Source organism: Amycolatopsis sp. NPDC024027, from assembly GCF_040638975.1.
GTDB lineage: Bacteria > Actinomycetota > Actinomycetes > Mycobacteriales > Pseudonocardiaceae > Amycolatopsis.
Genome location: NZ_JBEZYY010000012.1, coordinates 1 through 57,671 on the forward strand (window position 1 = coordinate 1; position 57,671 = coordinate 57,671).

Genomic DNA, 57,671 nt, shown 5'->3' on the forward strand with positions numbered 1-57,671 from the left:
CGGGCCGCGCGCGCCCGGCGGAGGCCGCGAGCCTGCGCGCCGGGCTGGCGGTGCTGGTGCGGCGGGGGCCGCTGCGCCGGGTGACGCTCCTGACGGTGCTGGCGGCGGTCGAACTGGGGGCGCTCCCGGTCGTGGCGGTGCGCTTCGGCGCGGAACTGCGCGGCACGGCCGCGGCGGGGGCGACGCTGACCGTCGTGTACGGCGCGGGCAGTCTCCTGGGCTCGGCCCTGGTGACGGCGTGGCCGTTGCGCGGCGAGCCGGAAGTGCTGACGGCCCGGCTGTTCGCGGCCATGGCGGTGGCCACGGCGATGTCGGCGTTCGCTCCGGCCTACGCGGTGGCGATCGCCGGGTTCGCGGTGCTGGGCCTGCTGAACGCGATGGCGTTCACGGCCACCCTGTCCGCCCGCGGCGCGTACGCCCCGGCGAGCGCGCAGGCCCAGGTGTTCGTGACGAGCGCGGGCTTGAAGGTCACCTCGGCGGCGGCCGGAGCGGCCCTCGCGGGCGCGGCGAGCGGCCTGGGAGGCCAGGCGCTCCTGCTCGCTGCGGCCACGACCACCGGGCTGGCGGTGGTCGCGGCCTGGGTGGACGGAAAGCTCGCGCCCGCGTTCGCTCCAACGCATTGACCCATTCGCCGTCGGCCCCGTTTTCTTTTCGACAGCGGAATCCGGATCCCGCGGGGACGCTATGCTCACCGTCCCGCCACGCAAGGGAGGGCACGTGCCGGATTTCATGAGGAACCCGCCGAGATTGATTCACGATTTCCCGCCCTTGCCCGGAGATCTGCCCACCATCACGCAAGTGAACGAAGTCTTCGGCGTCTCCCGCGACCTGCCGCTGAACTACGTCGAGCGGGACAAGGTCGACAACAAGCTTTTCCTCGCTTTGGCGCAGAACCACCACATCGTGATCCACGGTTCGTCCAAGCAGGGCAAGACCTGCCTGCGGAAGTGGAACATCAAGAACCGCGCCCACGCCGTGGTGGCCTGCATCGAGATCCGCACCGTCGCCGAACTCAACGCGGCGATCCTCAAAGCCGTCGGGTACAAGGTCGAGAAGTCGCAGTCCGTCACGGTGTCGGGCAAGCACCGGGTGACCGCGCGCCTGGACACCAAGATCCCCGTCCTGGGCAAGGAGATCTCCGGCTCCCTCGGCCGAGAGGTGGAGAAAGAGCAGAGCAGGTCGACGGTGACCGGCTCCCTGGACCTGGACCTCGAAGACATCAACGACATGATCACCGCCCTCGACTCGATCAAGACGAGGACGCTGATCGTGCTCGAGGACTTCCACTACCTCCCCAACAAGGTCCAGCACTCGTTCTCCCGATCGCTCAAGGGCTACTTCGACTACTCGGATCACCGGTTCGTCATCATCGGCGTCTGGCTCGACGACAACAAGCTCTTGCGCTACAACGGTGATCTCGGCGGTCGTATCTCCACCGTCAACGCCGACAAGTGGTCCCGGCCGGAACTCGAGAAGGTGATCTCGTCCGGGGAAGAACTGATCGGCATCACCTTCGACCGCGACTTCAAGGAGCACATCCTCGACAGCTGCCTGGACAGCGTGTGGGTCGTGCAGCAGGCCTGCTACCAGGCCTGCATCGAGCAAGGCGTGATCAGCGACGCCAACGAAGGCACGACAGTGGGGTCGCTCGAACACGCGAAAAAACTGATGGACGGGATCGTCCAGGATCAGGCCAGCCGCGCGGAAAGCTTCATCGACAGTTTCTCCGCCGGCCCGACCACCATGCTGACCAGCATCTACCGCTGGACGATCTTCACCGTCCTGGCGTGCGACATCGCCCGCCTCGAAGGCGGCCTCAGCGTGGCGGAGATCGCCGAATTCATCGGGACCTTCGGTGCCCCCGTGGATCCGAACCTCAGGGATCTGATCCGCGAGCTCCCGGAGATCTCCGAATTCCAGATGCACCACCTCGAGATCAGTCCCATCGTCCTGGACTACGACTTCGGAGCTCGGCGGCTCAACGTCGTCGACCGCTCCTTCCTGCTGTGGCTCAGCGGCCAGAACCGGGTGGACATCCTGCGGCAGGCCGGGATGCCCGGCAACTCGCTGCGACGGTGGCAGCGCGACGTCCACGACCTGCCGAACAGCCACCACAAAGGCGCGGCGCACCCGCGGAAACCCGTGCGTGCGCCGCGGCCGGTCAGGCCCGCTCCACGTCCAGCGGCAGATGCCTGACGCTGACGATCACCGACGGGTTCTGGAACACCACCGGCGCGTCCGTCGCGACCGCCAGGTCCCGGTACCGCTCGAACAGCACTTCGAACGCGATCCGGCCCTCCAGCCGGGCCAGCGGCGCGCCGAAGCAGAAGTGGATGCCGTGGCCGAACGTCAGGTGCGGGTTGGGGGTCCGCGCCGGGTCGAACGCGTCCGGCCGGTCGAAGAACGCCGGATCCCGGTTGGCCGCCGCCAGGTCCGCCATCACGATCGAGTTCTCCGGGATGCGGTGGCCGCCCAGCTCGATCTCGCGGGTCGTGCGGCGGCCCAGCTCGGGGAACGGCGGCAGCAGCCGGAGCACTTCCTCCAGCGCCGCCGGCAGGCCGGCCGGCGAGGACCGCAGCGCCGCCGCCGCGGCCGGGTTGCGGTCGAACGTCACGATCGCGTTGCCCAGCAGCGCGGTCGTCGTGATGTGGCCCGCGATCAGCAGCAGCGCGACGAACCCCACGATCTCCTGGTCCTCGAGGCGCTCGCCGTTGAACTCCGCCTCCACCAGCCGGCTCGTCAGGCCCGGGCCGGGGTGGGCGCGGTGGTGCCGGATGTGGTCGAGGATGTAGGCGTTCATCTCGCGGATCGTCGGGGCGATCGCGTCGAGGGCCCGCTGGATGTCCGCCATGTCGGCCGACTCACCCAGCTGGTCGCCGCTGAAGAGGACCTGGGCCCAGCGGGTGAACAGCGGGCGGTCCGCCACCGGGACGCCGAGCAGCTCCGCGATCACGATGATCGGCAGCGGGTACGCGAGCGCGTCGACGACGTCGAAGCGGGACGCCCCGGCGACCTCGTCGAGCAGCTCACCGGCGATGGTCCGGATCCTCGGCTCGAGGCCGGCCACCACCCGCGGGGTGAACGCCTGGCTGACCAGCGTGCGCAGCTTGCGGTGGTCCGGCGGGTCCATCCCGACGAAGTTGCCCTTGCGGAAGGTCTCGAAGTCCTCCTGGACCGGCGTGAGCCCGCTGAAGTCCGACGAGAACGCCGCCGGGTCGGACAGCACCCGGGAGACGCCCGGGTGGTCGAGCACCCGCCACAGCCCCCGCTCTTCGTCGTGGTGCACCGGCCCGCGCTCGCGCAGCTCGGCCGAGCGCGCCAGCAGGTCTTCGAAGGCGAAAGCGAGGTCGGGTTCCTGGGTGGTCATGACGTTTTCTCCTCGGTGGTGGTCGGCTCGGCGGCGGGAACGAGGGTGTCGCTGCGGGGGAACCGGCGCAGGGTCGGGCTGACCGTGACGACCAGGGTGACCAGGGCGATCCCGGCGGCGCACAGCACGACGGCGCCGGTGCCGGGGAACGCCTGCACCACCAGGCCGCCGAAGGCGGGCCCGGTCGCCGCGGACACCCCGCCGATCACGCCCATCACGCTGGTCAGCCGGCCGCGCAGCCGGTCCGGGGTGAGCAGCAGCTGGTAGGTCCCGATCGTCGTGTTGGCGGTCGGCGGGAGCAGGGCCATGGCGACGAACAGCGCGCCCAGCAGGTAGCCGTCGTGGATCACGGCCGCCAGCGGGGTCAGCAGGGTCAGCACCCAGAACACGCTCATGATCGACACGTAGGGGCTGAGCCGCCGCTGCAGGTAGGGCGCGACCAGCGACCCCACGACCCCGCCGACGCCGAGCATCGCGGCCATCACGCCGATCTCGCCCGAGGTGACGCCCCGTTCCTTGGCCAGCACGATGATGACGATGTAGTAGGCGCTGAAGAAGAAGTTCAGGCTCACCGCGCACGCCACCGTGACGCGCACGTGCCGTTCGCTCCACACCCAGCGCAGCCCCTCGGCCATCTCCCGGCCGAGGTGCCCGCCCTCCAGCCGGGCGGCCTCGCGGCGCGGCGCCCGGACGAAGGTCAGCGCGACCAGCGAGATCAGGTGCACGAGCACGTCGAAGGCGAACGGGACGGCCCGCCCGATGCCGTAGAGGAACCCGCCGACCGCGGTGCCGGACAGCTGGCCGAGCGCGCCGCGCGCGGAGTTCATCGCCACCGCCGTGGGCAGCTGGGCCGCGGGCACGACCCCGGCCAGCATCGCGCCTTCGGCCGGGCCGAACAGCGACCGGCAGCAGCCCATGACCGCCGCGACCGCGATCAGGTGGGGGATGCGCACGCCGTCCCACCAGATCGCCGCCACCAGGCTCGCCACCGCCACCGCGTACACGGCCTCGCAGCCGAGCAGGATCTTCTTGCGGTCCCACCGGTCCGCCAGCGCGCCGGCGGGCAGCCCGGCGACCAGCTGGGCCATCGCGTCGACGCCGAGCACCAGCCCGGACAGCGCCGGCGAGCCGGTCACCGCCAGCACCAGCAGCGGCAACGCGATCATCGACGCGCTGAACCCGGCCTCCGACAGCGCCTGGCTGCCCCACAGCAGCCCGTAGTTGCGGTTGCGCGAAAGCCGCGTGGTCACCGCCGCTCCTTCCGGCGGCCCGGGGCCTGGCAGTCGGCGGCGATCCGCCGCAGGGCGCCCGCGAAGTCGCCGGCCACCGCTTCGACGGTCCGCCGGTCGTGCCGGTCGGGTTGGTAGATCAGCGAGAACACCAGCTCGCCGTCCTGGACCGCGCCGACCAGGTCGAGCAGGTGCGGGTGGTGCTCGGCCGGGTCGTGGTCGAGGCCGAGCGAACCGCGGGCGGCGGCGTAGAGGCTCTCGGCCACCGTCCCGGCGCCCCCGGAGCCGTCCCACTGGCCGAGGTAGTTGAACGAGATCTCCGGCTGCGGCCCGGTTTCCGCGAGCTGCTTCCGGACGTCCGGGTCGCCGAGGTGGCGGAGGGCACCGTAGCCGAACCCGTTGCCGGGCATGGCCCGCAGCTGCTTGCGGACGGACTTGACGAGCGTCCGCCAGTCGGGGGTGCCGGTGTCCTCGAGGGACAGCGCGACCGGGAACAGCGTGGTGAACCAGCCGACGGTCCGGTTGAGGTCGACGCCGTCGAGGATGTCCTCGCGGCCGTGGCCCTCCAGGGCGATCGACACGTCCGGGCGCCCGGTCCACCGCGCCAGCGCCCAGGCCAGTGCGGCGAGGAGGACGTCGTTGACGCGCGTGCGGTAGGCCGACGGCGCCGACCGCAGCAGGGCGTCGGTGTCGGCGGCGTCCAGCGCCACGGTGACTTCGGCGGTACCGGTGTCGGCGCCGGTGCCGGTGGCGTCGTGGTCCACCGGCAGCGCGCCCGAGGCGGGCAGGCCCGTCCAGTACGCCAGTTCGTCGTCGAAGCCGCCGGCGCGGACGTGGTCACGCAGGCGGTGCGCCCAGTCCCGGAACGACGTCGTCCGCGGCCCGAGGTCGACCGGGACACCCCGGGCGGCCTGGCGGTAGGCGGTGTCGAGGTCGTCGAGCAGGATCCGCCAGGAGACGGCGTCGACGACGACGTGGTGTGCGGCCAGGAACAGCCGCGGCCGCCACGCCGGATCGGCGGTGACCAGGACGGCCGCCAGCAGCGGGCCTTGCGCGAGGTCGAACCCGGCGTGGACGGCGTCGGCGATCCGCTCCAGCGCGGCCGCCCGGCCGGGCGCGGGTACGGCGGTCAGGTCCTCGCGGCACAGCCCGGGCACCGGCTCGACGTCGGCGTTGTGCTGGCGCCAGCCCGCTTCGGTGCGGGTGAACCGCATGCGCAGGGCGTCGTGGTGGGTCCACACCGCGGCCAGCGCCCGCTCGAGCGCGCCGGCGTCGAAGCCGTCGGCGAGCTCGAGCAGCATCGACTGGTTGAAGTGGTGCGGGTTGACGGTGTGGGTGGCGAAGAACCAGTCCTGGATCGGGGTCAGCGGGACCTCGCCGACGACCGGCCCGTCCGCCGCCGCTTCCTCGGCCACCGCGCCGGCTTCGGGCGCCAGCGCGGCGACGGTCTGGTGCAGGAAGATGTCCTTTGTGGACACCCGCAGCCCGGCCTGCCGGGCCCGGGACACGACCTGCATGCTGAGGATGGAATCGCCGCCCAGCTCGAAGAAGTTGTCGGCGGTGCCGACCCGGTCCAGGCCGAGGACCTGGGCCCAGATCTCGCAGAGCGCGCGCTCGGCCGGGGTCACCGGCTCGACGTGGCGGGTGGCCGGCTCGGCCGCGGCGGCGACCGCGGGCAGGGCGCGGCGGTCGACCTTGCCGCTCGGCCCGAGCGGCAGCGCGGGCAGCTCCAGCAGCGCGGCGGGCACCAGGTGCCCGGGCACCGACCGGCTCAGGAACTCCCGCAGTTCGCCGGCGCCGACCGGGCCGGCGCCCGGTTCGGTGACGAAGCAGGCGACCAGGCGCTTGTGGCCCGACTCGTCCTGCTGGACGGCGGCCACGGCGGCGGCGACACCGGGGTGGCGGGTCAGCGCCGCCTCGACTTCGCCGAGCTCGATGCGGAAGCCGCGGACCTTGACCTGGTCGTCGGCCCGGCCGGTGAACTCCAGCTGCCCGGCAGCGGTCCACCGGACGACGTCGCCGGTGCGGTACATCCGCTCCCCCGGCGCGCCGAAGGGGTTGGCGGTGAACCGGTCGGCGGTCAGGCCCGGCCGGTCGAGGTAGCCGCGGGCCAGGCTCGGCCCGGCGACGTACAGCTCGCCGGCCACGCCGACCGGCACCGGCTGGAGCGCGGCGTCGAGCACGTAGCCGCGCGTGTTCGGGATGGGCCGGCCGATGGGTGGCGGCGTGCCCGGTTCCAGGGGGTCGCTCCAGGTCGCGACGATCGTCGATTCGGTGGGGCCGTAGGCGTTGATCATCCGCCGTCCGGGCGCCCACCGGTCGACGAGCTCCGCCGGGCAGGCGTCCCCGCCGACGACGAGGGTGCGCAGGTCCGGCAGGTCGGTGGCGGGCACGGTGGCCAGCGCGGCGGGCGGGATCAGGGTGTGGGTGATCCGGTGGGCCGTGAGGAACTCGGCGAGGGGCTCGCCGAGCAGCGGCTCGGGCGGCACCACCACGAGCGCGGCGCCGCTGGGCAGGGCCAGGCAGAGCTCCAGGATGGACGCGTCGAAGCTGGGCGAAGAGTAGGCCAGGACGCGGTCCCCTTCGGTGACCTGGAGGTGATCGGCTTCGGCGGCGGCGAAGGAGGCCAGCCCGGCGTGGGTGACGACCACGCCCTTGGGACGGCCGGTGGAGCCGGAGGTGTAGATGACGTAGGCGGGGTGCTCCGGCCGGACGGGGACGGGCGGAACAGGTTCGCCGCCGAACAGCCCGGGGTCGTCCAGGGAAAGCACCGGCACGTCATCCGGTACCGGTGGGGCCAGCCCATCCAGCGTCAGCACCAGGGCCGGGCGGGCGTCGGCGAGCATGAACGTGATGCGCTCGATCGGGTAAGTCGGGTCCACCGGCAGGAACGCCCCGCCCGCCTTCAGGACCGCGAGCTGCGCCACCACGATCTCCACCGACCGCGGCAGGGCCAGGGCGACGATCCGCTCCGGGCCGATGCCGTGCCCGGCCAGCACCCGCGCCAACCGGGACGCGCGGCTCTCCAGCTCGGCGTAGGTGAGGGTCTCGCCCGCGATGACCGCCGGTGCGTCCGGCGTCCGCCGGGCACGGGCCGACACCAGCTCGGGCAGCGTGCGCGGCTCCACCGGGACGGCCGTGTCGTTCCAGGCACCCAGGACCAGCTCGCGCTCGGCCGCGCCGATCAGCGGCAGCCGGGCCAGCGGCCGGTCCGGGTCGTCCGCGACGCCCGCCAGCAGGACACCCAGGTGCGTGGCCAGGCGGTCGATCGTGGCCGCGTCGAACAGGTCGGTGTTGTAGGTCAGCGCCGCGCGCAGGACTTCGCCGTCCGGCTGGAACTCCAGCGTCAGGTCGAAGTTCGCCGCCGTCGCCGGCTGCGGGAGCTCCTCGGTCTCCAGGCCCGGCAGCCGGGCCGCCTCGCGGGGGCTGTTCTGCAGCACCACCATCACCTGGAACAGCGGCGTGCGGCTCGGGTCGCGGCCGGGCTGCACCGCGTCGACGACCCGGTCGAACGGCAGGTCCTGGTGGTCGAACGCCGCGCGGACGCCCGCCGCGACCTCGTCGAGGAACGCGGTGAACGCCAGGTCCGGGCGGACCCGCGAGCGCAGCACCAGCGTGTTGACGAAGAACCCGACGAGCCCTTCGAGCTCGGGGCGCTCCCGGCCGGAGGTGACCGTGCCGACGGCCACGTCGTCCTGGCCGGCCCAGCGGCCGAGCAGCACCTGGCACGCGGCGACGAGCGTGGTGAACAGCGTCGTCTCGCGCTGCCGGCTCACCTGCTCGAGCCGCGCGGTGACCGCCGCCGGGACGACGATCTCGCGCGTGGCGCCGCGGGTGGTGCGCACCGGCGGGCGGGGCCGGTCGGTGGGCAGCTCCAGCGGGGTGAGGTCGCGCAGGCGCCCGGCCCAGTAGTCGACCTGGCCGGCCAGGACCCGCTCGGCGAGCCGGCCGCGTTGCCAGGCCGCGAAGTCCGCGTACTGCACCGGCAGCGGCGGCAGGTCCGCCGGTTCGCCGCGCAACGCGGCCGCGTAGAACGCCCCGACCTCCTCGGCGATGAGCCCGTTCGACCAGCCGTCGGTGACGATGTGGTGCACCGCTACGGTGAGCACGTGCTCCTCCGGCGCGAGCCGGATCAGCTTGGCCCGCAACAGCGGCCCTTCACCGAGGTCGAAGGGTTGTTCGCCGTCGGCACGCAGGATGTTCGCGAGTTCCTCCTCGCGAGCGTCGACGACCGGCAGCGGAACCGCCGACGGCGGGTGCACGACCTGGACGCCGTGGCCGTCGGCCGAGCCGAACGTGGTGCGCAGCGGTTCGTGCCGGGCGACCAGCTCGGTGAACGCCCCGGCGAGCGCGCCGACGTCCAGTGCGCCGCGCAGACGCACCGCGGAACTGGTGACGTATTCGGTGCCGCCCGGCTCGAACTCGTCGAGGAACCACAGGCGCTGCTGGGCGAAGGACTGCGGCAGCTCGCCGTCCCGCGGCACGGCCGGGATCGGGTCCTGGGCGGTGGTCCCGACGGTTTCGATCGCGGCGGCGAGGCGGGAGACCGTCGGGTGCGCGAACACCGCCCGCGGCGACAGCGACACGCCGCATTCGGCCAGCAGCCGGGACACCAGCCGGATGCTCAGGATCGAGTCGCCGCCGAGCTCGAAGAAGTTGTCCTGCGCGCCGACCCGGTCGACCCCGAGCAGCCGCTGCCAGATGTCGGCGACGGCGCGCTGGGTCGCGGTGGCCGGCTCGGCGTAGGGCCGCTGGGACGCCACCGGGCCGTCCGGGGCGGGCAGCGCGCGGCGATCGACCTTCCCGTTGCGGTTCAACGGAAGCGCGGCCAGCACGAGCACCACGGCGGGCACCATGTACTCGGGCAGGGACGCGGCCGCGTGCCCGCGCAGCCCGGCGGGGTCCGCGGTCCGGCCGGAGGTGAGGACGACGTGCGCGATCAGCCGCCGCGTGCCGGCGGCGTCCGTGTGGACGGTCGCGACCGCCTGGGCGACCGCCGGGTGGGCGGCCAGCACGGCCTCGACCTCGGCGAGCTCGATCCGGAACCCGCGCAGCTTGACCTGGTCGTCGGAGCGGCCGAGGAATTCCAGGTCGCCGTCGGGACCGCGCCGGACGACGTCGCCGGTGCGGTACATCCGTTCCCCCGGCGCGCCGAACGGGTCGGGGACGAACCGCTCGGCGGTCAGGCCGGGCCGGCCGAGGTAGCCGCGAGCCAGGCCCGCGCCGGCCAGGCAGAGTTCGCCGGGCGCCCCGGCGGGCAGCGGCCGCAGCTCGGCGTCCAGCACGTACGCGCGCATGCCCTCGAGCGGCCGCCCGATCGGCACGGGTTCGGGCACGCCCGCCCCGCCGGTCATCCGGAACGAGGTGGCGAAGGTGGTCGTTTCGGTGGGGCCGTAGCCGTCGACCACGACGAGGCCGGGGCAGGCGGCCTGGACCGCCCGCACCACGGCGGGCGGGACGACGTCGCCGCCGGTCCACACCTCGCGCAGGCCGCGCAGGCCGTCCGGGGCGTCCTGGGCGAGCAGCCGGAAGAGCCCGGCGGTCAGCCACGCCGCCGTCACCCCGTGCGCGGAAACCGCGCGCCGCAACGATTCCACGGTGAGGTCGGGCCCGTCGGGCAGGACCGTCGCGCCGCCGTTGAGCAGCGGGACCCACAGTTCGTAGGTGGAGGCGTCGAAGGCGAGCGGCGAGTGCGCGAGCACCCGGGTGTGGGCGCCGCCGGCGAACCGGCCGTCCTGGGCCAGCGCGGTGATGTCGCGGTGGCGCACGGCGACCCCCTTGGGGACGCCGGTGGAGCCGGAGGTGTACATGACGTAGGCGAGGTTTTCGGGCACCACGACGGGTTCCGGCGCGGTCCGCGAGCGCTGCTCGCCCACGGTCAGTACCGGTCCACTGTGGACGGCTTCGGCGGCCGGCACCCAGGTGTCGCCGGAAACCACGACCGAAACCCCGGCCTCGGCGAGCACGGCCCGCAGCCGCTCGTGCGGCGCCCGGGTGTCCAGGGGCACGTAGGCCGCGCCCGCCTTGAGCACGGCGAGTTCGGCGACGACGTGCTCGACCGAGGGCTCCAGCAGGAGCCCGATCCGGTCCTCGACGGCAACAGCCAGACCGGCCAGCCGCACGGCCAGGTGGTTCGCCCGCTCGTCGAGCTCGGCGTAGGTCAGGGTCCGGTCGCCGGCGAGCACGGCGACGTCGTCCGGACGCCGCCGCACCTGGTCGGCGAACAGCGCGGGCACCGTGGACGGCGTCCCGGCGGCGCCCGGGCCGTGGGCGTCCGCGAGCACCCGGGCGCGCTCGGCGGCGGCGACCCACGGCACCCGGGCCAGCGGCCGGTCCGGGTCCGCGGTGACGGCGTCGAGCAGCCGGACCAGCCGGTCGGTCAGGGCCGCGGTGGTGTCGCGGTCGAACAGCGCCGGGTCGTAGGCGAGGTCGAGGGCGAGGCCTTCGTCGAGGGACGCGCGCAGGCACAGCGGGAAGTTCGTGGCGTCGGCCGAGGCGACCTCGACGACCCGGGGCGCGCCCGCGGTCGCGGGTTCGCTGATCGGGTAGTTCTCGAACACGACCATGCTGTCGAACAGGTTCTGCCCCGCCGGGACGTCGCTGAGCGGGCGCAGCCGGGCCAGCGACACGAAGTCGTGGTCGCGGGCCTCGCTCTGGGCCGTCTGCAGCTGCCCGAGCCACCGCGCGACCGGCTGGGTGCCGTCGACGCGGACGCGGGTGGGGATGGTGTTGATGAACAGCCCGATCATGGTTTCGACGCCGGCCAGGTCGGCCGGGCGGCCGGAGACGGTGGTGCCGAAGACGACGTCACGGTCGCCGGAGAGCATCGCCAGCAGCAGCGCCCAGCCGCCCTGCACGACGGTGTTGACGGTGAGGCCGTGGGTCCGGGCGAACTCCCGCAGCCGCAGCGTCGCGGCCGGCGGCAGCTCGATCCGGACCGAATCGGTGGAGCGGGACTGGTGGGCTTCGGCCGGCGGGCGGTCGTAGGGCAACGCGGTCGGCGCGTCGAAGCCGGCCAGGGTGTCCCGCCAGAACGCGTCGGCCGCGTCCTGGTCGCGGTCGGCCAGCCAGCCGAGGTAGTCGCGGTACGGGCGCCGGGTGACCAGGGCCGGGCGGACACCGGCGGTCGCGGCGGCGTACTGCTCGCAGGCTTCGGCGAAGACCTGCGCGGAGCTCCAGCCGTCGAACAGCACGTGGTGGGAGGTCCACACGAGGTCGACCTCGTCGCCGGGCAGCGCACCGATCGTCAACCGGGTCAAGGGGGCCCGGGTCAGGTCGAACGGGACGGCCCGGTCGGCCGCCAGGGCCTCCCGCAGCGCGGCTTCGCGCTCCGCCGGGCCGAGGTCGCGCCAGTCGTGGTGGGTGACCGGCAGGGTCGCGGCGCGGTCCACCACCTGCACCGGCTCTTCGACGCCCGTCCAGACGAGCCGGGTGCGCAGCACCGGGGTCCGGTCGACGACCCGCTGCCAGGCCGCGGCGAGCGCGGCGGGGTCGGTGACGCCGGCGAGCCGGATGCGGACCTGCTCGAAGTAGGCCGGGGAGCCGTCGTCGACCAGGGTGTGGAACACCATCCCGGCCTGCAGCGGCGTCAGCGGGTAGACGTCCTCGACCGCGCGGCCGTCGCCGGCCACGGTGTCCAGCTCGGCCGCGCTCAGCCGGGCCAGGGGGAAGTCCGACGGCGTGCGGCCGCCGGCGTCCGGGGTGGCGCAGTGCTCGACGATCTCGCGCAGGGCCGCGAGGACCTGCTCGGCGAGCCCGCGCACGGTGTCCTCGTGGTGCACGCCGGGGGCGTAGGTCCAGGCGAGTTCGAGCCGGCCGCCGTCGACGATGCCGACGACGTCCAGCAGGGCCGTGCGCGGCCGCCCGGGGTCGATGTCCTCGCCGAGGTCGCCGCCCCAGCCGCGGTACAGCCCGCCGTCGTCGCCACCGGCGGTCCACTGTCCGTGGTAGTTCAGGGAAATCTGCGGCACCGGGTCGTCGTGCCGCCGCAGCGCGCCGTAGCCGAGACCCTTGCCGGGGACGGCTCGCAGCTGCTCCTTGACGGCCTTCAGGGTCGATCCCCAGTTTTCGGTCGCGGGGAGGGTGAGCGCGACCGGGAACTCGGCGGTGAACCAGCCGACCGTGCGGGACAGGTCGAGGTCGTCGAAGATTTCCTCGCGGCCGTGCCCTTCCAAACCGACGAGGACGCGTTCGCGGCCGGTCCAGCGGGCCAGTACCCGGCCGAGCGCGCCGAGCAGGACGTCGTTGATCTGCGTGCGGTAGACCTCGGGGACCTGGTGCAGCAGGGCGTCGGTGGTGGCGGGGTCCAGGCGGACGGTGACCGTGCGGGCACTTCCGGCGGTGTTCTCCCCCGTCGCGTCCACCGGCAGGTCCGGGTCGACTCCGTCGAGCGCTTCGGTCCAGTACGGTTGTTCGGCGTCGAACGCGTGCCCCGCGAGGCGGTCCGCCCAGCGGAGGAAGCTGACCGGCGCCGGGCCGAGGTCGACCGGCTGCCCGGAAACCACCTGGCGGTAGGCGGTTTCCAGGTCGTCGAAGAGGATGCGCCAGGACACGCCGTCGACCACCAGGTGGTGGACGACCAGCAGCAACCCCGGTGCCTGCCCGGGAGCGGTGATCAGCGCGGCCGCGACGAGCGGGCCGCCCTCGACCCGCAGCGCCGCCCGAGCCTCGGCCGCGACCGTGCTGATGTCCCCACCGGACACGTGCCGCAGCGCCGGGATTTCCGCGTCGGGCCGGAACTCCTGCCGCCAGCCGTCGCCGGTGCGGGTGAACCGGGTGCGCAGGGCGTCGTGGCGGCCCAGCACCGCGGCCAGCGCGGTTTCGAGCGCGGGGATCTCGATGCCCGGGTCGAGTTCGGCGAGCGTGGACATCGTGAAGTGGTCGTGGTGGCCGGTTGCGAAGAACCACCGCTGGATCGGGGTGAGGGGCGCCGAGCCGGTGAACCCGGCTTCGGGCTCGGCGGTCGCTTCGGCGCCGGCGACGAGCGCGAGCTCGGCGATGCTCTGGTGGCGGAAGACGTCCCGGGAGGTCAGGCGCAGGCCGTGCCGCCGGGCCCGCGAGACGACCTGGATGCTGAGGATGGAATCCCCGCCCAGGGCGAAGAAGTTGTCGTCCACGCCCGGTTCCGCGACGCCGAGGACCTCCGCCCAGATCCCGGCCAGCAGCCGTTCGGTGCCGATGCGCGGCGCGGTCCGGTCCCCGGCCGGGGCCGGGTGGACGGCGGGCGCGGGCAGCGCGCGGCGGTCGACCTTGCCGCTGGTGGCCAGCGGCAGCCGGTCGAGCGGGACGAACACCGACGGCACCAGGTGGTCGGGCAGGGTCGACTTCAGCGCCGTCCGCAGCCGCGCCGGATCCGCGGTAATCCCGTCCGCGGGGACGACGTAGGCGACGAGCCGGGCGTGGCCGTCGTCGCGACGGGCGACGACGACCGTGTCGGCGACCTCGGGCAGGGCACGCAGCGCCGCCTCGACCTCGCCGGGCTCGATCCGGAAGCCGCGGATCTTGACCTGGTCGTCGACGCGGCCCAGGTACTCCAGGTAGCCCTCGGCGGTCCAGCGGGCGCGGTCGCCGGTGGCGTACATCCGGCTGCCGGGCGGGCCGAAGGGGTTGGCGCGGAAGCGGTCCGCCGTCAGCCCGGGCCGGTTGAGATAACCGCGGGCCAGCTGGACACCGGCCAGGTGCAGCTCGCCGGGCACGCCGATCGGCGCCGGGCGCAGCCGGTCGTCCAGGACGTAGGCCCGCACGTTCCCGAGCGGGCGGCCGATCACCTCGCGCGCGGTCTCGCCGATCCGGCAGAAGGTGGCGTCGACGGTGCACTCGGTCGGGCCGTAGAGGTTGAACGCGGTGACGCCGTCGAGGTCGCTCAGGTCGCGCCACAGCGCTTCGCCGACGGCTTCCCCGCCGACCAGCAGCACCGGCGGGCGGTGGTCCCCGAGCCCGGCGTCCAGCAGGTGCCGGACGAACGACGGCGTCGAGTTGACCAGATCGATCCCGTGGCCGGCGACGTACCCGGCCAGCACGCCCGGATCGAGCCGGGTCTCGGCGTCGATCACGTGCAGCTCGTGCCCGGCCGTGAGCATCAGCAGCACGGTTTCCCAGGACGCGTCGAACGAGAAGGCCGCGGTCAGCGCCACCCGCAGCCGGTCCTTCCCGGCCGCGGCGGTGAACTGGCCGGCGTGGTCGACGGCGAAATTGGCGAGCGCGCGGTGGCCGACGAGCACGCCCTTCGGGGTGCCGGTGGAGCCGGAGGTGTAGATCGCGTAGGCGGCGTGGTCCGGGGTGAGCGGCGCACGGCGGTCGGCGTCGGTGAGGTTGGTGTCCGCTTCTTCCGCGACGACCGGTGCGGTGAGCACCAGCACCGGCCGGGCGTCGGCCAGCAGCGCTTCGCGCCGCCGGCCGGGCAGCTCCGGGTCCAGGGGCAGGTGCACCGCGCCGGCCTTGAGGACGGCGAGGATCGTGACGACCAGCTCGGCCGAGCGCGGCAGGGCGACCGCCACCAGCCGCTCGGGCCCGGCACCCCGGGCGACGAGCACTCGCGCGACCTGATTGGCGCGGGCGTTCAGCTCCGCGAAGGTCAGCGTCGTGTCGCCGCAGACGAGCGCGGTCGCGTGCGGAGTCCGGGCCGCCTGGGCCTCGAACAGCTCGACGACGGTGGTTTCCGGCATCGCCCGGCCGGTCGCGTTCCACGTCTCGACGACGAGGTCGCGTTCGGCGGCGGGCAGCAGCGGCAGCGCGTCGACCGGCCGGTCCGGGTCGGCCACGACCGCGGTGAGCAGCACCGTGAGGTGCTCGGCGAAGCGCCGCATCGTCGCCGCGTCGAACAGGTCGGTGTTGTAGTTCAGCAGGCCGCGCAGCCCGTCGGGCCCCTCCTCGAACTCGACGCTCAGGTCGAAGCCCGCGGTGGTCATCGGCAGCGTCAGTTCACCGGCGGTGAGCCCGGCGAGGGCAGGCAGGCGGTTGCCGGCGTTCTGCAGGGTCACCAGGACCTCGAACAGCGGGGTGCGGCTGGGGTCGCGGTCCGGGCTCAGCTCGTCGACGATCCGCTCGAACGGCACTTCCTGGTGGGCGAACGCGTCCAGGACCGTCCGGCGGACGGCGCCGAGCAGCTCGCCGAAGCCCCGCCGACCGTCCACCCGGGACCGCAGCACGACGGTGTTGACGAAGAGGCCGACGAGGTCCTGGACCTCCGGGTGGTCGCGGCCGGAGGTCACCGTGCCGACGGCGACGTCGTCCTGGCCGGACCAGCGGCGCAGCACCAGCTGGCAGGCCGCGACGAGCGCGGTGAACAGCGTCGTGTCGCGGTCGTGGCTCAGCCGGCGCAGCCCGGCGAGGGCCTCGGCGCCGAGGGCGAACTCGTGCTCGGCGCCGTTCGACGTCCGGGTGGCCGGGCGCGGGCGGTCGGCCGGCAGGTCCAGCGGGCGCAGGCCGTCGAGCTCGTGGCGCCAGAAGCCGAGCTGCTCGTCGAGGAAGTCGCCGGTGAGGCGCTCGCGCTGCCACGCCGCGAAGTCCGCGTACTGGACGGGCAGCGCCGGCAGGGCGACCCGCTCGTCGCCGTAGAGGGTGGCCAGCTCGCCGATGAGGACACCCATCGACCAGCCGTCGGTGATGATGTGGTGCAGGGACAGCACGAGCGCGTGGTCGTCCGCGGCCAGGCGGACGAGCCGCGCCCGCAGCAGCGGGCCCCCGGCGAGGTCGAACGGCCGGGCGAGGTCCTCGGCCAGCAGCCGCCTCAGCTCCTCCTCCGCCGCCGGACCGGCGCTGTCGGTGAGGTCGGTGAGATCGGAGAGGTCGGTGACCGGCAGCGCGAGCTGCCACGGCTCCCCCACGACCTGGCGGGGGCGGCCGTCGACGGCCGGGAACGTGGTGCGCAGCGCCTCGTGCCGGGCGATCAGCGTGGTGAGCGCGCGGCCGAGCGCGTCGGGCCGCAGGGCGCCGCGCAGCCGCACGCCGAAGACCGTGACGTGGTCGGTGCCGCCGGGCGCGAAGTCGTCGAGGAACCACAGGCGCTGCTGGGCGAAGGACAGCGGCAGCTCGGCGTCGCGGGCCACCGGGGTGATCGTCGCGGTCAGCGGCGTGGCGGACGCGGCCGGCAGCGCGGCCGCCAGGCCGGCCACCGTCGGGTGGTCGAACACCGTGCGCGGGGACACTTCGACGCCGAAGGCCTCCCGCAGCGCGGAGGTGAACCGGATGCTGAGGATGGAATCCCCGCCCAGCTCGAAGAAGTTGCCGTCGGCCCCGACGCGCTCCAGGCCGAGCGTGGTGGCCAGCACGGCCGCGACCGTGCGCTCGGTTTCGGTGCGGGGTTCGGTGAACCCGGCGCTTTCCGCCGCCGCCGCGGCGGGGGCCGGCAGCGCGCGCTGGTCGAGCTTTCCGTTGCGGGTCAACGGCAGTTCGTCGAGCGTGACGAACGCCGAGGGCACCATGTAGTCCGGCAGCGACCGGCCGAGGTGCTCCCGCAGCCGCGCGGTGCTCGGCGGCGCGTCCGGCGTCGCGGCGACGACGTAGGCGACCAGCCGCTTGCGGCCGGGCTCGTCTTCGCGGGCCAGCACCGCCGCCGAGCCGACGTCCGGGAGCGCGAGCAGGGTGGCTTCGATCTCGCCCGGCTCGATCCGGAAGCCGCGGATCTTCACCTGCTGGTCGGCGCGGCCGTGGTAGCGCAGGGCGCCCTCGCGGGTGCGGGACACCCGGTCGCCGGACCGGTACATCCGGGAGCCGGGCGCGCCGAACGGGTCGGCGACGAACCGGGCGGCGGTCAGCCCGGGGCGGCCGAGGTAGCCGCGGGCCAGGCCGTCCCCGGCGACGTAGAGCTCGCCGGGCACCCCGGCCGGGACCGGGTTCAGGTCCGCGTCCAGGACGTACCCGCGCAGGTCGGGCAGGGCGGTGCCGATGAGTCCGGGAGTGTCCACGGTGTCCCTGTCGGACCGCAGGTCGTGGTGGGTGACGTGCACGGTGGTTTCGGTGATGCCGTACATGTTCACCAGCCGCGGCGTGCGGTCGCCGTGGCGGGCGAACCAGCCGGCCAGCCGGCGCGTGTCCAGTGCCTCGCCGCCGAAGACCACGTACCGCAGCGCGAGCCGGGCGCCGGCGTCCGGATCGTCCTCGTCGGCCCGGACGAGCTGGTAGAACGCCGACGGCGTCTGGTTGAGCACGGTGACGCCTTCGTCGGCCAGCAGGCGCAGGAACTCCCGCGGCGAACGGGACACCGCGTGCGGGACGACGACGAGCCGGCCGCCGTGCAGCAGCGGGCCCCAGATCTCCCACACGGAGAAGTCGAACGCGTAGGAGTGGAACAGCGTCCAGACGTCCTCGGCGCCGAAGCCGAACCGGGCGTCGGTCGCGGCGAACAGGCGGGTGACGTTGCGGTGCGGGATCACCACGCCCTTGGGCAGCCCGGTCGAGCCGGAGGTGTAGATGACGTAGGCGGGGTGGTCCGGCGTGCACCGCGGCGGCGGGTCGGTCTCGGGGCCCGTCTCGACGTCGACGTCTTCGGGAGCGAGGACGGCGACGGGATCGGTGTCGGCGAGCATCCGGTCGACGCGTTCGGCGGGCGTGGCCGGGTCGATCGGCAGGTAGGCGGCCCCGGCCTTGAGCACGGCGAGGATCGCGACGACCTGCTCCGGCGAGCGCGGCAGGCGCAGCGCGACGAACCGCTCGGGGCCGGCGCCGAGCTCGATCAGCCGGTGCGCCAGCCGGTTCGCCCGCGCGTTGAGCCCGGCGTAGGTCAGGGAGACACCGTCGCCGGTGAGCGCGACCGCGTCCGGATGTGCCGCGACCTGGGCGGCGAACAGCTCGGTGATGGTGGGGGCGGGCAGCGACGGCGGCCGGTCGGCGGTGAGCCCGGCGCGGTCCTCGGCCGACAGCCACGGCAGCTGCGCGATCGGGCGGTCCGGGTTCTCGGCCAGCCCGAGCAGCAGGGTCTCCAGCCGGGCCGCCATCGCGGCGGCGGTCTCCTCGTCGAAGAGGGCCGGGTCGGTGCCCAGCTCGAAGCCCAGGCGCCGGTCGACGTAGGCGCGCAGGGTGACCGGGAACGTCGTGGCGTCGAGGGCGGTCACCTCGCGCAGGGTGACGCCCGCCTGCGCGGCGGCGTTCTCGTCGAAGGGGTAGTTCTCGAACGCGACCATGCTGTCGAACAGGTTCTCCCCCGGCGGGACGTCGCTGAGGGCGCGCAGCTTCCCGAGCGCGAGGAAGTCGTAGCGGCGGGCCTGGTTCTGCTCGTCCTGCAGCCGTTGCAGCCACGGCAGCACCCGCTCGCCGCCCTCGATCCGGGTCCGGGTCGGGACGGTGTTGATGAACATCCCGATCATGGTCTCCACGCCCGGCAGGTCGTCGGGACGGCCGGAGACGGTGGTGCCGAACACGACGTCGGACTCGCCGCTGGAGTGGGCCAGCAACAGCGCCCAGGCGCCCTGCACGAGCGTGTTGACGGTCAGGCCGTGGCGCCGGGCCACCTCCCGCAGCCGCGTGGTGTCCTCAGTGGACAAGGACGTCCGGACCGTCCGCGACGAGCGCGTCCGGTGCGCCTGCGCCGGGGACCGGTCCCACGGCAGCGGGGTCGGGGCGGCGAAGCCGGACAGCACCCCGCGCCAATGGTCTTCGGCCGCGGTGCCGTCCTGCGCGGCGAGCCAGCCGAGGTAGTCGCGGAACGGCCGGTGCGCCGGCACCCGCGGGATCCGGTGCTCGGTGAGCGCGGCGTACTGCTCGCACACCTCGGTGAAGATCTGGGCCAGGCTCCAGCCGTCGAGCACGATGTGGTGGGAGGTCCACATCAGCAGCACGCGGTCGTGGGTCAGCGCGATGATCGCCAGCCGCATCAGCGGGGCGGTGGTGAGATCCAGGCCCGTGGCGGCGTCGCCGGCCGAGAGCCGGTCCAGCTGGGCGGTCTGCTCGGCTTCGGACAGGCCACGCCAGTCGTGGCGGGTGATCGGGACGACCGCCCGGTGCCGCACGACCTGCAGGGGGTCCTCGACGCCCTCCCAGACGAGTTCGGTCCGCAGGACCGGGGTGCGGTCGGCGACCTGCTGCCAGGCCTGCGCGAACGCGTCGGGGTCGCGGACGCCGTCGAGCAGCATCCGCGCCTGGTCGACGTAGGCGTCGGCGGTGGGATCGAGCAGGCTGTGGAACAACATGCCCGCCTGAAGGGGGGTCAGCGGGTAGATGTCGTCGACGTCGTGGCCGTCGCCGGCAATTCTGTCCACAGTGGATTGGTCGAGCCGGGCGAGGGGGAAGTCCGACGGCGTACGGCCGCCGCTGCCGGGTCGCGCGCAGTGGGCGACGATCTCCCGCAGGCCCGCGAGCATCGCCTCGGCCAGCTCGCGGACGGTGCCGGAGTCGTTGACCTGGTCGGAGTAGGACCACGTCAGCGACAGCTCGCCGGATTCGACGACGCCGGTCACGTCCAGCTGGTAGGTGCTCGCCTCGTCCGGGGCGACGTCGGCGCCCGGGCTGTCGTGCCGGCCGCGGAACAGCCCGTCCGCACCGGCCTGGGCGTCCCAGCGGCCGTGGTAGTTGAAGCAGATCTGCGGCAGCGGGAACGCCTGCAGCGCGTGTCCCGGCGCGCCGGGCTCGCCGAGGTACCGCAGGGCTTCGTAGCTCAGGCCGCGGCGCGGGACCGCCCGCAGCTGCTCCTTGACCGCCTTGAGGGTGGCGCCCCAGTCCCCCGACGGCGGCAGGTCGAGCGCCACCGGGAACTGCGTGGTGAACCAGCCGACGGTGCGGGAAAGGTCGACGCCGTCGAGGAAGTCTTCGCGCCCGTGCCCTTCCAGGGCGATCAGGACCCCGTCTTCGCCCGTGCGGTCGGCCAAGGCCCGCCCGAGGGCGCTCAGCAGCACGTCGTTGACCTGGGTCCGGTAGGTGGCGGGGACGCGGTGCAGCAGCGCGTCGGTGTCCTCGGCGCCGAGGGTCACGGTCAGCGTGCGGGTGGAGCCGGTGGTGCCCGCGCCCGCGTGGTCGGCGGCCAGTGCCGCCGGGACCCGGCGCGCCACCCGCGTCCAGTGCTCGAGGTCGTCGTCGAACCCGCCGGAACGGACGTGCCGCTCCAGCAGGTGCGCCCACTGGGTGAACGGCGTGGCGGTGGCCGCGAGCCGGACCGGTGCCCCGGCCACGACCTGGCCGTAGGCGGTTTCGAGGTCGCCGAGCAGCAGCCGCAGCGAAACGCCGTCGGCCACCAGGTGGTGCACGGCCAGGAACAGCAGCGGCGGCCGGGTGCCGCGGGCGAGCAGCGCCGCGCCGGCCAGGGTGCCGGTCGCCGGGTCCAGGCCGGCGCGCACCTGCGCGGCCGCGGCCTCGATTCCGGCGCGCTGCCCGGCGTCGCCGAGCGAAGACAGGTCCCGGATCCGCAGGACACCGGTCGGCGGCTCCGGCGTGATTTCCTGCCGCCACTGCCCGTCGACGGTGAAGAACCGGGTCCGCAGGGCGTCGTGGTGGGCGACGACCGCGTCGAGGGCGGTCCGCAGGGCCTGCTGGTCGACGCCGCCGGGCAGCTCGAGCAGCTGCGACATGGTGAAGTGGGCCAGCGGCCCGTGGGTGGCGAAGAACCAGTGCTGGATCGGGGTGAGCGGGGCCGGGCCGGTGACCGGCCCCGCCGCCGGGGTGTGGATCGCGGTGGTCTGCACCGCGGTCGCGAGCCCGGCGATGGTCTGGTGCAGGAAGATGTCCCGCGAGGTGAGCCGCAGGCCGGCCTGGCGGGCCTGGGCGACCACCTGGATGCTGAGGATCGAGTCGCCGCCGAGGCCGAAGAAGTTGTCCTCGACGCCGATGCGGTCGTTGCCGAGCACTTCGGACCAGATCGCCACCAGCTGGTGCTCGACGGCGGTGCGCGCGGGCACGTAGGCCTGGCCGCTGTCCGACGGCGCGTCGGGCGCGGGGAGCGCCCGCCGGTCGACTTTGCCCTGCGGGGTCAGCGGAATCGCGTCGATCGGGACGAACGCCGAGGGCACCAGGTAGTCCGGCAGCGTGGCCCGCAGGGCGGCGCGCAGCTCGTCGGCGGTGGGCGGCACCGGTCCGGCGCCGACGACGTAGGCGATCAGCCGGGCGTGGCCGCCGTCCGGCCGGTGGGCGACCACGACGGCCGCGGTGACTTCGGGCAGGCGGGCCAGCGCGGCCTCGACCTCGCCCGGCTCCACCCGGAAGCCGCGGATCTTCACCTGGTCGTCGAGCCGGCCCAGGTACTCCAGCTGCCCGTCCGCGGTCCAGCGGACCCGGTCGCCGGTGCGGTACATCCGCTCCCCCGGCTCCCCGAACGGATTGGCGACAAAGCTCCCGGCCGTCCGGCCCGGGCGCCCGAGGTAGCCGCGCGCGAGCTGCGCCCCGGCGAGGCACAGCTCGCCGGGCACGCCGGCGGGCACCGGCCGCAGGGCCTGGTCGACGACGTAGGCGCGTGTGTTGGCCAGCGGCCGGCCCAGCACCGGGCGGGCCGTTTCGCCGACCCGGCACGACACCGCGTCCACGGTGTACTCGGTCGGTCCGTAGAAGTTGTGCGCCACGGTGACGTCGGCGCCGGCCAGTTCGCGCCAGAGCGTGTCGTCGAGGGCTTCGCCGCCGAGCATGAGGATCTTCGGCCGGTGCCGCGGATCGGTCAGCAGCCCGGCGGGGATCAGCCGGCGCAGGTAGGTCGGGGTGAGGTCGAGGAAGTCGATCCGGCGCTCGGCGATGTGGTCGACCAGGGCGTGGGCGTCGAGCCGGACGTCGTCGCCGATCAGGTGCAGCTCGTGGCCGTCGGCCATGAGCAGCGGGCCTTCCAGGGACGTGTCGAACGACAGGGTGGCGGTCAGCGCGACCCGCAGCCGCCGTCCGGGCGGGGCGAAGTCGTGGCGGTGGTTGAAGAGCAGGTTGGTGAGGTTGCGGTGCGGGACCGCCACCCCCTTCGGGCGGCCGGTCGACCCGGACGTGTAGATGACGTAGGCGGTGTTGCCCGGCCGCAGCGGGGCGAGCCGGTCGGCGTCGGTGAGGTCCGCCGCGGAATACTCCGGCGGTACGGCCGCGAGTTCCGCGGTCGTGAGGACCAGGGTGGCTCCGGCGTCCCGCAGCAGCAACTCCTTCCGGTCGGCGGGCAGGGCGGGGTCGATCGGCAGGTACACCGCACCCGCCTTCAGCACCGCCAGGAAGGCCACGATCGCCTCGGCCGTCCGCGGCAGCTCGAGCGCGACGACCCGCTCGGGGCCGGCGCCCAGCGTGACGAGGTGGCGGGCCAGGCGGTTGGCGAGCGCGTTCAGCTCGGCGAAGCTCAGCGCGATGTGCCCGGCGACGAGCGCGGTCTCGTCCGGGCTGCGCTGGGCCTGCGACTCGAACAGTTCGGTGACGGTGGCCGCGGGCACGTCCAGCGCGGTTTCGTTCCACCCGGTGAGCAGCCGGTGGCGTTCGTCCCCGGTCAGCAGCGGCAGCTCGCCGACCGGGCGCGTCGCGTCGGCCGCGATCGCGGTCAGCAGCACCGTGAGGTGCTCGCCCAGCGCGACGGCGGTCCGCTCGTCGAACAGGTCGGTGTTGTACTCCAGCGAGCCTTCGAGCGCGTCCGCGGACGGCTGGAACTCGACGGTGAGGTCGAAGTTGGCGGCGCGGCGGGCCACCTCGACCGGCTCGGCCGTCAGCCCGGCGAAGGCGGCCGGCCCGCCCTGGCTCCCGTGCAGCAGCACCATCGCGTCGAACAACGGGTTGCGACTGGCGTCGCGGTCGAGGCGCAGCGCTTCGACGAGCTTTTCGAACGGGGCTTCGGCGTGCTCGAAGGACTCCAGCACGGTCGTGCGGACGGCGTCGAGGAGGGTCCCGAACGGCACGTTCCGGTCCACAGTGGACCGGATGACGACGGTGTCGACGAAAAAGCCGACCGTCCGCTGCAGTTCGGGCCGGTTCCGGCCGGAAACCACGGTGCCGACGGCGATGTCGCTGCGGCCGGTGTAGCGGGCGAACAGCACCTGGCAGGCTGCGACCAGCACGGTGTAGAGCGTGGTGTCGTGGACCCGGGCCAGCTCGGCCAGCCCGGCCGCCACCTCGCCCGGGACGCTGAAGCCGTGCACGGCACCGGCCGTCGTGCGCACGGCCGGGCGCGGCCGGTCGGACGGCAGGTCCAGGGGTTCGACGCCGGCCAGCTGGGTCGTCCAGTAGGCGAGGTGCCGGTCCAGCGCCGGCCCGGCGAGCCGGTTCCGCTGCCACACGGCGAAATCGGCGTACTGGACCACCGGTTCGGGCAGCTCGGCGGGTTCGCCCCGGACGGCGGCCGCGTACAGCGTGCCGAGCTCGCCGACCAGGATGCCCATCGACTCGCCGTCGGTGACGACGTGGTGGGCGGTGATCAGCAGGACGTGGTGTTCCTCGGCGACCCGCACCAGCAGCAGCCGCACCAACGGGCCGCGGCGGAGGTCGAACGACCGGCCGTACTCCGCCTCCAGCACCTCGTCCAGATCGGCCGGCCGCAGCGCGGGGTCGGTGGTCAGGTCGACCGTCCGCACCGGGATCTCCGGGGCGTCGTGGACGACCTGCACCGGGGTGCCGCCGGCGTCGTCGATGGTGGTGCGCAGGGATTCGTGGCGGGCCACCAGCTGCGTGAGCGCGCCGGTCAGCGCGCTCGTGTCGAGCGGCCCGGTCAGCCGCAGCGCCACCGCGCTGTTGTATTCCGCATCCCCCGGGCGGAACTCGTCGAGGAACCACAGGCGCTGCTGGGCGAACGACAGCGGCAGGGCGTTCTCCCGCGGCGCCCGGCCGATCACGTCGGACCGCTCCGCCCGCCCGGCCAGCCGGCGCTTGAGCGTCTCCCGCAGTTCCGCGGGCAGCGCGTCGATGCGGCTCTTCCTCGAGGTGGTCATCGCTTTCATGTCCTTACGACAGAAGTCGGGTGGTCCGGGGTGGCGGGAGCTCAGGAGGCGCGGCGGCGGCGCCGGGCGACGCGGCCCCCGGCCTGCATGGCGCTGACGGTGCCGGTGGCCGGGTCGGTCAGGAAGCGGCCGCCGATGATCCGCCGGCCGGTGCCGGGTTCGCGTACCGAGAACGACCCGTCGCGCAGCAGCGCCAGCTCCGGGTAGACCTCGCCGTCGACGACGAGCACGGCGCCGCCGTCCGCGCGGACGTCCACCTGGTACTCGAGGTCGCCGTTGGTGTAGCGGCCGGTCAGGTCGGCGGCCGGGCGCGCGGCCCGGGCGAGGTCGCGGGGCAGCTCGTAGTCGCCGACCGGCAGGCCTTCGGCGCGCAGCGCCGCGACCAGGTCCGTCCACAGCGCCGAGCCGGTGCTCCCGTTGGTGGTGAGCGCGACGACCCGGCCGTGTTCGGCGTCGATCCGCAGGTGGCAGGAGGTGCCGTCGGCGGTGCCGTCGTGGCCGGTCCAGTCCGCGTCGGCGCCGCGGTAGCCGGCCAGGCCGAGCCCCCAGCCGTCGGCCAGCCCGAACGGCTCCGCCCCCGGCACCGGGCGGCGCATCAGGTCGATCAGGTCCGCCGGCAGCGGACCGTCGCCGCCGCAGCACATCAGGCCGAACGCGGCGAGGTCCCCGGCGCTCAGCGCGAGCGCCCCGGCCGCGGCCTCCGCGGGGGTCAGGGTCTGCGCGACCGGCCGGGCGCGGCCGGTCGCCGCGTGCACGGCGTGCCCGCTGACGTGGGCGGCGGTCCGGCGCCGCGCACCCGGCTCAACGACGAACGCGGCCTCGATGCCGAGTTCGCCGAGCAGCATCGTGTCCATCGCCTCCCACCAGCTCATCCCGGTGATGGCCTCGACCAGGTAGCCGGTGAGGACGTACCCGACGTTGGAGTAGGAGAAGCCCAGCCCGGGCGGCTGGACGAGCCCGGCGTCGCGGCAGGCCCGCAGGTACCGGCGGGCCGAGCCGCCCCCGTCCGCGTCGGCGCCGAGCGCGGCCGGCAACCCGCCGGTGTGGCTCAGCACCTGCCCGACGGTGGGTCTGCCGACCTGGGGGCCGAGGCCGTCCAGGTGCTCGCCGAGCGGGTCGTCCGGGTCGAGGTCGCCGTCGGCGACGAGCAGCATCGCCAGTGCCGCGGTGAACGCCTTGGTGATGGACCCGGCCGGGAACTTCGCCTCGGCGGTGATCTCGCCGGCCGTGGCCGACGCCGCCCGGCCGCCGTCGTGGACGACCAGCTGGGCGGCCGGGACGCCGTGTTTGTGGGCGAGCCCCGCGAGCAGCCGCTGGAGGCGGCCGTCGGCGGGCGACCGCGGGTCCGGGACGTCCCGGACCACGGGTATGGACTGGGAAAACGTCGAAGGAGAGGGCATCAGAGGGGACCTTCCGCGTCGGTTCGGTGGGCCGGGGAGCGCCGCCGGCTCAGCCGTCGGCGGCCATCTGCCGCTGCAGGCTCAGCGGCCGCATGTCGGTCCACACCTCGTCGACGTGGTCCATGCACTCCTGGCGGCCGCCGCGGAAGCCGTCGGCGCGCCACCCCGCGGGGACCTCGTTGGCCACCGGCCACAGCGAGTACTGGCCCTCGTCGTTCACCAGCACCTGGAATTCGGCGTCGTCCTGCATGGCTTTTCACCTTCCTGTAAGGGTTTCGGTTCAGTGGTCGTGGCCGGCGGCGAGCCGTTCGAGGTCCTGCAGGACCCGTTCTTCGACGAGCTCCGCCAGCGCCAGCACGGTGCCGGCGGTGAGCACGTCCCGGGGCGTGATTTCCACGTCGAAGGCGGACTTCGTCATCGACGTGATCTGCAGGCTGCGCAGTGAATCGCCGCCGAGGGCGAAGAAGTTGTCCTCGACGCCGACCCGGTCGAGGTCGAGCGCCTCGGCCCAGATGGCCGCGAGGACCTCTTCGGTCTCGGTTTCCGGGGCCGCGTACCCCGCGCTCTCTTCCGGCGCGGCCGGGGCGGGCAGCGCCCGCCGGTCCAGTTTCCCGTTGGCCGTCAACGGAAGTGCGTCGAGCCGGACGAACGCGGCGGGCACGAAGTGGGCCGGCAGGGCTGCCGCGACGTGTTCACGCAACCCCGGCCCCGCGTCGCCCACGACGTAGGCGATCAGCCGCTGGCCGTCCGCGACGACGGCGGCGTCGCGGACTCCCGGGTGCTTGCGCAGCACCGCCACGATCTCGCCCGGCTCGATGCGGAAGCCGCGGATCTTCACCTGGTCGTCGGCGCGGCCCAGGAACTCGAGCGTGCCGTCGGCGCGCCACCGCACCAGGTCACCGGTGCGGTACATCCGCATGCCCGGCGCCCCGAACGGATCGGCGAGGAACCGCGTGGCGGTCAGCCCCGGCCGGTCGAGGTACCCGCGGGCGAGCCCGGCGCCGGAGACGTACAGCTCCCCCGCGACGCCGATCGGCACCGGGCGGAGAGCGGCGTCGAGGACGCGGACGCGGGTGTTGCGGATCGGGCGGCCGATCGGCGGGGTGGCCCCGGGTTCCAGGGGGTCGCTCCAGGTCGCCACCACCGTGGTTTCGGTGGGCCCGTAGGCGTTGATCATCCGGCGGCCCGGTGCCCAGCGGGCCACCAGGTCGGCGGGGCAGGCCTCGCCGCCGACGACCAGGGTGCGGAACGCGGGCAGCTCGACGTCGGGCACGCTCGCCATGGCGACCGGCGGGATCAGCGCGTGGGTGACGCCTTCGTCGCGCAGCACGGCGGCCAGGTGCTCGCCGAGCAGCGGCCCGGGCGGCGGCACGACGAGCGCGGCCCCGGAGGGCAGCGCCATGCACAGTTCCAGCACCGACGCGTCGAAACTCGGCGAAGAGAACTGCAGCACGCGGTCGCCGGGCCGGACGTCGAAGTGGGCGATTTCGGCCCCGGAGAAGCTCGCCAGCCCGGCGTGGGTGACGACGACGCCCTTCGGGGTGCCGGTCGAACCCGAGGTGTAGATGACGTACGCCGGCGCGGTCGAGGGCACCGACCGGCCGAGCGGGGCCGGACCTGCTTTTCGGGGGTTCCGGGTGGCGGAGCCCCCGGCCCGGGGCGGAGCCCCGGTTGAGCACAGTCCGTGCGCTTCCGAGCCGTCGAGGACGAGCACGTTCTCCACCGGCAGCGGCGTCCCCGGCCGGGTCACCACGACGACCGGCCGCGCGTCGGCGAGCATGAACGCGATCCGCTCGGCCGGGTAGTCCGGGTCGACCGGCAGGTACGCGGCACCGGTCTTCAGCACGGCCAGCTGCGCGACGACGATCTCCACCGACCGCGGCAAGGCGAGCGCGACGATCCGCTCCGGCCCGGCACCGCGCGCGGCCAGCAGCCGCGCGAGCCGGTCGGCGCGGGCGTCGAGTTCGGCGAAGGTGAGCCGTTCGTCGCGGGACAGCACCGCGACGGCGTCGGGGGTGCGAGCCGCCTGGGCCTCGATCAGCTCGGCGAGGGTGGCCGGCGCGACCTCGTGGCCGGTGTCGTTGAAGGCCACGAGGACCTCGTCGCGTTCCTCGGCATCGAGGACGTCGAACTCCCGCAGCGGCCGGGCCGGGTCTTCGGAGATCGCCGTCAAGAGGTGCTCGAGCCGCCGGGCCAGCCGCCGGATCGTCGCTTCGTCGAACAGCGCCGGGTCGTAACCCAGGCCGAGCGACAAGCGCGGGCCGGGCGCGGCCACGACGCTGAGCGGGTAGTTCGTCGTCTCCATCGCCTGCAGGTCCCGCAGCCGCACCCCGTGCGCGGCGACATCGTCGGCGGTGACCGGGTAGTTCTCGAACACCACGAGGCTGTCGAACAGGTTCCGGCCGCCCTCGACCCCGCTCCAGGCCTGCACCGCGGTCAGCGGCACGTGCTCGAACCGGCGCGATTCCGCCTGCGCGGTCTGCAGGCCGCGCAGCCAGCCGGCGACCGGGGCCGCCGGGTCGGCGGTCACCCGCACCGGCAGGGTGTTGATGAAGATGCCGGTGATGTCGTCGACGCCGGCCAGCCCGGCCGGGCGGCCGGACACGGTGGCGCCGAAGCAGACGTCGTCCTCGCCGCTGTGCCGGGCCAGCAGCAGCGCCCAGGCCCCCTGCACGACGGCGTTGACGGTGAGCCGCTCGCGCCGGGCGAACGCCGCCAGCCGGCCGGTGGCCGCTTCGTCCAGATCGCGGCTGACCCACGTCGACGAGCTCGATTCGTGGGCGAACGCGGGGATCCGGTCGTAGGGCAGCGGCGTCGGCTCGGTGACGTCGGCGAGCTCGCGGCGCCAGTACTCTTCGGCGCCCTCGGCGGTCTGGCCGCTCAGCCACGTGACGTAGTCCCCGAACGGACGGCGGTGCGGCAGGGCGGGCGGCGTGCCGTCGCGCAGGGCCGCGTAGGCGGTGCAGACGTCGGACAGCACCTGGAAGACGCTCCAGCCGTCCAGCAAGACGTGGTGGAAGGTCCAGACGAGCTGGACGGCGCCGCCCGGCAGCCGGGCCAGGGTGACCCGCACCAGCGGCGCGGCTGCCAGGTCGAACGGCTTGGCACGGTCACTCGCGAGCAGCTCGCGCAGGGCTTCCTCGCGGTCGCGATCCCGCCAGTCGAGCTCGGTGACCGGCACCCGTGCTTCGCGGTGGACCACCAGCAGCGGCTCCGGGACGTCCTCCCACACGACGCTGCCGCGCAGGACCGGCGTCCGGTCGACGACGTGCTGCCACGCTTCGGCCAGGAACCGCGGCTCGGCCACGCCATCGAGGACCGCGGTGACCTGTTCGAAGTAGACGCCCTGGGATTCCTGGGAAAGGCCGTGGAAGACCATGCCCGCCTGCATCGGCGTGAGCGGGTGCACGTCGGCCACCCCGCGGCCGTCGCCGGCGATCCGGTCCACCTGCCGCTGGTTCAGCTTGGCCAGCGGGAAATCGCTCGGGGTGCGGCCCCCCGCGCCGGGTTCGGCGCAGTGCGCCACGGCTTCGCCCAGCGCGGCCACCAGTTCGGCGGCCAGGCGCTCCACCGTGGCGGCGGTGTGCGTGTCACGTGCGTAGTACCAGGTCAGTTCCAGGGTTTCCCGGTCCACCCGGCCGACGACGTCGAGCAGGTGGGCCCGGCCCGCCCCTTCGCCGACCGAAGAGTCGAGGCTGCCGGCGGCACCGTCGAGCCGGCCCAGGTAGTTGAAGCTGATCTCGGGCCGCAGCGCGGGCGCGGTCCCGGTCAGGTACCGCAGCGCGCCGAAGCCCACCCCGCGGCGGGGCACCGCGCGCAGCTGTTCCTTCACCGACTTGAGCAGCGCGCCCCAGCCGTCGTCGATCCGCAGCGCCACCGGGTAGAGCGAGGTGAACCAGCCGACCGTGCGGGACAGGTCGACATCGTCGAACAGGTCCTCGCGGCCGTGGCCCTCCAGGTCGATCAGCACGCCGTCGCGGCCGGTCCAGCGGGCCAGCACCCGGCCCAGCGCGGCCAGCAGCACGTCGTTGACCTGCGTCCGGTAGGCAGCCGGGACGTCCTGCAGCAGCGCCCGCGTCAGGTCGGGGTCCAGGCGCGTGGTGACCGTGCCGGTGCCCCCGGCCGAACCGCCGGCGTCGATCGGCAAGGCAGTGTCGATCGGCAAGGCAATGTCGACTGGCAAGGCAGTGTCGACCGGCAAAGCAGGGTCGACGGCGAGCGCTTCGCGCCAGTACGGCAGTTCGTCGTCGAAGCCGCCGGCCTCGGCGTGCGCGGCGAGCCGGTTGGCCCAGTCGCGGAACGACGTCGTCTTCGGCGGCAGCGGGCCACCGAGGTAGGCGGTTTCCAGGTCCTCCAAAAGGATCCGCCACGACACGCCGTCGACGACGAGGTGGTTGACCGTCAGCCGCAGGGCGGCGGGCTCCAGGAGTTCGGCGGTGAGCAGCGGCCCGCTCGTCACGTCGATCCCGGCGCCGAGGATCTCGGCCGGTTCGGCCGGGGCGTTCTCCTGGCCGCCGCCGGTGAACCGCATGCGCAGGGCGTCGTGGTGCTCGGCCAGGGTGGCCAGGGCCGCGCGCAGGGTTTCGACGTCGAACGGCTCGGCCCGCTCGATCCGGACCGACTGGGTGAACCCGTCGGGGTCACCGAAGTCCCCGGCGAAGAACCAGTGCTGGATCGGGGTCAGCGCGGCGAAGCCGGTGACCGGCCCCTGCTCGGCCACGGTGACCGCGGCCGAACCCGCCGCGACGGCCAGCGCGGCGACGGTCTGGTGGGCGAACAGGTCGCGCGGGGTGAGCGCGAGGCCGTGGCGCCGGGCCCGGGAGACGACCTGGATGCTGAGGATCGAGTCGCCGCCGAGCTCGAAGAAGTTGTCCTCGACGCCGACGCCGGGCACGCCGAGCACGTCGGCCCAGACCTCGGCGAGCACGCGTTCGGTGTCCGTGCGCGGTGGCACGTACCCGGCCATCGGCTCCGCCGCGGGCTCCGGCAGCGCCCGGCGATCGACCTTTCCGTTGGCGCTCAGGGGAAGCGCGTCGAGCTTCACGAAGGCCGGCGGCACCATGTAGTCGGGCAGGTCGCGGTGCAGCCACGCCCGGAGGTCGGCGGTGCCCGCGGTGGTGACGACGTAGGCGACCAGCCGCCGGTCCCGCGCGACGACGACCGCTTCGGCGACGTCCGGGTGGGCGGACAGGGCCGTCTCGATCTCGCCCAGCTCGATCCGGAAGCCGCGGATCTTCACCTGGTCGTCGGCGCGGCCGACGAACTCCAGCACGCCGTCCCGCGTCCAGCGGACCACGTCCCCGGTGCGGTACATCCGCGCACCCGGCGCCTCGAAGGGATTGGCCATGAACCGTTCCGAGGTGAGGCCGGGCCGGCCGAGGTAGCCGCGAGATACGCCGGCGCCGGCGATGAACAGCTCGCCCGCGACCCCCGGCGGAACCGGCCGCAGCCCCTCGTCCAAGACGTAGGTGCCCATGTTGTCCAGCGGGCGCCCGATCGGCATCGCGTCCGGCACCGCGTCTTCGGGCGCCAGGAAGTGCCGGCTGGCGAAAGTGGTCGTCTCCGTGGGCCCGTAACCGTCCACGACAGTCAGCCCAGGGCATGCTTCGCGCACCTGGCGAACCGCCGCGGCAGGCACGACGTCACCGCCGGTCCACACCTCACCGACCCCGCTCAGGCAGCCGGGATCCTCCTGCGCCAGCAGGCGGAACAACCCGGCGGTCAGCCAGAGCGCGGTGACGCCCTGCCCGGCGACGACCTCGCGCACGACGTCGGCGTCCACGTCCCCCGGTGGCGCGACGACCACCCGGCCGCCGTTGAGCAGCGGCACCCACACCTCGTACGTCGAGGCGTCGAACGCCTGCGGCGAGTGCAGCAGCACGCTCCGGTGCGCCTCGCCCGCGAACGACCGGTCGGACGCGAGGGCGACGATGTCGCGGTGGGTCACCGCCACGCCCTTGGGCTGGCCCGTCGACCCGGAGGTGTACATCACGTAGGCCAGGTTCCCGGGCCGCACCACGGCATCCGCCGAACCGGCCGGGCCGGTCTCGTCCACCCGCACGACATGTCCGTCGTGGACGTCCACTTCGGACCGATCGGTGACGACCACGGAAACGCCCGCTTCGGCCAGGACCAGCCGCATCCGGCTCGCGGGTGCGCGCAGGTCGACCGGCACGTACGCCGCCCCGGCCTTGAGCACCGCCAGCTCGGCGACGACGACGTCGGCCGACCGCTCCAGCAGCAGGCCCACCCGGTCCTCGACGCCGACACCCAGCTCGGCCAGCCGGCCGGCGAGCCCGTCGGCCCGGGCGTCGAGCTCCGCGTAGGTCAGGTCGCCGACCGCCGGAGCGTCCGGCGTCCGGCGGACCTGCTCGGCGAACCGGCTCACCACCGTGGCCTCGGCCACCGGGTGCGCGGTGTCGTTGAACGTGCGCAGCACTCGCTCGCGGTCGCCGTCGGTCAGCAGGTCGAGCTCGCCGACCCGCAGGCCGGGGCCCGCGGCGATGCGCTCCAGGGCGAGCAGCAGCTGCCCGGCCAGCCGGTCGATGGTGGCCCGGTCGAACAGGTCCGGGTCGTGGTCGAAGGTCACCGTCAGCCGCTCGCCCGGCGCGACGACGACGCTGAGCGGGTAGTTGGTCGGCTGCAGCTCGCCTTCCTCGTGCAGGCCGATCCCGTGCGCGGCCACGGCTTCGGTGTCGAACGGGTAGTTCTCGAAGACGAGGATGCTGTCGAACAGCGTGGTGCCGCCCGCCCAGGTCTGCAGCTGGGCGAGGGACACGAAGTCGAACCGGCGCGAGCGCGCCTGGCCCGCCTGCAGCTCGCGCAGCCAGTCCGCCACGGTGTGTCCGTCGTGGACGGTCACCGGGGCGGGCAGGGTGTTGATGAACAGCCCGGCCATCGACTCGACACCGGGCAGGTCGGCCGGCCGGCCGGACACGGTGGTGCCGAAGACGACGTCGGATTCCCCGCTGTAGCGGGAAAGCACGAGTCCCCAGGCGCCCTGCACGATCGTGTTGAGCGTCAGGCCGGCGCGGCGGGCCAGCTCCCGCAGCCCGTCGGCGGGTGCCGACACCCGGACCGACGCGGCGGATCGCGCGCGGTGGGCTTCGACCGGGCGGCGGTCGAACGGCAGCGGCGTCGGTGTCCGCAGGCCGTCGAGCTGCTCGCGCCAGTGCGTTTCGGCGGCCGCGGTGTCCTGCTCGCCGAGCCAGCGCAGGTACTCGCGGAACGGCGGGCGGTGCCCCGGCGTCGCGGCGCCCGCGTACCGGGCGCACACCTCGCCGAACACCTGCGCGGCGCTCCAGCCGTCGAGCAGCACGTGGTGGAACGTCCACACCAGCAGCACGTCGCCGCCGGGCAGCCGGGCGAACGCCAGCCGCAGCAGCGGCGCGGTCGTCAGGTCGAAGCCCTCGGCCCGGTCCGCTTCGAGGAACCGCTCCTGCTCGCGGGCCCGCTCGTCGTCGTCCAGCGCCGTCCAGTCGAGCTGGACGACCGGGACCGTGACGGCCCGCTCGACGACCTGCACGGGCTCGTCGAGGCCGTCCCAGACGACGCGGGTCCGCAGCACCGGCGTGTCCGCGACGACCTGCTGCCACGCCCGGGCGAGGCGCTCGGGGTCGGTGATGCCGGTCAGCCGCAGCCGCACCTGGTTGAGGTAGGTCCCGGCCGCGCCGTCGACGAGGCTGTGGAAGACCATGCCCGACTGCATCGGGGTGAGCGGGTAGATGTCTTCGACGCTGCGGCCATCACCGACCAAGCCGTCTATTGTGGACTGATCCAACCGGACCAGGGGGAAGTCCGACGGGGTGCGGCCGCCGGCGTCCGGCCGGGCGCAGTGCGCGGCGATCCCGGTGAGCGCTTCGAGGAGGGCGCCGGCCAGCCGGCGGACGGTGGCCTCGGTGTGCACGCCTGCCGAGTACTGCCAGGCCAGTTCCAGCTCGTCGCCGACGACCGCGCCGATGACGTCGAGCTGGTGCGCACGGGTCTGCTCGGGGTGCGCCGCGCCGCCCAGGCCGCCGCCGTGGTCGAAGCGGCCCAGGTAGTTGAAGCTGATCCGCGGGTCGAGGTGCGGGGCGGTGCCGGCGAGGTGGCGCAGGGCGCCGTAGCCGATCCCCCGGCGGGGAATCGCGCGGAGCCGTTCCTTCGTCGTCTTCAGGGCCTCGCCCCAGTCCGCCCCGGACGAGGTCAGCTCCACCGGGAAGATCGAGGTGAACCAGCCGACCGTGCGGGAGAGGTCGATCCCGGGGAACAGGTCTTCGCGCCCGTGGCCTTCGAGGTCGACCAGGACGCGGTCGCGGCCGGTCCAGTCGCGCAGGACGCGGCCGAGCGCGGTCAGCAGGACGTCGTTGACCTGTGTCCGGTAGGCCCCCGGCACGTCGTGCAGCACCGACCGGGTCACGTCCGCGGGCAGCCGCACGACCACCGAGCGGGCCGAGCCGTAGGTGTTTTCGCCCGTCGCGTCGACCGGCAGGGCCGGGTCGGCGTCGATCGCCGCCCAGTGGGCGAGTTCGCCGTCGAAGAAGCCGTCGGCCGTGTGGCGGGCCAGGGTGCGCGCCCAGTCGCGGAAGGACGTCGTCCGGGCCGGGAGTTCGCCGCCGTCCAGCAGGGTTTCCAGGTCTTCCAGGAGGATCCGCCACGAGACGCCGTCGACGACCAGGTGGTGGGCGGCGAGCGTCAGCGTCGTGCCGGACAGTTCGGCGCGCAGCAGCGGCCCGTGCTCGAGGTCGATCGTGGCGCCGAGGACGTCTCCGGCGTCCGGGGCGTGGTGCGGGCCGTCGGCGGTGAACCGCAGCCGCAGGGCGTCGTGGTGCAGCTGGAGATCGCGCAGCGCGCGGCGCAGCACGGCCGGGTCCGGCGGGGCCGGCAGATCCACCGCGACGGACTGCACGAACTGTTCGGGGTGCACCGGCCGCGGGTCGAGGTACCAGTGCTGCACCGGCGTCAGCGGCATCCCGCCGGTCACCGGTTCGGCGTCGGCGACGGCCGCGGGCGCGGCCGGGGTGGCCGCGAGGGCGAGCGCGGCGACGGTCGGGTGGTCGAACACCTGGCCGGGCATCAGGTCGAGGCCGGCCCGGCGGGCCCGGGAGACCACCTGGATGCTCAGGATCGAGTCGCCGCCGAGCTCGAAGAAGTTGTCGTCGGCACCGACCCGCTCGACCCGCAGCACCTCGGCCCAGATGCCGGCGAGCAGCCGCTCGGCGTCCGTGGCGGGCTCGCGGTAGCCGAGCCCGGAGACGAAGTCGGGCGCGGGCAGCGCGCGGCGGTCGACCTTCCCGTTTTCGTTCAGCGGCAGGGCTTCGAGCGGCACGAACACGGCCGGGACGAGGTAGTCCGGCAGCGAGCGCAACAGGAATTCGCGCAGGTCCGGCGTCCCGGTCGCGACGACGTAGGCGACAAGCCGCTTGGACCCGCCGTGCTCGGCCGCGACGACGACGGCTTCGGCCACGTCCGGGTGGGCGGTCAGCGCCGTCTCGATCTCGCCGAGCTCGACGCGGAAGCCGCGGATCTTCACCTGGTCGTCGGCGCGGCCGACGAACTCCAGCACGCTGTGACAACCGGGGCTTTGCCCCGGGCCGGGGGCTTCGCCACCCGGACCCCCGGAAAGCGAGCCGCGGGTCCACCGGACGAGGTCGCCGGTGCGGTACATCCGCGCCCCCGGCACCCCGAAGGGGTCGGCGAGGAACCGTTCCGCCGTCAGCGCCGGCTGCCCGAGGTAGCCGCGGGCCAGCCCGGTGCCGGCCAGGTAGAGCTCGCCGACGGCGCCCGGCGGCACCGGCCGCAGCCCGTGGTCGAGCACGTAGGCCGCCGTGTCGTCCAGCGGCCGCCCGATCGGCAGCACGTCCGGCACCGGCTCGCCCGGCGGCAGCGGGTACCGGGTGGCGAACGTCGTGGTCTCGGTGGGGCCGTAGACGTCCACCACGGTCAGCCCCGGGCACGCGTCCGACACCTGCTGCACCGCGGCGGGGCGCACCACCTCGCCGCCGGTCCACACCTCGCGGACGCCGCGCAGGCAGCCGGGATCCTCCTGCGCCAGCACGCGGAACAGCCCCGCGGTGATGAACAGCCCGGTCACCCCGTGCGTGGTGATCACGCGGCGCAGCACGTCGGCGTCGATGTCCCCCGGCGGCGCGACGACCACGCGGCCGCCGCTGAGCAACGGCACCCACAGCTCGTACGTCGACGCGTCGAAGGCCAGCGCGGAGTGCATGAGCACCGTCTGGTGGGCGGGGACGGCGAAGGACCGCTCCCGGGCCAGTGCGACGATGGCCCGGTGGCTGACGGCCACCCCCTTGGGGGTCCCGGTCGAGCCCGAGGTGTACATCACGTACGCCAGGTTTTCCGGCCGCAGCAGGACATCCGGCGTCTCGGACGGCTCGTCACCGGTTTCGCCGATGGTCACCACCGGTCCACTGTGGACGTCCTGGGCGAGTGCCCGGCCGGCGTCGTCGGTCACCAGCACGCGGACCCCGTCGAGCAGGGCCGTCAGCCGGCTGCGGGGTGCGCGGGCGTCCAGCGGCAGGTACGCGCCGCCGGCCTTGAGCACCGCCAGTTCGGCGACGACGACGTCGGCGGAGCGGCCGAGCAGCAGCCCGACCAGGCCGTCCCGCCGCGCCCCGAGGGCGAGCAGGCGGTGGGCCAGCCGGTTCGCCCGGGCGTCCAGTTCGGCGTAGGTCAGGGTTTCTTCGCCGGTGACGGCGACCGCGTCGGGGGTGCGGCGGACCTGCTCGGCGAACAGGGCGGGCACGGTCGTGTCCGGGTACTCCTGCGTGGCGCCGTTCCCCTGCTCCAGAACGGCTTGCCGCTCGGCGTCGGCGAGCATGCGGAGCCGGGCAAGCGGCTCGTGCGGCCGGGTCGCGAGCTCGGTCAGCAGGGTCTCGAGGTGCCCGGCGAACCCGGCGACCGTCTCGGCGTCGAACAGCTCGGGGTCGTAGCCGAACAGGAACTCCAAGCGCTCCTCACCGGGGTAGGCGACCACGCTGAGCGGGTAGTTGGTCGTCTCCACGCCCCGCAGGTCGCGCAGCCCGAGTTCCGCGGTGACCGGGTAGTTCTCGAACACGAGCAGGCTGTCGAACTCCCCGCCCCAGCTCTGCAGGCGTGCCAGGGAAAGGTGGTCGAACCGCCGGGCTTCGGCCTGGGTCTCCTGGAGACCGCGCAGCCAGTCCACGGCGGCCGCCCGCTCGTCGACGTCGGCGACGACCGGCAGCGTGGTGATGAACATGCCGGTGATCTCCCCGGCCCCGGGCAGTTCGGCGGGCCGCCCGGCGACCGTGGTGCCGAAGCAGACCTCCGGCCGGCCGGTGTGGCGGGCCAGCAAAACCGCCCAGGCGCCCTGGACGAGCGTGTTGAGGGTCAGCCCGTGGCGCTGCGCGGCGGTGCGCAGCGGCCCGGCGGGCAGCCCGATCCGCAGCGAGGCCGTCGACTCGACCGGGTGCGCTGGGGACCGAGGGCGGTCGGTGCGCAGACGGGCCTGCTCGGGCCGCCCGGAAAGCCTTGCACGCCAGTAGCTTTCCGCCGCCGGCTGGTCCTGTTCGGACAGCCACCGGACGTGGTCGCGGAACGGCCGGCGGGCCGGCAGCGGACGCCCGGCGTGCGCCGCCGCGACGTCGGAGAGCACCTGGAAGAGGCTCCAGCCGTCCAGCAGCAGGTGGTGGAACGTCCAGACCACGCGGACCTCGGTCGCCGAGACGCGCGCGAGCAGCAGCCGCATCAGCGGGAGCGCCCCCAGGTCCAGGCCGGCGTCCCGGTCGGCCGCCAGCACGGTGTCCAGGTCTTCCGGTGCGGACGTCCAGTCCCGGAGCTCGACGGGCAGGGTGACCTGCCGGTGGACCACCTGCACCGGGGCGTCGAGGCCGTCCCAGACGACCCGGGTGCGCAGGACCGGCGTCCGGTCCACCACCCGCTGCCAGGCGCGGGCGAGCGCGGCCGGGTCGGGGACGTCGCTCATCACGAACGTCACCTGCTGGAGGTAGGCGTGCCGGCCGCCACCGGTGAGCCGGTGGAAGAGCATGCCGGCCTGGGCCGGGGTGAGCGGGTAGATGTCCTCGACGTCGCGGCCGTCGCCGGCGAGCCGGTCCACCGTGGCCTGGTCGAGGCCGGCCAGCGGGAAGTCCGACGGCGTGCGGCCGCCGGCGCCCGGCTCGGTGCAGTGCGCGACGATCCCGGCCAGCCGGTGGACCAGGTCGTCGGCGACCGTGCGGACGGTGGCCTCCTCGTGGAGCTGGTCCGAGTAGAACCAGGTGATCTCCAGGCGGCCCTCGGCGACCCGGGCGACGACGTCGACGGCGTGCGCGCGGACGTCGGCGGGGTGCTGCGAGAGCTCGAGTTCCCGCTCGATCCCCCGGTACAGCTCGCCTTCGACCTCGAAGCGGCCGAGGTAGTTGAAGCTGAGCCGGGGCGTCACCGCGGGGGCGGTCCCGGCGAGGTGGCGCAGCACGCCGTAGGACAGGCCGCGGGCCGGGATCGCGCGCAGCTGCTCCTTGACGGACTTGAGCAGCCTCCCGGTGTCCCCGTCCGGGACGGCGAGCGCCACCGGGAACATCGAGGTGAACCAGCCGACCGTGCGGGACAGGTCGACGTCGTCGAACAGGTCCTCGCGGCCGTGGCCTTCGAGGTCGACCAGCACGCGGTCGGCGCCGCTCCAGCGGCGCAGGGCCCCGCCGAGCGCGGCCAGCAGCACGTCGTTGACCTGGGTGCGGTAAACGCCCGGGACGTCCTGCAGCAGCGCCCGGGTCAGCTCGGCGTCCAGCCGGGTGGTGACCGTGCGGGTGCTCGCCACCGTGTTGGCGCCGTCGGTGTCCAGCGGGATCTGGGCGCCCTCGACCGCCCGCCAGTACGGGAGGTCGCCGGCGAAGTCGTGCTCGGCGAGCCGGTTCGCCCAGTCCTGGAAGGACGTCGTCCGGGCACCCGGCTCGCGCCCGTGGTAGGCGTGGCCGATGTCCTCCAGCAGGATCCGCCAGGAGACGCCGTCCACCACCAGGTGGTGCACGGCCAGGCGCAGGGTCGTGCCTTCCAGGTCCGCGCGCACCAGCGGGCCGTGTTCGATGTCGATCTCGGCGCCGAAGACGTCGGCCTCGCCGGGCTCGGCGTGGAACTGCGTCCAGCCTTCGGTGCTCTTGCGGAAGCGCAGCCGCAGGGCGTCGTGGTGGGCGACGACGGTGTTCACCGCCGCGCGCAGCCGGTCTTCGTCGACGTCGTCGGCGAGCCGGACGCTCAGCTGCTGGACGAAGTGGTCCGGGTCGGCCGGATCGGTGTCGAGGAACCAGTGCTGGATCGGCGTGACGACGACGTCTCCGGTGGCCGCGGGGCGCTCGGCCACGGGCTCGGCCACCCCGGCCGCGGCGGCGAGCGCGGCGATCGTCTGGTGCCGGAAGACGTCCTTGGTGGTGATCCGCAGGCCGGCTTTGGCCGCCTCGGACACCAGCCGGATGCTGAGGATCGAATCGCCGCCGAGCTCGAAGAAGTTGTCCTCGACGCCGACCTCGGGCAGCCCGAGGGCGTCGGCCCAGATGGCGGCGAGGAGCCGTTCGGTCTCGGTGCGCGGCGCGACGCGGGTGGTGCCGCCCGCCCAGTCGGGGGCGGGCAGGGCGCGCCGGTCGAGCTTGCCGCTGGGGTTGAGCGGCAGCCGGTCGAGCGGGACGAACGCCGACGGCACGAGGTGCGCGGGCAGCGACGCGCCGAGGAACTCGCGCAGGCCGGCGGGCGCCCCGGGCACGACGTAGGCGACCAGCCGCTGGTGCCCGCCGTCGGTGCGCGCGACCACCACCGCTTCGGTGACCTGCGGGTGCTGCCGCAGCGCGGCTTCGACCTCGCCGGGCTCGATCCGGAAGCCGCGGATCTTGACCTGGTCGTCGGCGCGGCCGAGGTACTCCAGCTCACCGCGGGCGGTCCAGCGCACGACGTCGCCGGTCCGGTACATCCGGGCGCCCGGCTCGCCGAAGGGGTCGGCCACGAACCGGCCGGCGGTCAGGCCCGGCCGGCCGAGGTAGCCACGGGCCACCCCGGCGCCGCCGAGGTGCAGTTCGCCGGGCACGCCGACGGGTACGGGCCGCATGCCGCGGTCCAGGACGCAGGCGCGGATGCCGGCGATCGGGCGGCCGATCGGCGGGGTGCGGTCGGTGTCGTGGTACCACGCGGTGGCGTACACAGTGGACTCGGTGGGCCCGTAGATGTTGGCGATCCGGCTGCCGGGCAACGCTTTCCGGATGTCGAGCAACGCGTGCCGCGTCAGCGCTTCACCGGCCAGGACCACAGTGGACGGCCGCACCGACACCGCGCCCTGGGCCAGCAGCTGGGCGAACGCCGAAGGCACGCCGCTGACCAGGCCGACCGGGCGGCCGGTGTGCTCGCCTTCGCCGAGGGCCAGCACGTCCCGCACGATTTCGACGGTGGCGCCGGTCATCAGCGGCGCGAAGATCTCGAACACCGAGACGTCGAAGTTGAGCGACGTCGAAGCGACCACGGTGGACCCGGGGCGGAAGACGTCCGCGAAGTCGGTTTCCGCCCACGCCATCAGGTTCGCGGCGCTGCGATGGGCGACCACGACGCCCTTGGGGCGGCCGGTCGAGCCGGAGGTGTGGATCACGTAGGCGGGGTGGTCCGGGTTCGTGGCGCGGCCGAGCGGCGCGCCGGAGACGCCGTCGAGCAGGGCGGGGTCGTCGAACGCGAGGGCGGGGACGGCGCCCGGGCCCCGGCCGTCCGGGATGAGCAGCAGAGCCGGACCGGCGTCGTCGAGGATCAGTTCCTTGCGGTCGGCCGGGTAGGCCGGGTCGACCGGGAGGTAGGCGGCGCCGGACTTGAGCACGCCGAGCAGCGCCACCAAGATCCGTTCGGTGCGCGGCAGGGAGACGGCGACGAACCGCTCGGGTCCGGCGCCCCGCCGGGCCAGCACCCGGGCCAGCCGGTTGGCCTGCTCGTCGAGCTCCCGGTAAGTGAGCGAGCGGTCCTCGCACACGACGGCGACCGCGTCCGGCGTGCGGGCCGCCTGGGCCTCGAACAGCTGCGACAGCGTGGCTTCCGGCGCTTCGAGCACCGGCCCGCGGGACAGCTCGGCCAGGTGCGCCAGCTCGGCGTCACCCAGGATCGGCAGCTCGGCCACCGGCCGGTGCGGCTCGGCGACCACCGCTTCGGCCAGCACCCGCAGGTGCCCGGCGAACCGGTCGATCGTCTCGGCGTCGAAGAGCGCGGTGTCGTATTCGATGGCGACACTGCGGCCCTGCGGCTGGAACTCCAGCACCAGGTCGAACCGGGCCCGGGGGCGGGGCAGATCGTGCTCGCCCAGGCGGAGGGCGCCCGCCTCCCGGGGCCGGACGAGGTCCTGCTGCAACACCAGCAGGACCTGCACCAGCGGGGTCCGGCTCGGGTCACGGGCCGGCCGCAGGTCGTCGACGACCTGGTCGAAGGGCACTTCGGCGGCGGCGAAGGCCGCCAGCGTCGTTTCCTTGACCCGGCCGAGGAAGGCGTCGAACGGCTGGGCCGGATCGACCGCGGACCGCAGGACGAGGGTGTTGACGAAGAACCCGGCGAGCCGCTCGAGCTGGTCGTGGTCGCGGCCGGACACCGCGGTGCCGACGGCGACGTCGTCCTGCCCGGTGTAGCGGGCCAGCAGCACCTGGACGAGCGCGGTCAGCGTGGTGAACAGCGTCGCGCCGGTGTCGTGGCCCAGCTCGGCGAGGTTGCCGGCCAGCTCCGCCGGCAGCGTGTACCGGCGGATCGCGCCCTCGCCGGCGCGGACGGGCGGCCGGGGCCGGTCGGTGGGCAGGTCCAGGGGTTCGAGGCCGGCGAGCTGCTCGCGCCAGTACGCCAGCTGCCGCTCGCGCAGCGGCCCGGCCAGCCGGTCGTGGTGCCAGCGGGAGTAGTCGCGGTAACGGATGTCCAAGGGCGCGGGCTTCTCCCCCGCGTAGAGCGTGGCGAATTCGTCGACGAGGAGGCCGACGGACCAGCCGTCGGTGATGATGTGGTGCTGGCAGAGCAGGAGCAGGTGGTCGTCCGGGCCACGGCGGATCAGCGTGGCCCGCGTGAGCGGTCCGGCGGCCAGGTCGAAGGGGCGGTCCAGTTCGGCCGCGAGCTGCGCGTCCAGGTCCGTCTCGGCGTCGGCTTCGCGCAGCGGGATGGTGCCTTCTTCGGCGACGACCTGGACGCCCTCGCCGTCGACGGTCCGGAACGTGGTCCGCAGCGACTCGTGGCGCGCGGCCAGCCCGTCCAGCGCGGCGAGCAGGGCGTCGCGGTCCAGCGGGCCGGAGAGGGTGAGACCGACCCCGGCGTTGTATTCGGTGCTGCCGGGGTTCTGCTGGTCGAGCACCCAGAGGCGGCGCTGGACCGGCGAGAGCGGCACCACGGCGTCGTGGGGCACGGGCTCGATCCGGCCGGCCGGGGCACCGGATCGAGCCGGCAGCAGCTCGGCGAGCTTCGCGATGGTGCGGGCGTCGAACACGACCCGCGGGGACAGCTCGGCGCCGAAGCGGGCGCGGATCCGGGCGAGCGCCCGCGCCCCGAGGATGGAGTCGCCGCCGAGTTCGAAGAAGTCCGCGTCGACGCCGATGTCCGGCACGCCCAGCACGTCCGCCCAGATCTCGGCGAGAGCGCGCTCGGCCGGCGTGCGGGGCGCCGTGTGCGCGGCCCGGACCTGGGCGGCCCAGTCGGGTTCGGGCAGCGCGTCGCGGTCGAGCTTGCCGTGGTGGGTCAGCGGCATCGCCTCGAGCACGACGAAGGCGGCCGGGACCATGTACGGCGGCAACCGGTCCGCCGCGGCGGACCGCAGCTGCGCGGGATCGGCGTCCCCGGCGACGTAGGCCACCAGGCGTTTGACGCCGGGCTGGTCCTCGCGGGCGACGACGACCGCCTCGCGGACCCCCTCCTGCTCGCGCAGCAGCGCTTCGATTTCGCCCGGTTCGATCCGGAACCCGCGGATCTTGACCTGGTGGTCGGCCCGCCCGGCGAACTCGAGCTCGCCGTCGCCGGAGCGGCGGACGACGTCACCGGTCCGGTACATCCGGGTGCCGGGCTCGCCGAACGGGTCGGCCACGAACCGGCTCGCGGTCAGCCCCGGCCGGTCCAGGTACCCGCGGGCGAGTTCCGGGCCGGCGAGGTAGAGCTCGCCGGTGGCCGCCGGGCGCAGCGCCTCGTCGAGCACGTACGCGGTGGCCTCCGGCAGCGGGTGGCCGATCGGGGGCGTGCCCCCGGGGACCAGCGGGTCGCTCCAGGTCGCGACGACGGTGAACTCGGTGGGACCGTAGGAGTTGATCATCTGGCGGCCGGGCGCCCAGGTCCGAACCAGTTCGGGCGGACAGGCGTCCCCGCCGACGATCACCGTGCGGAAGGCCGGCAGCCCGGCCGCGTGCCCGGCGGACAGCGTGGCCAGCGCGACCGGCGGGATGAGCGCGTGGGTGACTTCGTGCTCGGCCAGGACGTCCGCGAGCCGGTCGCCCAGCAGCGGCCCGGGCGGCGGCACGACCAGCGCCGCCCCGTGCGGCAGCGCCATGCCGAGCTCGAGGATCGAGGCGTCGAAACTCGGCGAGGAGAACTCCAGGACCCGGTCGCCGGGCCGCACGTCGTACTGCTCCCGCATCGCGGCGAAGAAGCCGGCCAGGCCGCGGTGGGTGACGAGCACGCCCTTGGGGACGCCGGTCGACCCGGACGTGTAGATGAGGTAGGCCGGGTGGTCGAGGTGCAGCGGGCGCGTCCGGTCGGCGTCGGCGGGGTCGGTGTCGGGCAGGCCGTCGAGCAGACCGGGTTCGCCGAGGTCGAGGGTGGTGGCTTCGGTGCTCACTTTCCCGCGGGTCAGGACGAGCACGGGGTTGGCGTCGGCGAGCACGAAGGCGAGCCGTTCGGCGGGCTGGTCGGGATCGACGGGCAGGAAGGCGGCTCCGGCCTTGGCCGCGGCGAGCTGCGCGACGACGAGGTCGGCCGACCGCGGCAGCACGAGAGCGACGACCTTTTCCGGGCCGGCGCCGTGCCGGATCAGCAGCCGCGCCAGCCGGTTCGCCCGGGCGTTGACGGTCGCGTAGGTCAGCGTGCCCCCGGCGCCGGTCAGCGCCGGTGCCGCCGGGGTGCGGCCGGCTTGGGCCTGGAACAGTCCGGCGAGGGTGCGCGCGGGGACCGATCTGTCGTCGTCAGCGGCAGGAACCGAGACGTCGTATCGCGGCATTGCGGGGAACCTTTCGAGCACGGGTGAGGTCAGCGCAGGGCCATCCGGGCGCTGGGAGATGACACGCAGGTGGGGCCCGCGACCAGGGAAATCGCGATAAAAGGTGGTCGGATCCGGGCGTACCCCCCACCTCGGCCACCGGCTTTTTGCCACTCGTTCAACAAATCGCCCCGGCGTGCCACACACCGGGCGAACCCGCAGGAACGAGGGCGAGACACATTGATCCTTTCCAGCGTGCAGCCACGCGGCAACGTCCGGAAACAGTTCCGATTTCGACGGCACCCCCGCTGAGCCGATTAGGCACCAGCGACCGTCGAACGCGCGCGACAACCAGCGTTCTTCGTGCAACAGGTCCGGTCATCCGGCAGTCAAGTGCCCCCAAGACCAGCCGGATTGGCATCACGCTACCTAGTGAACGCCTAGCTCGTACCGCCGAACGGAGCATTGCCGAAAATTGCCAAAAATCGCCTCGGTTTACCCGGACAGCGAGTAGTACGGCGTCGATTTCTGTTCACTCTTCTGCCGGAAAATGTTACCTCGATTGGGAGGTTTGACTTTCCCGCAGAGCGCTCACCTGGGAAGACGCCGCGTCACTCGGGTGACACCCGGAGCCCGACGGCCGAAGTAAGCGACTTTCCAAGATGTGTTTCAGCTTACGGGACATCACCCGATTGGCGGGTAACACGGAAGAGCGGGGCACATCGGCCAAATGATCGATCACACAGATACTTCACGGGTCCCGGCAACCGGGGCAAAGCCGACCCCGGAATGCGACGGTCCCTGATTGCGCCGGGGGTGAACGGCGTTCAACTGGGGTGGAGTCGGAGGTCGGCTGGGGGACAGTTCGGCCGGGGACCGGGGTGGGGTGCGGCGGCTTGGGGCTGGGGGCTGGGGGCGGGGGGCGGGGCCGGCGGCCGCGGCGGTGGCGATGGGGCGGCCGCGCGTCCGTCGGCGGGACCGCCTCGACCATCCGGGCGGCGGGTTCGGTTCGGCTCGGCCGGGCTTGGCTGCTTCGGGCGCGACCGGGCCGCGCCGACGGAGATTACTCGGCCAGACCCGCCGACAGAGCCGGTCCGGCTCAGCCCGCCCTGCCGCTTCGAGCGCGACCGGGAGCCACCCTGCCAGAGACCCGCCGACCAGACCCACCGACAGAGCCGATCCAGTTCAACCGTCCCTGCCGCTTCAAGCGCGACCGGGACCCGCGCCGACGGACACCAATCAAAGCCAGACCCGCCGATAGATGCGGTCCGCCTCAGCTGCCCCAAGCGCAACCGGAGCTCGCCCCAAGCCCAGCGACGGAACCGACCCAGCTCAACTGCCCCTGCCACTCCGAGCGCGACCGGAACCCGCGCAGACGGAGACCACCCGACCGGCCCCGCCAGCGAATCCAACCAGCTCAACCGGCCCCGCCGCTTCAAGCGCGATCGGCAGCCGCCCTGCCGGAGACCAGCCGACCAGACCACCGACGGACCCGATCCAGCTCAACCGGTCTCCCCTCCCGCCCCGCATGGCGGCGAGCCGTTACCGCCGCCTCTCCCCTCCCGCCCCGCAGGGCGGCGAGCCGCTACCGCCGCCGGCTCGTGAGCCCAGCCCAACGGGGCGAGCCGCGCCACCCTCGCCCGGCGGCCTCGGTCGCTCGGCCGCTGCCCGCGCCATGATCGAACCCCGGCCGACACCGCGGGCACCGGCGAGCGGCGGCACCCTCCGGCGGCGGCAAGCGCACCAGCCACCCCACCCATCCCGCAGGCGGTCACCAACCCGGCGAGCCGCAGCAGCCACCAACTCCCCAGCCAAGCGAAGCAAGCCGCCCCCACGGCGGCCCCGATAGAGCAAACCGCGCCGCCCCGGCCGCCGGCGACCTCGGTCGCCCGCCCGCGCCCACGACCGACACCGCAGCGAGCACCGGCCAGCGGCGGCACCCTCCGGCGGCAGCAAGCGCACCAGCCACCCCACCCATCCCCGCGCCCGCCCGCGAACCCGGCGAGCCGCAGCAGCCACCAGCCCTCACCCCAGCTCAGCGGAGCGAGCCGCCCCCACAGCGGCCCGACAGGGAGCCCCGACCCTGCCGCAGGGGGCCATCATCACCCATGCAACCGGGTCACCCCAGCTCAGCGGAGCAAGCCGCCCCATGGCGGGCCCGACGGCGCGCCCCGGCCCAGCCGCCAGCGGCCAACGTCACCCAGCCGACCGTGTCACCCACCCCGATCGGCGCCGGAGCGAGCACAGAACGGCACCGCCCGGCAGCAGCCACCCAACCGCGGCCCCGCCTTTCCCGAACCCCGGGTTCGAACCCACCCCACACCAGCCGTCCCCCGGCGCGCATTTCGCGAACACCTTCCCCACCGAACCGAAACCGCCAGGACAGCCGCGCCCCCCGTAGCCCGGCAAGACCGAACCTGTCCGCAAAGGACGTCCACAATAGACCGCAGGTCACTCAAACCCGCATCCCGTCGCGACGTCACACCTGACCCGCCGGTAACCCGACCGAAGTCGTTCTTCACCCATTGAGGCGACACCTCCCCCATTTCCGGACCCCGGCCGGCCTTGCGCGAACCACCCGCTTCCTGCTCCGATGCGGGCAATTACGCCGAACGGACCCCGTGCCGTTTACCCGCGAGTTGAATTCCCTTTCGCGCCGGTTGTGGATACACTTCGCGGCGAACGCTGCGCATTGTGCTGTTCGCGTTCTCGAGCGCACATCCACCGGAGGAGCACCCAAGTGGCCCAGAAAGTCTCCGTCGAGATCCTCGACGACATCGACGGCAGCACCGCCGCCCAGACCGTCCAGTTCAGCCTCGACGGCGTCACCTTCGAAATCGACCTTTCCGACCGGAACGCCACCGCCCTCCGGCACGAACTGGCCCGGTACATCGGCGCCGGCCGGCGGGTCGGCGGGCGCAAGGTCCGCGTGGCCAGCGGCCAGTCGACCACCGCCTCCGATCGCGAGCGCAACCAGCGGATCCGGGCCTGGGCGAACGCGAACGGCTACGACGTCTCCGAGCGGGGCCGTCTCTCCTCCGAAGTCGTCGCCGCCTACGAGCGGGCGCACGACGCCGACACGGAATCGTCAGTGTCGTCGCCGCGAAAGCGCGCTCCGCGCAGGAAAGTCGCCGCCTGACTCCCGATTACCGCAGGTTTTGCCGCGCGGAAGACCCTTTCTCCGCCGAATCGGGGCACCGTCGAACTCGGGCGTCGAACAGGAATGTCCGAGCACCGGACCGGCGATCCGGCCGAAGCCGGGTGCCGCGGTCGCAGGTGGACTGTCGTCGGCTGTCCGCTTCCGGGAGCGCGGCGCCTGATCGGCTCTTGTGGTCCAGACCCCGGCGCCCTACGGTCGGCGGGGTCCGGGTCGTCGCGGGGGAGGAGCCTCGGGTGCTGGGAACCGTTCTGGCGAGCGCACTTCTGCTGACCGGCGCCGCACCGGCCGTGGCCGACGCCGGCTGGGCGCCGTCGCCGATCGTCTGGACCGCCTGCCCGGATGACCCCGACAGCCCCACTCCGGCGGACGGCGAGTGCGGCACGGTCCGGGTGCCGCTGGACTGGAACTCCCCGGGCGGGCCGACGATCACCCTCGCGGTCGCCCGGCACCGCGCCACGGATTCCGCACACCGCCTCGGCGTGTTGCTGGCGGATTTCGGCGGTCCCGGCTCGTCGAATGCGGAACTCGCCGTGACCCCGGGCGTGTTCAGCCCGGAGGTCCGGGCCCGGTTCGACGTCGTGGGCTTCGACGTGCGCGGAACCGGCCGCAGCGAATTCATCGAATGCCCTGACACGGGCCGGCCGCCGAGCGACGAGCCTGCCGGCCCGGCCGAGTTCGCCGCGCTGCGGAAGTACCACGAGCAAGCGGTTTCCGCCTGCCGCGCCCGCAACCTCCCCGTCTTCGACCACGCCGACACCGGCGCCAACGCCCGGGACATGGACGCGGTCCGCCGCGCGCTGGGCGAAGCGCGGATCAGCTTCTTCGGCATCTCCTACGGCACGCTGCTCGGCCAGCAGTACGCCGAACAGCACGGGGAGCGGGTGCGGGCGATGGTGCTCGACAGCTCCATCGACCACAGCGCCGGGATCGAGCGGTTCCTCGGCGACCGGGCCGCCGCCGCGGACGACGCGTTCCGCCAGTTCGTCGCGTGGTGCGACCGGACGACGACCTGCGCGTTGCACGGCCAGGACGTCTACGCCGTCTGGCAGAAAGCTCTCGCGATGACCGGCGGGACGCCGCAGGCGCAGAGCGAGCTGCGCGGCCGGGTGCTGCAGGACATGTACCGCCCGGTCTGGGACGACCTGGGCCAGGCGATCGCCGACGCCGCCGCCGGCAATCCGCCGATGACCGCTCAGTTCTCCTACAACTACGACTCGATCCGCCTGGCCGTCGTCTGCCAGGACTTCGACCTCCGGATCCGGGGTTTCGCGCAGTACTCGGTGTTGCACGCCGAAGAGCTGCGCCGCGGGCCGCTCATGCGCGGCAGCACGTTGAGCCACGGCGAAACGATGGCGTGCCTGGGCATCCAGGGCCCGCCGTCGAACCCGCCGCACCGGCTGAACATCCCGCGCGCGCCGCGGATCCTCCTGCTGAACTCCCGCCACGACCCGGCGACCCCGTACGCCTGGGCCCTCGCCATCCACCGCCAGGCCCCGGCGAACACGACGTTGCTGACGTACGAGGGCTCGGGCCACGGGGTCTTCGAGAAGAACGCCTGCACCCGGTCGGCCGTGGACCGCTACCTGCTGGCCCTGGCGGCACCGGAGCACGACGTCAGCTGCCCGGCCTGACCGCTGCGCTCAGGCGTGCCGCTCGACCGGCGCGAACGGGGAGCCGGCGCCACCCGCCGCTGCGGCGGGGCGGCGGGGCAGGGCGGTCACCAGTGGTAGTTGCGGCGCAGAGCGCGCTTCACGACCTTCCCCGTCGCATTGCGCGGCAGCTCGTCGACGAACACGACGTCCCGCGGCACCGCGAACCGCGCCAGGCGTTCACGCACGTGGGACCGCACCGTGTCCGCGTCCAGCCGGGCACCCGGCACCAGCACGACGTACGCCGCCAGGCGCTGACCGTACTTGGGGTCGCGGACGCCGACCACCGCCGCTTCACGGACCTCCGGCAAGGCGAGCAGGACTTCCTCCACCGGGGCCGGGGCCACGTTTTCGCCGCCGGACACGATCATCTCGTCCTCGCGGCCCTGGACGAACAATAGGCCGTTCGCGTCGACGTACCCGCGGTCCCCGGTGTCCATCAGGCCGTCGCGGACGTCGAGCTGCTCGCCGTCGGTGTAGCCGTCGAACAGCAGGCGGTTGCCGACGTAGAGCCGGCCGGTCGTGCCGGGTGGCACCGGGGTGCCCGCGCGGTCCAGGACGCGGATCGCGGTGCCGATCGGCGGACGGCCCGCCGTGCCGCGGGCCGCGCGGAGGTCGCGGGGCCCGGCGATCGCCGCCCACGACACCTCCGTCGAGCCGTACAGGTTGTAGAGGATGTCGCCGAACGCGTCCATGAACTCCTCGCCCAGCCGGCCCGGCAGGCCGGCGCCGGAGCTCGCCACCACGCGCAGCGAGGACAGGTCGTAGCGGGCCCGCGTCCGCTCCGGCAGGTCCAGCAGCCGCCGCAGCATCGTCGGCACCGCGAACAGCGCCGTGCACCGCTGTCGTTCGATCATCGACAGCGTCGCTTCCGGGTCGAAGCGGCGGGGCAGCACCAGCCCCGCCCGCAGCGCCATGCCGAGCTGGAGCGCGGCCAGGCCCCAGGTGTGGAACATCGGGGCGGCGACCAGGATCGGTTCGCCGGCCCGCAGCGGGATTTCCGACAGCACCGCGGCGGCGTCCGCGACGCTGTGCGGGGTCGGGCGGCGCGCGCCCTTCGGCGGGCCGGACGTGCCCGAGGTGAGCACGACGAGCCGGCCGGGCTTGCCCGGCGGGGCGATCCGGGCGGGCGACTGCGCCTCGATCAGGTCTTCGATGGTCGTCCCGTGCCACCCGTCGCCCGGCGGCCACGTCCACAGCTGCGGGATCTCATCCGGCAACTGCCGGCCCAGGGCGGCGAACTCGGCGTCGGCGAGCACGAGCTGGGAGCCGTGCCGCAGGGCGAACTCGGCGACCTGGCCCAGGGCCAGCCCGGTGTTCATCAGGGCCACGTCCGCGCCCAGCTTGCTGCAGGCGATCATCGCCTCGACCATCGCGTTGTGGTTGCGGCACATCAGCAGCACCCGCGACCCCTCGGCGATGTCGTGGCGCTTCAGCACCGCGGCCAGCCGGGTGGTGCGGTCGTCGAGTTCGCCGAAGGTCCGCTCGGACCGCTCGTCGCACAGCGCGAGTGACTCCGGCGCGCGGCGCGCCACCGCCTCGTAGCCGCCGGCCAGGGTCGAGCCCCAGCGGCCCACCGACCTCAGCTGGCGCAGCGTCCCGGTGGGCTGGGCCGGCGTGAGGACGCCGGCCTTCACCAGGATCCGCGCGAACTCGCGCTTCGACGGGCGGGGCGGCAGCGAGTCCGTGCCGGGGACGCCGCCGAGGTGGTCGCTGATCGCCGCGACCGCGTCCAGGATCCGCTGGCGGATCCGCGGCACCGCCGGCGAACGGCCGTCGAGCAGCGTGAGCAGGACGGTGATCGCGCAGCCTCCGGACGTCGGACGCAGCACGACGGACATCCGGTGCTGCCGGCCGGACCAGGCCAGGTGCTCGTCCCGGCGGTGGACGAAGATTTCGGCCTCGCCCTCGCCTCCGGCGCGGTACCGGTAGCGGGCGCCCCGGCCGATCGCCTCGGAAACCGGCTCGCACGAGGTGATCCCCCGCACGAACCGCGGGTAGAGGTGCGGGCTGCCCACGATCGTCCACACCGCCGCGGGCGGGTGCGGCACGGTGACGGTGATCTCGATGAGTTCCGGTTCCATCAGGACACAACGGGAGGTTTCGCCGGCACGGTGGTCATGACTCGGCTTTCTCCCTTTGTCGGTCCGGGGGTTCGGCCTTTCGGCCGGTACGCCGAGCATCCGTTTGCGCCGACCGCCGTGTCAACACACGGTCGCACGATTCGATGTATTCAATCCCGAAGAGCGAGCGAAATCCAGCGAACCGCGAAACTCTTCACGCCTTCCTCACGCCGGCGCGGACCACCACGACGGCGGGCCGGTGCTGCCCCGGACCACCAGCGACACCGGCACCCGTTCGAGCGTCGCCGTCCGCACCCCGGACCCGATCTCGCCGAGCAGGGTCCGCACCACCTGGGCGCCCAGTTCGGCGAAGGGCTGGCGGATCGTGGTCAGCGGCGGCCAGAAACTCCCGGCCTCCGCCATGTCGTCGAACCCGACGACGCTGACCTCCCCCGGCACCGAACGGCCGGATTCGTGCAGTGCCCGCAGCAAGCCGAGCGCCATCTGGTCGTTCGCCGCGAACACCGCCGTCACCGCGGGGTCGTGCGCCAGCACCCGGCCGAGCGTGTAGCCGGATCCGGCGGTCCAGTCCCCCACCACCGGCAACGGGACCCGCCGGTCGAACCGCGTCAACGTCCGCCGCCAAGCCAGTTCACGGCGCTCGGCCGCGCACGAATCCGACGGGCCCGCGATGTGCCACACCGTCTCGTGGCCGAGCTTGAGCAGGTGCTCGGTCGCCAGCACCGCACCCTGCGTTTGATCGGCGTCGACCGTCGGATACCCGGCGCGCGCGTTCGAATCGACGACCACCACCGGGACGGCCGGCGGGAAAACGATTCCCGGCCAATCCAGGGCGTATTCCTCGACCAGGACGACGAGGCCGGCGACGTCGTGCGTCCCCAGTTCCCGGAACGCGTCGGTCACCGCGTCGCGGGTCGGTTTGCCCACGGACAGCAATTTGATCGCGTACCCCTCGGCCGCGGCCGCCTGCGCGACGGCGTCGAACGTGCGGCTGTTCCCGAGCGTGGCCAGCGTCGAAGTGAGCACGCCGATCGAGCGCCCCGGGTCCGGCAGCACGACCGCGGTGCCTCCGCGGAGCTGCCCTCTGGTCTGCTCTCGCACGCTGCCCACCCTCATCGGTAACTCCCGCGAAGACTTCGCGTCACATGGAGGTCACCACAGTCAGGGACAATGTTCACCTTGACGTCGGCAACACGACCGTTCGCGACGCTCGTCAGCCACCCGCCATCCACCGGCGGAAGCGGCTTCCACCTGGGCACCCGCGGCCCCGGACGGCCGCGCCGGGCGACGACCCGGGCGGCCGGCTCGTGAACAAGGTCACTAAGCGCCCGCTCAGTGCGGTCGGCCAGGCGCGAGCTCACCCCGATTGCCGCACCACCAGCGTCGTCCCCAGCACCACGCGGCGCGGCTGCCCGGACGTACCGTCGATCACCGCGAGCAGCTCGGCCGCCGACCGGGCGCCGAGCGCCTCGACCGGCTGGCTCACCGTCGTCAGCGGCGGGTCGGTGGTCCGCGAGACCGGTGAGTTGTCGAAGCCGATGACCGCGACGTCGTCGGGGACGCGGCGCCCGGCGCGGCGCAGGGCCCGCAGCACGCCCAGCGCCATCACGTCGGACGCCACGAACACCGCGTCCAGGTCCGGCCGCCGGTCGAGCAGCCGCCGCATCGCGTGCTCGCCGGAGGCCTGGCCGAAGTCGCCGTGGACCACCGACCCCGGGTCGACGACGCCCGCGCCGCCGATCGCGGCGACGTAGCCGGCGAGCCGGTCCCGGCCCGGCGCCATGTCCTTCGGGCCGGCGACCGTCGTGATCCGCCGCCGGCCGGCGGCCTGGAGGTGCCGGACGGCCGCCACGGCGCCCCCGCGGTTGTCCACGTCCACGTAGGTGTACCGGCTCGGGTCGGGGACCATCGGCCGGCCGGCGCTGACGACCGGGAGCTCCGCCCGTGACAACTCCGTGGTGTACCGCGTGTGCGTGCTCACGAACAGCGCCCCGTCGACGTGCCCGCCGCCCAGGTAGCGGAAGGTGGTGGCCTGGTCCGCCGCCGGCATCATCAGCACCACGACGTGCACGCCGGCCGCGGTGAACTCGTGGTGGATGCCCCCCATGACGCGGCCGAAGAACGGGTCGGAGAACAGCCGCGGGCCGTCCTCGCACAGCACGACGGCGACCGTGCCCGTCCGCGGCTCCTCGCCCGCCCGGGCCGCGCGCTGCCGGACGTAGCCGAGGGAGCGCACGGCCTGTTCGACCTGGCGCCGGGTCTGGGCACGCACTTGCGGGAATCCGTTGAGCACCCGGGACGCCGTCGCCGACGAGACACCGGCGGCCCGGGCCACGTCGGCCAGGGTCGGCCGCGGATGGGGAAAGTCGAGAACAGTCATGGTCACCTCCGTGGAACAGCACGCACCAAGACAGTGTTAGCGCTAACACTTCACCGGAAAGCGAGCCGGACCGCCGATCGGACCGTCGACGGCCGCCGCGTTCACCACGGACTAGGGGGGATCGGCGCGATGGGCGCCGGGATACCGGTTCTCGGTCACGTCCGCACATCCTTGGGCGAGAGTGGTTCGAACGGGTGAGTCGCGGCCGTCGTCACGCATCCGGTGATCTTTTGACCGCTGGCTCGGCAGCATTGATGCTGGAACCAGGCGCCCGATGTGTCAACCGGATGACGGAAAGTACCTGAAAATTTGTCACGATCGCCGCGGTGGGCGGCCGCTCACCGGTACCGCGGGCTGATTCCGGCGCCGGCGCCCCACCCACGGCTCAATTGACCCGGGCCGGCCCGCTCGTCCGCGCGGTCGCCGCCGGGCTCAAGCCCGGCAGCGCCGCGACGGCGACGAGCAGCGCCACCTTGGAGGATCGTTCCTCGCTACTCCTTCGCAGGGGGTCGTTCGACGAAGACGCGGACGTCCCACGAGCCGAGGCTCAGGGCCGTCCCCGTCGGCACACCGGTGCCGTCGAGCAGGTCGGACAGCGGCGCGGGCGCGGTCACGTGGACCGGGGTCCAGCTCCAGTTGTGGAGCACGTGCACCCGGCGGCCGTCGGGCGCGGTCCCGGTGGTCGCGGTCACGGACTCCGGCAGGTTCGTCCACGCGTGCACCGGCAGCGGCACCAGCCAGCGGGCCAGCGCCCGGCCGGACGCGGTGTCCGGGACCGTGCCGACGCAGGTGACCCGGCCGTCCCCCTCGGCCCGGGTGGTGACCGCCGGCCAGCGGCCGAAGTGCGGGTGGTCGTACTCGGCGAGCACCTTCGCGTCGACGACCGTCAGCCCGTCGACCCAGCGCGTCGCCGCCGCATCCGAGGGCAGCTCGAGCGGACTGTCCGGAACGGCCTTGAGCGGGACGGCACCACCGAGGTTGCTGAACTCGTCGTACCGGACGCCGGCGGCGTCGGCGAGCCGCCCGGGAGCCGGATCGCGGCGCGCCCGGCCCTCGTGGTCGGCGTAGCCGGTGCGGGGGCCGAGGACGAGGTGGCCGCCGGCGCGGGCGTACTCGGCGAGCCAGTCCAGGGTGCTGTCACCGGCGAGGTACAACGCGGGCACGACCAGGACGGGGTGGCGGCGCGCGGCTTCCTCCGGCGAAACGCCTTCCCGCTCGCCTCGCTCGTCGTGGAGCTGTCTGATGTGGACGATCCGGACCTGGCGGCCCGCGTCGAAGGCGCCTCGGTAGAACGGGTCGAAGAACCGGTGGTAGGACGTCGGGTCCGGCTCACCGTCCGGGGTGGACAGTGCCGGGTACTTCTGCATGAGCCATTTGCTCGGCGTCGAGTACACCATCGTGATGTCCGCGTCCGGTTCGAGCCCGGCGACGGTGGCTCCGGCGAGCTCGAACTCCTCGCCGAGGCGGGCGAGCTCGGCGTAGGTGCGGCCGGGCCGCCCGCTGTGCGGCAGGATGCCGCCCCAGTAGGTCTCGGCGCCGAAGTGCAGCGTGTGCCAGTGCCAGTACTCGATCATCCGGGCGCCGCGCGCGACCAGCGCCCAGGCGGCCTGGCGCCACTGGCCGTCGAACGCGGGCCGGTTGTCCCACGTCGGGCCGATGTGCGTGGCGTTGGTTTCGGTGACCAGGAAGGGGGCCTGGCGCGAGGAGAACATCCAGTCCGCGGTCTGGTACAGCGACCAGACGCCGGCGGTCTTCCACTTCTGCTCGTGGTCCGCCGGCGCCGGGTCCGGCAGCGCGAGGCCGTCCTGCATCACGTAGTACGGGTTGCCCGAGGCGATGTCGAGGCTGTCGGTGAGCTCGTCGTCCTCGACCGCCGGCCGCGTGTAGGCAATGCAGGTGGTGACGAACTGCTCCGGCCGGGCGTACTGGCGGGCGATTTGAGCCTGCCACGCGATGAACTCGGTGGTCTGGCGGGCCTGGAACTCGCGCCAGGCGACGTCGTACTGCGGCTGGGCGTTGCCGTCCGGGGTCCACAGGTCGGCCCACGTCGAGAGCCGGTGCGACCAGTAGACCAGGCCCCATTCGCGGTTGAGCGTCTCGACGTCGCCGTACTTCGCGCGCAGGTGATCGACGAACCGCTGGAAGACGCCGTGGTTGTGGAGCAGCTCCGGTCCCGGCTCGTTGTCCACCTGGAACCCGATGATCCCCGGGTGTTCCGCGTAGCGGGCGAGGATCTTGTGGATCACGCGCTCGGCGTGGAACCGGAACGCCGGGTGGGTGAAGTCGACCTCCTGGCGGGCGCCCCAGCCGATGCGCTGCCCGGTGGCCCGTTCGCCGGCGATCTCCGGGTACTGCCGGGCCAGCCACGGCGGCACGGCGTACGTCGGCGTCCCGAGGACCACGGAGATCCCGCGCTCGTGGGCCCCGTCGAGGACCGGCTGCAACCAGTCCAGGTCGAAGCGGCCGTTCTCGGGCTCCCAGGTGGACCAAACCGACTCGCCGACGCGGATCACGGTGAACTTCGCCTCGGCCATCAGGTCGAGGTCGGTCTTGAGCCGTTCGCAGGGCTGGTACTCGTGGTAGTAGGCGGCACCGAACAGGACGCGGGCGGGCAAGACCGCCATGGGACCTCCAGGAAGGGTCGAGCTCACTGCTTGACGGCGCCGGCAGCGAGCCCGCTCTGCCAGTACCGCTGCAGGAACAGGAAAGCACGACGAGGGGGATGATCGAAGCGCTGGTCGTTGAGCATGATCAGCGGCAGGAAGTAGCTGTTCCAGGTGGCCACCAGCGCGAAGAGCACGACGGTGACCGGCGCCGGCGCCGGCATCCGCGGTCCGGCGGGTGAAGAACTCGCCGAAGCGGGCCGGTGCGCCGAAGCCGAGCCGGCGGGTCCGGATCACCAGGGTGGCGGCCCGGTGCTCGCCCGGACGACGAGCGTCACCGGCACGCTCTCGGGGGTCGCGATCCGCACCCCGGACCGCAGCTCGCCCAGCACCGTCTGCACCACCCGGCGGCCCAGCTCGGCGAAGGGCTGGCGGATCGTGGTCAGCGGCGGCCAGAAATTCCCGGCCTCCGCCATGTCGTCGAACCCGACGACACTGACCTCCCCCGGCACCGAACGGCCGGATTCGTGCAGCGCCCGCAACAACCCCAGCGCCATCTGGTCGTTCGCCGCGAACACCGCCGTCACCGCGGGATCGTGCGCCAGCACCCGGCCGAGCGTGTACCCCGACTCGGCCGTCCAGTCCCCCACCACCGGCAACGGGACCCGCCGGTCGAACCGCGTCAACGTCCGCCGCCAAGCCCGCTCGCGGTGCTCCGCCGCGCACGAATCCGACGGGCCCGCGATGTGCCACACCGTCTCGTGCCCCAGCTTCAGCAGGTGCTCGGTCGCCAGCACCGCACCCTGCGCCTGATCGGTGTCCACCGTCGGATACCCGGCGCGGGCATTCGAATCGACGACCACCACCGGGACGTCCGCCGGAAAAACCATTCCCGGCCAATCCAGGGCGTATTCCTCGACCAGCACCACCAAACCGTCGACGTCGTGCTTCCCGAGCTCCCGGAACGCGCCGGTCACCGCCGGCCGGGACGGCCGGCCCAGGGATACCAGCTTGACCGCGTACTCCTCGGCCGCGGCCGCCTGCGCGATGGCGTCGAACGTCCGGCTGTTGCCGAGGGTCGCCAGCGTCGAGGTGACCACGCCGATCGAACGTCCCGGGTCCGGCTCCCCTTCGGCCTGGACCCGGCGCACCAGCTCGTCGGCCGAGAGCCGTTCCCGCCGCACCCGCGTCACGTACGCCACGCGGCCACCTCCCGAACACCCCCGCGCGAAGGATTCGCGCGGCCCCAGTCCGCGTGGAGACTAAGCCGCGCGCGGCCGATTTGTAAATCTCATGATCGCAGTCCGGTCGTGACCTTTCCGAAACAACCGGATCGGCCGTTCAGCCGTCTCGGCTCCCATTGTCGAAATACTCGAATTCCCGACCGGCTTGGCCAGGGGCGGGATGAGCATTATCGTCGGATTTCGCATTTTGGTGTCACCGGCCAGTCGTCCCGGACAATCGCGCGATCCGGAAGGCCGTCGACGATGGAGAAATCCGGCGCCGTCACGAGCCGCCGGACGTGTCGGCGAGGTCGAGGATCCAGGCACTCCAAGCCGCGTCGGCACGCGGCTCGGGCAGCTCGAGCGCGGTCGACACCGTCTGGACGAGGCCCGTGGCGAAGAACGTCCGCACCTGCAACGCGTCCGCGCCCGTCAACCGGGCGATCGTGTCCATCAGGGCGAGGTGGCGACGGCGGACCGCCTCGCGGACCGGGTCGTCCGCCGCCGCCGCGTAGCCCTGCAGCACCACCAAGCCGACCGTCGGATCGCTCCGCAGGAGCCGCACGTAGGCGACGCCCAGCGCGGCCAGCTTCGGCTCGGCGCCCGCGAACGCCGCTTCGATGCGGTCGAAGGCGGCGTGCACGACTTCGAGG

At 73.6% G+C, this 57,671-nt stretch carries 16 protein-coding genes and 1 pseudogene (1 of these 17 running past the window's edge); 4 read left to right on the top strand and 13 right to left on the bottom strand.

Annotation, left to right across the window (positions count from 1 at the left end; genetic code table 11):
• Positions 1 to 623 (top strand): annotated as a pseudogene (locus AB0F52_RS27205) (MFS transporter); the annotation flags it as partial.
• 175 nt (positions 624 to 798) lie between these two features.
• Positions 799 to 2,196: a hypothetical protein gene (locus AB0F52_RS27210; RefSeq protein ID WP_360176766.1), complete on the top strand. Its 1,398-nt coding sequence runs from the start codon at positions 799 to 801 to the stop codon at positions 2,194 to 2,196.
• Here the strand turns inward: AB0F52_RS27210 and AB0F52_RS27215 are convergent.
• The 6 genes from AB0F52_RS27215 to AB0F52_RS27240 are packed head-to-tail and all read right to left on the bottom strand — an operon-like array spanning position 2,162 to position 43,940.
• On the bottom strand, positions 2,162 to 3,367 hold the full coding sequence (locus AB0F52_RS27215) for a cytochrome P450 (RefSeq protein ID WP_360176769.1): 1,206 nt from the start codon (positions 3,365 to 3,367) through the stop codon (positions 2,162 to 2,164). The two genes, AB0F52_RS27210 and AB0F52_RS27215, sit on opposite strands and share 35 nt — an antisense overlap.
• Positions 3,364 to 4,617, bottom strand: coding sequence for an MFS transporter (locus AB0F52_RS27220; protein ID WP_360176772.1), 1,254 nt, complete (start codon positions 4,615 to 4,617; stop codon positions 3,364 to 3,366). Before AB0F52_RS27220 ends, AB0F52_RS27215 begins: the two co-directional genes overlap by 4 nt.
• A complete protein-coding gene (locus AB0F52_RS27225) occupies positions 4,614 to 24,389 on the bottom strand; it encodes a non-ribosomal peptide synthase/polyketide synthase (protein WP_360176775.1) in 19,776 nt (6,591 codons plus the stop codon). Before AB0F52_RS27225 ends, AB0F52_RS27220 begins: the two co-directional genes overlap by 4 nt.
• Before the next feature lie 50 nt (positions 24,390 to 24,439).
• Complete coding sequence (locus AB0F52_RS27230; RefSeq protein WP_360176778.1) at positions 24,440 to 25,798, bottom strand: serine hydrolase domain-containing protein; 1,359 nt, start codon at positions 25,796 to 25,798, stop codon at positions 24,440 to 24,442.
• Positions 25,799 to 25,847: 49 nt separating this feature from the next.
• Positions 25,848 to 26,048, bottom strand: coding sequence for an MbtH family NRPS accessory protein (locus tag AB0F52_RS27235; protein ID WP_013224966.1), 201 nt, complete (start codon positions 26,046 to 26,048; stop codon positions 25,848 to 25,850).
• 30 nt (positions 26,049 to 26,078) lie between these two features.
• Entirely contained in the window at positions 26,079 to 43,940 is a 17,862-nt protein-coding gene (locus AB0F52_RS27240) for a non-ribosomal peptide synthase/polyketide synthase (protein WP_360176782.1), read from the bottom strand.
• 2,719 nt (positions 43,941 to 46,659) lie between these two features.
• Here AB0F52_RS27240 and AB0F52_RS27245 point away from each other — a divergent pair.
• A complete protein-coding gene (locus tag AB0F52_RS27245) occupies positions 46,660 to 47,058 on the top strand; it encodes an Lsr2 family protein (RefSeq protein WP_360176785.1) in 399 nt (132 codons plus the stop codon).
• A 254-nt stretch (positions 47,059 to 47,312) separates the two neighbouring features.
• Positions 47,313 to 48,710 (top strand): alpha/beta hydrolase, encoded by a 1,398-nt coding sequence (locus AB0F52_RS27250; protein WP_360176788.1) that lies wholly within the window; start codon positions 47,313 to 47,315, stop codon positions 48,708 to 48,710.
• An 86-nt stretch (positions 48,711 to 48,796) separates the two neighbouring features.
• Here AB0F52_RS27250 and AB0F52_RS27255 read toward each other — a convergent pair whose 3' ends face one another.
• The 7 genes from AB0F52_RS27255 to AB0F52_RS27285 form a co-directional block, all read right to left on the bottom strand.
• On the bottom strand, positions 48,797 to 50,812 hold the full coding sequence (locus AB0F52_RS27255) for an AMP-binding protein (RefSeq protein ID WP_360176791.1): 2,016 nt from the start codon (positions 50,810 to 50,812) through the stop codon (positions 48,797 to 48,799).
• A gap of 204 nt (positions 50,813 to 51,016) precedes the next feature.
• Positions 51,017 to 51,913, bottom strand: a complete 897-nt coding sequence (locus tag AB0F52_RS27260; RefSeq protein WP_360176794.1) for a substrate-binding domain-containing protein — start codon at positions 51,911 to 51,913, stop codon at positions 51,017 to 51,019.
• A 256-nt stretch (positions 51,914 to 52,169) separates the two neighbouring features.
• A complete protein-coding gene (locus AB0F52_RS27265) occupies positions 52,170 to 53,192 on the bottom strand; it encodes a LacI family DNA-binding transcriptional regulator (RefSeq protein ID WP_360176797.1) in 1,023 nt (340 codons plus the stop codon).
• 491 nt (positions 53,193 to 53,683) lie between these two features.
• Positions 53,684 to 55,816: a beta-galactosidase gene (locus AB0F52_RS27270; RefSeq protein WP_360176800.1), complete on the bottom strand. Its 2,133-nt coding sequence runs from the start codon at positions 55,814 to 55,816 to the stop codon at positions 53,684 to 53,686.
• Between the two features lie 23 nt (positions 55,817 to 55,839).
• Complete coding sequence (locus AB0F52_RS27275; protein WP_360176803.1) at positions 55,840 to 56,019, bottom strand: hypothetical protein; 180 nt, start codon at positions 56,017 to 56,019, stop codon at positions 55,840 to 55,842.
• Between the two features lie 69 nt (positions 56,020 to 56,088).
• Positions 56,089 to 56,997: a substrate-binding domain-containing protein gene (locus AB0F52_RS27280; RefSeq protein ID WP_360176806.1), complete on the bottom strand. Its 909-nt coding sequence runs from the start codon at positions 56,995 to 56,997 to the stop codon at positions 56,089 to 56,091.
• A 304-nt stretch (positions 56,998 to 57,301) separates the two neighbouring features.
• Positions 57,302 to 57,671: the 3' portion of a helix-turn-helix domain-containing protein gene (locus AB0F52_RS27285; protein ID WP_360176809.1), read on the bottom strand. 182 nt of this gene lie beyond the right edge of the window; the window shows 370 of its 552 coding nt (coding positions 183-552); its start codon lies beyond the right edge, outside the window; its stop codon occupies positions 57,302 to 57,304.

Excerpts from the sequence above, each read along its gene's own strand:
- AB0F52_RS27230 (WP_360176778.1), bottom strand. The coding sequence starts at position 25,798 with ATGCCCTCTCCTTCGACGTTTTCCCAGTCCATACCCGTGGTCCGGGAC.
- AB0F52_RS27275 (WP_360176803.1), bottom strand. The coding sequence starts at position 56,019 with ATGCCGGCGCCGGCGCCGGTCACCGTCGTGCTCTTCGCGCTGGTGGCC.
- AB0F52_RS27225 (WP_360176775.1), bottom strand. The coding sequence starts at position 24,389 with ATGACCACCTCGAGGAAGAGCCGCATCGACGCGCTGCCCGCGGAACTG.
- AB0F52_RS27240 (WP_360176782.1), bottom strand. The coding sequence starts at position 43,940 with ATGCCGCGATACGACGTCTCGGTTCCTGCCGCTGACGACGACAGATCG.
- AB0F52_RS27270 (WP_360176800.1), bottom strand. The coding sequence starts at position 55,816 with ATGGCGGTCTTGCCCGCCCGCGTCCTGTTCGGTGCCGCCTACTACCAC.
- AB0F52_RS27255 (WP_360176791.1), bottom strand. The coding sequence starts at position 50,812 with ATGGAACCGGAACTCATCGAGATCACCGTCACCGTGCCGCACCCGCCC.
- AB0F52_RS27265 (WP_360176797.1), bottom strand. The coding sequence starts at position 53,192 with ATGACTGTTCTCGACTTTCCCCATCCGCGGCCGACCCTGGCCGACGTG.
- AB0F52_RS27215 (WP_360176769.1), bottom strand. The coding sequence starts at position 3,367 with ATGACCACCCAGGAACCCGACCTCGCTTTCGCCTTCGAAGACCTGCTG.
- AB0F52_RS27235 (WP_013224966.1), bottom strand. The coding sequence starts at position 26,048 with ATGCAGGACGACGCCGAATTCCAGGTGCTGGTGAACGACGAGGGCCAG.